Genomic DNA, 50,637 nt, shown 5'->3' on the forward strand with positions numbered 1-50,637 from the left:
CTGAGTTGTTTTTTATGTTAGATTCTGCGAAATTCGTGCGATTCGCAGAATCTGCATTGCTCTCCGTCATTGCGAGATTTTGCGTAGCAAAATCGTGGCAATCCATATTATTTTTTTGGATTGCTTCGGCACTTCGTGCCTCGCAATGACGAAGTGAAGTAGATTCTGCGTTTTTAGCTTGAATCGCAGAATCTGCGCCATTTTTAGCATTTGATTCGCTAGTTTCTTTTCGCAAAAAGGGCTGCACCCCCCGCCCCGCTCCCCCTACGCGCCAAAAAGCAGCCGCTTTTTCGCTTTTAGGGGGAGTGCCTCGCTTATCCGCTTCTAGCAAAAAATCGGCACTCGCACTACTGCTCGTTTGCTCCCGATTTTTTGCACCACGAAGCGGGCGAGTTTTGGGTGCTTCGCACGGATGATTTTTTATGTGTAAATCTATGCGATTTTCTTTCATATCATTTACCTTTTTCATTGCATTATTATCCCCTCTTTGCAAAATTCATCCATAACGCTTTTTACCACGCTTGGTTCAAAGCAAATGCGAATGCGAATGAGACTAGAACTCGCCTCCGTCCAAATGTGGAGATTTGAGACGCGCTTGGCGATGAGCGTGGTTTTAGTCGTTTGGACGCTTTGGGTGATTGTCAAGTCGCCTTTTTCATAATTTTGATTTGCGCCATTTTCGATGGTGATGAAACTTGGCAGTTGATTTACAATAATCGCCACATCGCCTATTTGTTTTGGGACGCTAAAAAGTTCCATAACTTCCTGCTTGTCTTTATTGTTGTAGCTAAATCCGCGAATGGGGAAAATCGCGGTGTTGTCCGTTACTTTTTGTGCGTAATATTTATTCCCCACATAACTATTCGTCCCGACATTGACAAATGGGAAATACAGCGCGATTTTATCGCTGTTTATGAAACTTCGCATATTATCCGTTGAGCTTTGACTATAAATTATGTTGCAACCCTCGATTTTCCCATTATTCATTTTGCAACCGCTCTTTTCCACATCGACAAATCCGCTAAATAACGGCAAATTTAGTCTTCGATTACCATCAAAATATCCCTGCTCGATGTTCTTATTTTTTTCGATGAAGTATAATCTCGTGCCGTGCTCGATGCCGATTTTGCCCTGTTCGGCGTTATTTACAAAGGGCATTGAAGTATAGGCGTTATTTCCCTGAATGGCAATCGAATCCCAAATAGAATTTTGCAAATAACTTGAAATTTGGCGGATGGCAGACGCAGAATCTAACTCAATTCTAGCGAATTCCTTTTGCAAAGTGTAGTTTGTGAGAATCTGCACGATTGCCTTGCCACCTGCGACAGAGACAAGTCCTACGATTGCGATGACAAAGACGAGTTCTAGCATTGTAAAGGCACTTCTTTTTGTGGTAGATTCTGCGAATTTATTAAAATTTTTCATCTCTCCCCCTTTATGGATTCTGCGTGTTGTCTTTGATTAGCGGGATATCCGTGCCGATATTTGTCGCATAATATGTAAATACGGCGGAGAGTTCATTGCCACCATTTGGGTCGATGCGTCTTAACTCGATTTTGATTTCCTTAATATCGCTGCGAGTAAAGCGAGGATTTATGATTTTATATGCAGCATTCGCGCTATTGCCGTCCCCACCACCAAAATCTTTATACGCAACCTCCGTCCTTAGTGCAAAAATCTCATTATTTAGATTTGTAACATTGCCATTTTTGTCCCGCTCGCTGCCACCTTTGACTTTTATCTCATAAGTGTGAAAGTCGTTAATGGAGTTTAAATCCTTAAAGTTTGGCAAGATAAAAGACGCGACTTTCGTATTTGGGTCGCACATACGGCGTTTATTTGCGTTTGCAAGTCCCTTTTTTGTCATAATATTTTCGGTGACATTTGTTTTTACGCCGTTTATGAATTTTTCAACGGCGACTTGTTTGCAATCTGTCGCTGTGTTGCCCGTGTTTAGGATATAATACACGCCAGAATTTTGAAAATCATCGACATTTTCTTTATCCCAAGGTTTGGATTTTATCGTCTCCATAAGCGTTAGCGCGTTGTAATAACCGATGACATTTTGCGACATCATCGTATTTGCGCTACTTTGGCGGACGATTAGCGGGATGGAGAGGATGATAAAACCGACAATGACGATGGAGAAAATGAGCTCAATCATCGTAAATGCGGTTCTTGCGCTGTGTTTTATCGTAGATTCTGCGATTTTCGCAGAATCTAGCGCAGAATCTTGTAATTTTTGCATTTCCTTTTCCTTTCGTAAATCAAAAATAAATAAAATCTTACCACAATTCAAAATATTTTATCTTAAATCGTAGATTTTTAAAAATAATATACAAAAATTTATAAACTTACTGCTAAAATTTCAAATTTTTATAAATATTGAAACGATAATACCGATTTGATAAAATATTTTGTCAGCAAGGGATAAAAATGAAGTTTAATATATCATCGCTGTTTAGTTCAGGAAAAAAGAGCATAAAGCAGAAAACGGCAAATTTGCTGTATTATAACTGCGATTCGAAAATATCTTTTACATCGCAGGGCGGGAAAATTTCGCAATTTACAAAGGCAATCACGCCAAGTGCTAGAATTGCCACTTTGCTAAATTTTGATTTGTTACTCAAAACAAATATCGAAGTGCCAAAAGATACGGATGAAAACGACATAGACGACTTCATCATCGAAAATACTTATAAGCAACTAAATATCCCCACGGATGCGAGTTATGAAATATCGTATTTTAAGATTGAGACGAGTTTTGACGCAGACCATTGGAATTATGATGTTTATGCCATCGATGCGGGGCAGTTAGAGAAAACTTATGATGATTTAGTCGCAAAGTCGCAGTTTATTGATGTTATCACCGCTTCGCCGTTTTTGCCACTTGTGCTTTATAAAAAGGGCAAGTTAGATGTGGCGGATAATCATATTTTTGTATTTGTAGGGGCAAATAGCGGGATTTTTGCCTTTTATAGCAAGGGCGAACCGATTTATGTAAAAACAATAGGTTGCAATATGCACCGCCTCCGCGTGGAGTTTAATCAAGAAACTTCGCTAGAACTTAGCACAACCGAGTTTGAAAACTTCATCTCTGGCAACTCACAGGAATCCGCCGAGCACAAAGCATCAATCGACTCAATGCTAGATAAAATCAGCAGAGACATTGAGGAAAATATTTTGTATATTAAGCGAGTTTATCAGGATTTAGACCCGCACACAATGTATTTTGGGATGAGTTCGGAGTATGATAATGCTTACTTGCAGTTTTTCAAAGATTCATTTTTGATTGATGTGCAACCATTTAATCAACTCGCATTTACCGATGTGCAAAGGGGCGAGCACGCGATAGCAAGCATTGCAATGCACTATGCGGACTTATACATCAACGACCCGCAATCAAAACTGCCAAACTTCTCGTATGCCAAGCGTCCAAAGCCACTTTCTCAAAGAGAATGCGGGCAGTTTGTGATGATTGTGGCGGGGATTTTCGTGCTTTCACTTGCGTATCCTGTGTATAATTTGGGAATGGGCGCATTTTTAAGTTTTAGAGGCGATACATTGCAAAGTGAATATGATAGCGTTTTACACCCACAAGCGGAGGAATATCGCGGTAGGGAAGGACAGCTAAAAACGCAAATTGACTCTTTGCGCCAAACAAAAACAGGCATTGACAAAGAGATTGCCGATGTGCGTGGAAATATGAGCGATATTCACACTTGGCAAGTGGGATATATCCAAAAGTCAAAAGTCGTAGATGATATTTTGAAAGTCGCCAAAAATAGTAAGGTAGATATTGTGAAATACACGGCGATTGCGAATAATAATCAGCAGTTGATTGTCGAGCTAAATCTCTTTGCCAAAACGCAAAAAGACATTTCGGACTTTATCTTAAATCTAAATAATCAAAAGATTTATAAAAGTGTAAAAACCACAAAAGTGCAAAGATTCGCAGAATCTAGGGACACTGCGCCAAATAAAGCAGAGCAAACCCCCGCACAAAAGATTGCAAATGTCGCTAAAAATGTCGCAAATACCGCAGAATCTGCGCTAGATTCTGCGACTGAAACGCTTGAAGTTGAATCAATCAGTGCAAAATATGATTTTAGCATAAATCCCGATTTGGAAAAGAGGGTTAGTCAGCGTTTAAATTCAATAGTTAAGGTGGTGGTGCGATGAATCAACTGCAAACACAATTTTACGAACAACTAGATAAATTAGATGATTATCTAGCGGATAAGAACTCATCCGAACGGGCATTATTTGGGTTAATTGTCGGTGCGGCAATAGCAGCGGCGTTGTATTTTGGCGTGTATGATATGGCAAGTGAATATCGCGCTGGATATGAATACTCGCATAACGATATTAGCACCAAAGTAGCAGAGGAACGAGATTATATAAACTCAATGGATAGTGGCGGATTTTTAGCATTAGAGCAGCAAATAAGTAGCACAAATGAGCAAATAACCCAAGCACAAGGCACTTTGAAGCGACTAAATGGACTGCTAAATGATGTGTTTGATAGCAGTAGAGATTGGTTTCTCACATTTGATGAGGCGAGTAAAAAGGCAACCGAACTAGGACTTGTCGTAAATGCCACGGATATTGAGTTTCAAGATAATATCAGCCTTGGCGGGATGACGCATTCTAACTTTGTGCTGTATGGTTATGGCAGATATAATAAAATTTTAGAATATATCGATTGGTTAGAGACTTTCGGGCAGTTTGTCTCGCTTGATAGTATAATCATCGAAAGCAAGGATAATCGCCTTAATTTCAGCATTTTGATACGCAATTTTAAAGGAGGTGTATGATGAAGGCAGTGCTATTATCATTTATCGCTGTATTTGTGCTTATGGCAAATGAGGCAAAAGCACCAGAAGCACAGGCGACTATCGCGCCAGCAGACCCGGATATTAAGTTGAAAGATGATATTGTGGGATTTGAGAGAGAGCAGTTTTTCCAAGATAATGGGGGGAATGTAGATGACCCATTTGTGTATGTTTATCGTCAGCCGGAGGATATGGCAGAGCGAGAGGCGAAAAAAGTTCAGTTGGCACAAGATGTGCTTACACTAAAAGTTAAGAGCATTGTTGTGGCACCAGATTCTGCGATGGGTTCTGCGGAAAAACAGCGATATGTTGCCCACATCAATGACAAATGGGTGAAGGAGTGTAAAGTGGAAAGTGGCAAGCAAATATGCGATGAAATCGTAGGGTGGAAGGTTATCAAAATCGATAAAGATAAGGTGACTTTGCGCGTTGCGGATGCGCGGATTAAGGGACTTGATGATGTGAATTTAGCAGTAATGCCAAAGAAAGTCGAAATCATAGTAAGCAAATTTAACGATAAGTAGGTAGGATTAGGATGAAAAAGTATATTTTTGTATCATTGGTGTTTTTAGGTTTGTTAAAAGCAGGTGGCGTGTGCGAGGATAAAACATTTAGTTTTTATTCTGGTGCTACGGATGGGACTACGATAGGCGAACTTTTAGTGCAACTATCAAATGAGTGCGGTTATAGTATGATTATGCGTGATGATGCCGCGAAGAATAAATTGGCAGATTCTGCTCCTGCGTTGAATGTCGTTGAGTGGCCCTTGGAGAAAATCTTTGATTTATTGCTAACGGAGCACGATTTAAATTACGAGTTTGATGGTAAGATTCTGCGGATTTCATATCTTATGACTGAGACTTTTAGGATTAACTATATTGGCACTGCTAGGACGGGCGAAAGTAGCACGGATATCACACTATCACAGGGCACTTCAAGCGGTAGTAGCAGTGGCAGTAGTGGAACTTCTAGCGGTGGCAGTAGTGAAAGCGGGACGGCAGATAGCGTTAGTGGGACGAAGATAAAATCCACTGATGATTATAACTTTTGGGATAAAATAGAAAAAGAGATTTTTGAAATCACATTCCGCCCCGGCGATGAGTATCGCCCAAATAAACCAGCGAGTTTGGAGGGCGAGGGCAATGAAAATGATGGTGCTACCGCAGATAATAATGTCAAAAAGGCAAATACAAGTGCAGGTATCCAAGGACAAGCAGTTGTGGTGAATAAAGCAGCAGGATTTGTTAGCGTCACAGGGACGATTAAGCAAATTGAACGCGCTAGAAAATATATCAAAGATTTAGAGGCACAGCTTCAAAATCAAGTGCTAATCGATGTAAATATTTTGACAGTTACACATAATAATGGCAACACCGTTGGCGTGGATTGGAATCAGCTTTATAACACAGCTAATTTTATGGTGCCAAATCAACAGCAAGGCGAGCTTGCCGGCAATCCAGCATTTTCTCTTGGGACGCTTAAATTCTTTTCATCTGGCTTTTCGCTTAATCGTGTTATAGAGTTTTTGACGACTTATGGCACGGTGCGCTCTGTTTCAAATCCAAAGGTGCTAACGCTAAGTAATCAACCTGCCTTAATTAGCGTAGGAAGCATTTTGCGCTATAAGAAAACTTCATCATATTTAACTGCGACTAGCGGGACTTCATCAACTACAACCGACGAGGATTATCCAAGTGTGTTTGCTGGCGTTTTGCTAGATATCACGCCATCCATTCAGGGCGAATACATTATGTTAAAAATCAATCCAAGCATTACAAAGACAAAAGACGCTATGGTGGAAAATGAAACCACTGCATTAAAAGAGCCACCAAACCTAAGTGCAAGTCAGCTTTCATCGCTCATCCGCGCAAAAGATGGCGATAAAATCGTAATTGGCGGTTTGATAAATAAAAGTGCGACAAATACAAAAAGCAGAGTGCCGATTTTAGGACTTGGATATATCCCAATTCTAAAATATTTGTTCTCTTATGATACTTTGTCAGAAGAAACCACCGAGATGGTTATTGTCATCACTCCGCATATTGTTAAGCGAAATGACAATCCAAGCTTACAGGATTTGGGATATAGCGAAAATGTGAATGAAATCATCAAAACAGGCGATGTCAAGGCAAATATCGAAGAAGTTGTCAGCGAGGATTAAGATTTTTGGATGAAAAAAGTTGTAGAGTTAGAGGGTCGCTGGAAAGCATACAAATATAAAAGGGCGATATTTTATCTATTTGTCGCCTTGCTTGTGGCATTCATCGCGCTTCTTACATTTTTTATCAAAATGCAAGTTTTTGATAAAAAATATCGCATTGCCCAAAATCCGCAGAATCTAGTAAAAAGCGTAGATTCTGCGCCAAAAATACCGCTAGATTCTGCGAAAGTCATAGATTCTGCCACAGATTCTGCGAATTTCGCAGAATCTAATAAAGTCGCAGAATCCACCAAAAATATCGCAGAATCTACCACAGATTCTGCGCTCACGCAAGACAAAGACAAAATAGAATTTATTTGCAGGCAAGTCATCGTAGATAAACTCACCGCAAGGCAAAATGCCTCTGTAAAATCCACGCCACTTGGTTATTATCCAATGGATGCCATTTTTTGCGCGAGTGAAAGCAATAGCAGTTGGGCGAAAACGCAAAATGGTTGGGTAAATATTAGTGATAAATATAGTCAAATCGTAGATGTAAATATGTTTGTCGATACGGGATTTTACAAATATCAAAATATCGCCACCCCCGCCAAAAGGCAAATACCAAAGACGAGCGTTGAAGAAGTGCGCGTATTTGATAAACCGATAAATAGCGCAGAATCTACGCCACAAATCGCGCCCAAAATCGCAGAATCTAAACCCAAAAAGCCACTACTCATCACTTCGCAAAGTATCACAAAAGAGCAAACCATCGAATTTAAAAAGGTAGATTTTCGTAACAACAAAGACTACAAAACCGCCATTGAAGTTGCGCGATATTACTACGAGATTAAAGACTATGAAAACAGCATAAAATGGGCGCTCAACGCGTCAAATGCCGATTCGCGTGGTAAGCAAAAAAGCGAAAGTTGGATAATTTATGCAAAGTCGCTTTATTTAAGTGGCAAAAAAGAGCAGGCAATCTCCGTTTTAGACCGCTACACTTCAAGCACGAACGCCAAAGACGCACTTGATGTGCTAAACAAAATGCGACAAGGCATCATCTAGTGGCAAAAGTGAGAATTGGAGATAGACTAATCTCCGCTGGTTTAATCACAAATGAGCAATTAAACAAAGCACTAGAAGAGCAAAAAAAGCAAGTCCGCCGCAAAAAAATCGTCCGAATCTTAGTGGATTTAGGATATTTAGAAGAGACGAAATTACTTGGATTTTTTGTCGAGCTTTGCAAACGGCGCGAGCTAAATCTAATCTCCATTTTGGAGGACTTTCCAAATAGCGAAGAGAATATTTTGAAGTTGCTTTCAAGAATGCTAAATATGGAGTATGTGGATTTAGACGCGATTGAGTTTAATCCCGAAGTGGCAGATTCAGTGCCGTTTGCGATTATTGAGCGGTATTTGAGCTTCCCGTTAAGCGAGAGCGGTGGCGAAGTAAAGGTGGTGTTGGCAGACCCATTTGACATTCAAGCACGGGACGCGATGTCGCGCTCCATTCGTGGCAAAAAGGTAGCATTTTGCATTGCTAAAAAAGAGCAGATTGTGGGGATTGTGATTCGCATTTCGTTGCACGATTCTGTAAAATTGCTCGTTAAAAAAATCCGCGAAGAAATTAGCGGCGATTCGCAAAATATTTTACTCGCCGATGATGTGAATCAAAGCTCGATTACAAAGCTTGTCTATGTGATTTTTGAAACCGCGATTAAGCAAAAGACAAGCGATATTCACATCGAAGGGACTGAAAAAAGCACTTTGGTGCGAATCCGCGTGGATGGCGTGATGAGAGAAGCATTTAAGTTTGATAAAGATATGTTTGCGCCACTTGCTTCGCGAATCAAGCTAATGGCAAATATGGACATCGCCGAGCGGAGAAAACCGCAAGATGGGCGTTACAGCGATATTATTTTAAATAAACCTTATGATTTTCGTATCTCAACTTTGCCAATTATCACAGGTGAATCAATCGTTATTAGGATTTTGGATAAGAGCAAAGTGCTCGTGCGCTTGGAGGATTTGGGGATTAGTGAGCTAAATTTCGATAGATTTAATGAGGCGATTAAACAGCCAAATGGCATTGTGCTAGTTACAGGACCCACAGGTAGCGGGAAAACGACAACTCTTTACGCCGCGCTAAATGCCATCAAAAGCGTCACACACAAAATCATCACGGTTGAGGACCCTGTGGAGTATCAAATGGATATGATTCAGCAGGTGATGGTAAATGAGCGCGCGGGTATGACATTTGCTGCGGGGCTTCGCTCGATTCTGCGACAAGACCCAGATATCATAATGGTAGGTGAGATTCGAGATAAAGAGACTTTGCAAATCGCTTTGCAAGCCGCACTCACGGGGCATTTGGTGTTAGCGACACTTCACACAAATGACGCCATTAGCGGTGTTGCGCGTTTGCTAGATATGGGCGTTGAATCATTTTTCATCGGCTCGACAATGTGCGGATTACAGGCGCAAAGACTTGTGCGCAAACTTTGCCCAGAATGCCGATATGAAGTAGAGCCACCTGAAAAAATGCTAAATCAAATCAAAAATTTGATACCGGAGGATTACCACTTCTACAAATCGCACGGATGCTCAAAGTGCGGTATGCAGGGGTATTCAGGCAGGGAGGTTATTTCGGAGGTTGTGCTTGGCACAGAAGGTATGCGGCGACTTATCTCGGCAAATGCGACAAAAGATGAGCTTTTGGCAGAGGCTAGAAAAGATGGCTTTGTTACGATGTTTGAGGACGCACTAGCAAAGGCGTTGGAGGGTAGGACGAGTTTAGATGAAGTGTATAGGGTGGCAAAACTATGAAATTTTTTAAAGTAAAAGCAAAGAAAAACGGCAGAAAAGTTGAGATGACAATCAAAGCGATGACGGCAGATGCGGCATTTGAGCTTGCTAGAAATAAGCATAATCTAAAACCCATCTCCGCAGTTGAAGCTAACCCGCCGGCATATTTGAAGCTATATGCGGATATGACGAAGGATAAGGCGATTCGCTATGATGACTTAATCGCGGCATTTAAGCAGATGAGCTTTATGCTAAATGCGGGGATTTCGATTCAATCGACTTTGGAGGATTTGGTAAAATACACGAATAATGACAAGCTCGTAGGCATTTTTGATGAAGTGCTTACAGGCGTAAATAGCGGGCGGACGCTAACGGATTCATTTATGGACCATAAGCTTGTCATCGGCGGATTGCCAATTTCGATGATTTCTTTGGGCGAAAAGACGGGTAATCTCGCAGAATCTTTGGATATGCTAGTAAAAAACCTAGAAGAGCTCCGCGATAATCGTGCGAAGTTCAAAAAAGCGATGCGCTATCCAATAATCGTTATGGTGGCGATGAGCGTGGCGTTTGTGGCGTTGTGCTTGCTTGTTATCCCGCAGTTTAAGGATATATTTAACGAGCTTGGGAGCGACTTGCCACTGCCTACGAAGATTCTCATCGGTATTGAAGAGGTGCTGACAAATTATGGGATTTTGGTGGCGTTTTGCATTGCGGGGGTGATTATTTTGATTATGAACCGCTACAAGCGCAGTGAGAAGTTCAAATACGCCTTTGATAAGAATATTTTAAAAGTAAAGCTGATAGGCAGAATCGTATTTTTATCCAATATCACGCAATACGCCACGACTTTATCTTTGCTTTTAAAAGCGGGGATTGCGCTAGAAGAGGGATTAGAATCATCTGCCACACTTTTAGGCAACGACTATATGAAAAGCAATCTAATCACCGTAAATCGCGCGATTCAGCGGGGTGTAACGCTCACAGATGCGCTCACTGAGACGAAATACTTTGACCCGATGAGTATTCAAATGGTAAATACGGGAGAGCAGAGCGGTGAGCTAGATAAAATGCTAGCAAGCGTGGCGGAGTATTACAAAATCAAATATGACTACATTTTGGATAACTTATCGGCGTATATTGAGCCGATAATGACTTTCTTTTTGGCGTGTTTGGTGTTGCTACTTGCGCTTGGGATTTTCTTGCCGATGTGGGGACTTGGAGCAGCTGCAAAAGGCGCGTAAAAAAGTGCGTGCTTTGTGTGCGTTTGCGGGAGTTTGAGAAATTCGTCATTGCGAGATTCTGCGTTTTTGTAAATTTTCACGCGAGATTCTGCGAATCGCAGAATCTAATGTGTTTTGTCCCTTCATTGCGAGAGAATAAGCGAAGCGAAATATTTTAACTAGATTCTGCGTTTTTGTAAAATTTCGCACGAGATTCTGCGTTTTTGTAAAATTTTTACGCTAGATTCTGCGAACTTCACACACACTCACAAACTCCCTAAAATCGCTTTATCGCTAATTTTTTGTAGCGCAAATCTCGCATTTGCCGAAGAAAGTGGCGTATTTGCAGGCGCGGAAATCGGCTATGGCGCAGGAAAATTTGAAAATAAAATCAGCGGTGCATTCAACCAAAGCGCAAAATATGACGGCGGAGGCGTAAAATACGGCGTTGTCGTAGGATACAAGCAGTTTTTCACGCAATACTTGGGACTGCGCTACTACGCAAATGTCGGCATTACACACGCCACACTAAAATCAAACGCCGTAGCGCGGGGCTATAATTGGAAAGATAGGGTTGAAGGCACTTTGATAAATTACGGCGCGAATGTGGATTTTTTGGCAAATTTTGTGGCAAATGAGACGCTGGACTTTGGCGGATTTATCGGGCTTGGAGTGGGCGGAAACTCGTGGAGCGGGCAAGATTTGGACGAGCACGAGGACTATTTGAATAGCTTGGCGCAAAATATCACAGCTCCCGTTAGCCTCGCCAAAACGGGCTTTGATTTGTCGCTAAATGTGGGACTTCGCGCAAATATCGCTAAAAATCACGGCGTTGAGCTAGTGGCAAAAGTGCCGTTTTTGAAAACCACTTTGCTTGATAGAAGCATATCCGTGAAAAATGGCAATGGAGGCGGAAATAATAGTGGCATTGTAAAAGTTAAAAACACGCTCCATAGCCCATTTAGCGTAACGGCACGATATGTGTTTAGCTTTTAGACTTTGCTAAAAAACGCAGAATCTAGTGCGCCAAATTCCCGTCATTGCGAGAAGTCGGCACGACTTCGTGGCAATCTATATTATATTTTTTTGGATTGCTTCGCCTTGCTATCGCAAGGACTCGCAATGACGAATAAGGCGTGGATTGCTTCGTTGTTTTCGCTTCACTCAAACTTCCTTGCAATGACGGCGTGGGACAGATTCTGCGTTTTGATAAAATTTTCACGCGAGATTCTGCGAATCTACACGATTTCTCCAAACAATGCGCCGTTTTTGGCGTGTGTGATTTTTGTGTCATAGATTGCGCCTATGGTAAGCGGATTTGCGCTTTTTAGGCGCACTAATTTGCCATTGTCGCTTCGCCCTTCAAATTCGCGCTTATCATTATGATTTTCTATCATCACGCTATGAATCTGCCCTATTTCGCGCTTTGCTTTTTGCGCTAAAATTTTTTTATGTAAATTTTGCAGTTTTTTTAGTCGCTCATTTGCCACGATTTTGGGGATTTCTGGCAAGTCAAACGCGCTTGTATTTGCTCTTGGCGAATAAATAAAGCTATACATCGTATCAAACTGCGCACTCTCCACGACTTCAAGCGTTTCATCAAAGTCAGATTCGCGTTCAGTCGGGAATGCCACGATTATATCCGTGCCAATGCCGACATTTGGGGCAAGTGCGCGGAATCGCTCCACACGATTTAAAAACCACTCTTTTGTGTAACCGCGCTTCATATCGCGTAAAACCTTGCTACTCCCGCTTTGCAAGGGCAGGTGAATGTATTTTGCGATTTTTGGATTACTCGCAAACTCCGCGATAAACTCATCATCGCAGTGCAGTGGGTGCGGAGAAACAAATCTAATGCGCTCCACACCGCTAACTTTGCTTACTTCGCGCAAAAGTTCAGTGAAATTCACGCGCTTATGGGGGCTAGAAAATCTCGCGCCATAATTATTGACATTTTGTCCTAGCAAAATAATCTCTTTTGCGCCCCGTTTGGCGCGGAATCGCACTTCATTTATAATCATATCAAGGGGGATTGAAATCTCTTTGCCACGCGTGTGCGGGACGATACAATAGGCGCATTTTTTATCACAACCGATTGAAATATTTATCAGCGCGCGAAATTTATGAATGCCAGATTCGCCCCCGCCAAGCGCAAATTCATAATTGCTTTCATCGTAATTTGTGGCGACTTCGACTGCTTTTGGGATATTTAAAATCTGCGTGATTTTGGAGACATTTCGCGCACCAAGCACAAAATCCACGCTTGGGGCTTTTTTGATAATCGATTCGCCCATCGCACTTGCGCTACATCCGCAAATCCCTAGCTTTGCGCCCCTTTTTTTGAGTTTTGTAAAAATGCCTATTTCGCTAAAAAGTTTGCGCTCGGGCTTTTCTCTCACGGAGCAGGTGTTTATCAAAATCAAATCCGCGTCTTTTGGCTCGTCTGTGAGAATGTAATTTTCTTTTGCACCAAGCTCTGCGATGATATGGGCTGAATCGCGCTCATTCATCGCACAACCAAAGGTTTTGATAAAAAGTTTTTTTTGAATCATTTATGCTCTAAATCCACTAGATTCGCGCCCAAAAAAAGCCACAAGATGCGTAAGATTCGCCACAAAATGCCCCAAGATTCACACGATTCACGCGAATCTAATAGCTTATAATATGCAATTCATAAAGATAGCTATCTAATCCATATTTTAGCTCATTTAACTGCACGGATTTATTTGCTTTTTCTAGCGAAGTGCGGAGTTTTTGAATGTCTTTTGCGCCATTTTCGCTATCCAAATAAAATGTCGCGCTACCATTTTCTTCTGCCACTTTGATGATTTCATCAAGCGAAATGCTTTTTGCCTTGCTGTTTAGCTCTGGTTTTGCTAGTTTAAATTCCATATTTGTGTCCTTAAAAATGTGAAAAATTTTAAATTGCGGATTGTAGCAAATTACCCTTAAAAATTAGCGCAATTTTGTTATAATTTGCGATTTTAAATTTCAAAGGATAATCATTTGGATAAGATTTTAGATGTTATGGAGATTATCGCATACGAGAAGGGTTTGCAACTTGAATCGGTGCAAAATATTGTCGAAGGCGAGATTTTAAAACTAGCAAAAAACACGCTTGGCGAGGATAAAAACTATGTCATTGATTTTGACAAAAAAGACAAAACCATAAAGCTTTTTTACAAGCTAAAAGTGGTGGATTCGGCGGATTTTAATAGTGAGACAGAAATCACGCTAGATTCGGCGCAAAATCTGCCAAATATCGATAGTAGCGCACTTCACATCGGCGATGAGATTTTGTTAGAGATAAATTTGAGCGAAATTGACATCAATCGCAACATTACAAGTGCGCTGTTAAAGGACTTTGAAGAGCTTATGGATAAGAGTTTGGAAAACCAAATCTATGAGCAACTAAAAAGCCACATAGGCAAGATTGTGAATGGTATGGTGATTTTTGTGGATAAGAAAAGCGAGGATAGTATCGTAGAGATTGACGCTACGCGAGCAAAACTCCCACGCAAAAATCGTATAAAAGGCGAGAGATTCGCGGTGGGTGAGAATATTTCGTGCATTTTGAAAAATATCTATTTTGACAAAAAATATGGCATTCAAATCGAGCTAAGTCGCACTACGCCGAAGTTTTTGGAGGAACTTTTGCGCCTTGAAGTGCCTGAAATCGCCGATGGTGAAGTCAGCATTATCAAAAGTGCGCGAATCCCCGGTGTCCGCGCAAAAGTCGCCGTGCAAAGCAATACGCCTCGCGTAGATGCGGTAGGCGCGACCGTTGGCGTGAAAGGTGTGCGAATCAACGCCGTTAGCAAAAAAATATGTGGCGAAAATATCGATTGTATCGAGTATTCGCCCGTCCCTGAAATCTTTGTCGCAAATGCGTTAAGCCCCGCCAAAATCAAAAGCGTAAAAATAAAGGACGAAAAAGCCACAATCACAATCCACAGCGAACAAAAGCCAAAAGTCATCGGCAAAGATGGCGTAAATATCCGCTTGGCTTCGATGCTTTTGGGATTGGAGCTAGTTATAAATGACATAGGCGCGGAAAATGCGCTAGATTCTGCGATAAATACGGATAAAACGCAGAATCTAACGCAAAATTCGGCAGATTCTACGGATGATGGCGCGATGTCTAGCGAGGAAAAAGAAAAAATGTTTAAGGCATTGTTTAAAGAGTAGAGATTCGTAAAATTTTATTTTAAAAATGCCGTTTTAAGAAAACTCACGCGAAAAAGTTTGAAAATGGGGATTTTCAATACCCAAGCGATTATAAAGTGCATTGCTTTGGCGGTGCGATAAGTCACATCGAGACCATCACAAATCGCTTTGTGAAGCAATGCGAGATTGCGATGAGTTGCAAGTGGCAGACGATGCCCTTTCGCTACCAAAAGCACCCAAATTCCCTGCCGAGCAAACCTACGAATTTATCGCAAATGTTGCAAATCGCGGAAATTTTGAGTGTGACAAAGTATGTGCGCGTGGATTTGTATAATGTCAATAAGCGCGTGTTTGTGGGGGAATTCACCTTTACGCCTGCGGGTGGGACGGATATTTTTACGCCGATTGAGTGGGATAGAAAGTTAGGCGACTTGTGGAAAATGTAGATTGCGCGTTTTTGCTATTGTGGGATGTTCGCTAGAAAATCGTGGCAATTTAGATTTTGCGAAAGGCGCAAAAATCGCAGAATCTATTAAATTTTTGCGTAAAATCGCAGAATCTGCGCTATTTCCACAGCGCACCTAATTTTTCATCCCACGAATTTGGACTAAATCGCCCCGTGCCACCTTCTGGCGTTAGCGTGAGTTCCCCCACCACAACGCACCCACAATTATACAAATCCACCCGTAAATACGATATTTGCGCTGATAAATGCGTGGCGATTTGAAGCATAAGGGCGAGATTCTGCGGATGGGGCGGAATATTTTTTGGCGTGGGATATAAATACTCGCACTCCATTTTCTCCCACTGCGCGTTAAAAATCGTGCGCGTGTGATTTGTAAATCGCTCGGTATCGACTTGAATATACGCACACTCACCAAAGCAATGCACTTTATAATCGCTTGGGTATTGAAAATCCCCATTTTCAAACTTTTCATACAACATCTCTTCCGCAAATACGCGTGGGGTGATGTTTTTGTAATGCCACTCGCGGTAAAGTGTGTAGTAATTTGTCGTAAGGTGCTTTTTTAGTTTTTTCATCGCGGACTTAAATGCGTGCTTGTCGCGTAAGAGTGCATTTTTATCACTCACAAGCACCACGCCACCGCCATCGTGATTTGTTTTTAGCACAAAAGAATTTGGCAAAATATCAAAATCTATCGCCTCCACGCACTCCCAAATGCCATAAAGTTTTGGCAAAAATTTGCAGGAATTCGTCTCAAAAATGGCGGATTTTAACTCATCGATTGGTTTTTGAAGTGTTTGGAAAAGCGCAGAATCTGGGGGAGATTCTGTGGAATTTTTCGCAGAATCTAATTTATTTTTATCGCAATTTGCAGAATCTAGCGTAGATTCTGCGTTCTTTACCTCATCTGCCCCCCCCCTCAAACGCAAAATCTCGCAATTTATAGGCGATATAAATCCTCGCCTTTAATTTATCCGCAAGGTGCGTGTAAAGTGGATTTCTATCAAATAAAATGCGGTGGATGATTTTTTCATTAAATGTCTTTGGGTGGGCGAAATCTGGTGTGTAACCAAAGATTTTTTGATGTCTTTTTTTGAAATATTCCTCATCGCTTAATCGCTTCTCCCACATTCGCAGAATCGCCAAGCGCAGGGGATTTAGCACTCTAAAAATCAAACTTTTTTTAATCAACTCTTTCATTTTCACATCCTTATTTTCAAAAATAAAAGATGAATTGTAGCAGAAAATATTAAATCTGCTATAATTCCGCTTTTTTAAGTTTAAACACAAGGACGGCGCGAGATGTTTGACTACGGGATAAAGTTTTGGTCTAGGGATGATTTTGTCATCGAAGATGGCAAGGTAAAGATTGAAGAAAATAGAGACATTGCCATTATTGATATTGTGCGAAAAATCCGCGATGACGGCTATAAAGGTCCGCTTCTTATTCGCTTCCCGCATTTAATCAAAAAGCAACTAAACAAACTTTTTAGCTCGTTTAAAAGCTCCATTAAGCAGTATAAATACAAAGGCGCGTTTAAGGCGGTTTTCCCGCTCAAAGTCAATCAATTTCCAAACTTTGTCCTGCCACTTGTAGAGGCATCAATCGACAAGGACTATGGGCTAGAAGCAGGGAGCAAGGCGGAGTTAATTGTCGCTATGGCTTATACGAATCTTGGCTCACCTATCACAGTCAATGGATTCAAAGACAAAGAAATGATAAATTTGGGCTTTATCGCCTCAAATATGGGGCATAATATCACGCTGACTATCGAAGGGCTAAATGAATTGCAGACGATTATCGAAGTGGCAAAAGAAATGGGCGCACCTTACCCAAATATCGGCATTAGGATTCGACTACATTCGATGGGTAGCGGGATTTGGGCGAAGTCTGGCGGGATAAATGCCAAATTTGGGCTAACTTCAACAGAGCTTTTGGAGGCGGTGAATCTACTTAAAAAATCCAAACTTATCTCACAATTTTCGATGATTCACTTTCATATCGGCTCACAGATTCGCGACATTTCGCCACTTAAAAAGGCACTGCGCGAGGCGGGTAACATTTATGCCGAGCTTCGCAAAATGGGCTGTGAAAACCTAAATATCGTAAATATCGGTGGCGGTTTGGCGGTAGAATACACGCAACACGAGGGGCTAAACAATCGCAACTATACGCTTGATGAATTTAGTGGCGATGTGGTGTTTTCGCTAAAAGAAATTGCAAAAAACAAAAAAGAGCGCGAACCAGACATTTTTATCGAATCAGGGCGATATATTGCCGCAAGCCACGCTGTGCTAGTTGCGCCTGTATTAGAGCTATTTTCGCAAGAATACGATGAGCAGGCACTAAAACTCAAAAAAGACAAAAATCCAAAGTTAATCGATGAGCTGATGGATTTGTATAATAGCATCGATGAACGCCACGCTATGGAGTATTTGCACGATAGTTTAGACCATTTGGAGTCGCTTTTAACGCTTTTTGAGTTAGGATATATCGATTTGCAGGATAGAAGCAATGCGGAGATTTTGGTGCATTTGATTATCAAAAAAGTCATAGGCATTTTAAAGCACAAAAATCACAATGAGATTTTGCGAATCCAAGATGAGATTCAAGAGCGATATTTGCTAAATTGTAGCTTTTTTCAAAGCATACCCGATAGCTGGGGGCTAGGGCAGAATTTCCCCGTAATGCCACTTGATAAGCTAAACACGCGCCCCACACGAAGTGCAAGTCTTTGGGATATAACCTGCGATAGCGATGGCGAAATCAGCTTTGATAAAAATATGCCATTATTTTTGCACGATGTGGATATAAAAAATGATGAATATTTTTTGGGATTTTTTTTGGTGGGCGCGTATCAAGAAGTGCTTGGAATGAAGCACAATCTTTTCACGCACCCCACAGAATTTAGCGTGATTTTGGACGATGATTCTGATAGCGGATATATCATCGAAAATCTGCTCCCTGCGCAAAATATATTAGATGTGCTTGATGATTTGGACTATGATACAAAGGACATTGAGCGAATCTTGCGCCAAAGGATTGATGAGAGCGAGTTTTTAAACGATGATGAGCGCAAAGAGATTTTGGGACAGCTTTATATAATGCTTAGCGAAAATGGCTATTTAAGGACGATTAGTGCGAAGTAGATTCTGCGTTTTTATGCGTGAATCGCAGAATCTACGCCATTTTATTACCAAAATTCGCAGAATCTACCCAAAAATTAAAGGAAACAAATGAATCTTTTTAGCCTTATCAAAGAGGATTTTCGCACGGTGCGCCACCGCGACCCTGCGTTTAATTCGACTATCGAGCTATTTTTCAACTATCCGGGGCTTTTTGCGCTTGTGAATCATCGCGTAGCACACAGGCTTTACAATCGCGGATTTAAGGTTTTTGCGCGAATCATTATGGGATTTGTGCAGTTTGTGGCAAATATCGACATTCACCCTGCGGCAATCATCGGTAGGCGCGTGTTTATCGACCACGGAGTGGGCGTTGTCATCGGTGAGACGGCGATTTTAAAAGATGACATTACCATTTATCAAGGCGCGACTTTGGGGGGCGTGAGTTTGGAAAAAGTCAAGCGCCACCCCACAATCGAAAATGGCGTGGTTATCGGCGCAGGTGCGAAAATTTTGGGCAATATCACAATCGGCGCAAACGCCAAAATCGGCGCAAATTCTGTCGTAATAAAGGACATTCCGCCCGATTCGACAGCCATAGGAATCCCTGCCAAAATTATCCAAAAAGGGCGTGAGCGCGAATCTAGCGCACAAAACAAACTGCCCGACATTGAAGCGCAAATGTTTAATTATCTGCTTAAAAAAATCGAGCTTTTAGAATGCCGTGTGAAGCGCGATTGCAAGGATTTAGAGAAGTTAGAGGCAGAGCAAGAAAAGTTAGATAAATTCTACGAATCTTTTATCAAAACGATAAAGGATGCGTGATTTTTGATAAAATTTTGGATTGCCACGCTCGCTTTGCTCGCTCGCAATGACGGGAAAATAATAATTCGCAGAATCTCGCAATGACGGAATTTGGTGTAGATTCTGCGATTTTCGCGCGTGAGATTCTGCGAATTTCGCGTAAGATTCTGCGATTCTGCGAAAAAACGCCAAAAAACGCAGAATCTAAAATAGATTCGTCATTGCGAGAAGTCGCACTTGTGGCGACTTCGTGGCAATCCATTTATTGAATGAAGTTATAGATTGCCACACTCGCATTCGCTCGCAATGACGGAAAAATAATAATTCGCAGAATCTTGCAAAATATTTTCAAAATTAACATTTTTTTAAAAATATGGGGTAAAATATCAAATCTATTTCAGCAAAAAAAGGAAGTAAAATGACGACAAAAATGACAGATGAAAAATTCAAGCGTTCTTTTATGAAAGCGGGCGGATGGTTTATTTTATGCAGTTTGGAGGCGTTAATCAAATATGACAAAATAGAAATCATCGACAAAAAAGCACGAGCAAAACTCGTAAAAACGATAATTGACAACTACGGCAAGGAACTCTCAACCCTTGAATATCGCATAAAGCACACACGCAGAATCATTCGCGCCGGGCGATATAAAGAGGCGGTTGAGAAGGCGAAAAATTCTCAAAGTATCGCTCGCCTTTATCCAAACGCAAAGGCATTCGCCGAGTATTTGTTAGCGAAAATCGAAAAAGGCGAGTTGTAGAATGCGCTAGATTCTGTGAAAACGCAGAATCTGCTATCAAAAAAAGGGCGAATTTTGGCGATGATTGAGCGCGAATCAATTGAGCAATTAAAGCAAAGAGCGGACATTTATGAGATTGTAAGCCACTATGTAGAGCTTCGCCGAACAGGCGCAAATTACACGGCGTGTTGCCCATTTCACAACGAAAAAACGCCAAGCTTCGTGGTAAATCCGCAGCGCAATATTTTCAAATGCTTTGGCTGTGGCGAGGGCGGGGATTGCATTAGCTTTATAATGAAAATCGAAAATTTGACTTACGCCGAAGCGGTTGAAAAACTTGCATATTTATGTAATTTCACGCTAACTTATACCGACAAAAAACCGCTTGATTTTGGCGTGAATGATAGCCTTTCAAAGATTGTCAGCTACTATCAAAATCTCTTGCGACAAAATTCAAATATCTTGCAATATTTGCGCGATAGAGGCATTAGCGATGAATCTATTGCAAAATTCAAACTTGGTTTTAGTGGCGTGGGCGCGGATTTTGTGGCGTTTTTAAAGCGCAATCAAATGCCATTTGATAAATTGGTTGAAATTGGCGTAATTGGGCGCGATTCAAGCAACGCGAATCGATTTTTTGCAAGATTTAGTGGGCGCATTATGTTTCCCATATATGCGACAAATGGCAAGGCTGTGGGCTTTGGTGGGCGAATATTGAGTGGCGAAGGCGCGAAATATATCAACTCACAGCAAAGCAAAATCTTTAACAAATCACGCCTTCTTTATGGCTACAATCTCGCACGGGAGGGTATTTTCAAAAAACACCAAATCATCATCACAGAGGGCTATATTGATGTGATTATGCTTCATCAAGCGGGTTTTACAAACGCCGTTGCCACGCTAGGCACTGCGCTTACGCAAACGCATATTCCACTTATTAGTCGGGGTGAAGTGGATATTTTGCTATGCTATGATGGCGATAATGCGGGGATAAATGCGGCATTTAAGGCGTCCTTGCTTTTGGCAAACAAAAATGGTGGCGTGGTGATTTTTGAAAATGGCAAAGACCCAGCAGATATGGTGGTAGAGGGCAAAATCGCGGATTTAGAAAAGCTATTTTCCGCGCCTATCCCATTTATCAAATTTGTCATTCAAACCATTGCAAATCGCTTTGATTTGGGCAATCCACTGCAAAAAGAGAGGGCGTTAAATGAGATTTTGGACTTTATGAAAAATCTATCCCCGCTTTTGCGCGATGAATACAAGGATTTTGTGGCAAATACGCTTCAAATCTCGCCACGATTGCTAAATGTGCGCAAAAATAGCAAATCTTCAAACACGCCAAATCCAAATGCAACAAACAATAGATTCGCAAATCCATCAAATGCGGAGGAAATTTTGCTGAAATCCATTTTGGAGGATAATGCGTTGCTTGAAGTTGCGTTGGAGTATTTAAGCGAGGGCATTTTCACGCGCAAAGAGGCATTTTTAGCCCTAAAACGCGGAGAATTAGAGCATAAAGATTTGCTAGGAATCGCCATCGATGAGCATATAAAGGCACTAAATTACGCGGATTTTAAAGAGCAAATGCGACTTTTTTTAATAAACGCTTATGCAAAAATGCTAGAAAAAGTCAAAACAAGCGATTTAAGCGATAAAATAAACCGCGCCTTTGCAATAAATGGCAAAATCAATTTACTAAAAAAAGGCACTTTGGTGCGCTATGAAGAAAATTTGTAAAAAAATCCTTTGTGTCGCGCTTTTGTGCGGTGCGATAAACTCTGCAAACGCCATCAATAACGCCAAAAATTTTGAGATTTATGGCGATATTATGCAGTTTCTCCCCGCATTTGTGGCAATCTATCCACTTGCCACGCAGGACTTTGAGGGCGCGGGGTGGTTAGCACTTAGCACGGCAACTGCGATTGGTGCGACTTATATTATCAAATATAGTTTTTATGGTATCGCAAAGAAAAATCCTAACGCCGCGCGAATCTCACAACGCCCAAACAACGGAGCTTTTCAGGGCTTCCCTAGCGGACATACCGCAAGTGCGTTTGTCGCAGCGGGATTTGCGCAAAAGCGATATGGCAATGCGCTTGGAGTTCCTTGCCTAATCCTTGCTTCGCTCACGGGGGCTTCGCGCGTGGTTGCCGAAAAGCACACGATTTTACAAGTGCTTGGCGGGGCGATTTTGGGTTACACTTTGGGATATTTCATCACGCAAAGGGATTTGAGCGTGAGTCTAATCATAGGCGAATCAAATGCAAATCTTATGAGATTTCGCAATGATTCATTTGTGGATTCGCCCGCCAAATCGCACAATTATGCAATTCAAATTTCTTATAGATTTTAGATGAAAGGACAAACTATGCTAACACATATCAACAAACACAAAAACCCCACAATGGTAGATGTTTCGACTAAAAATATCACAAGCAGAGAAGCCGTTGCAGAGGGGCAAATCTCTATGAATAAGGACGCTTTCAACGCGCTAAAAAATAATACAAACTCCAAAGGTTCGGTAATTGATACGGCGATTGTAGCTGCGATTATGGGAGCGAAAAAAACTAGTAGTTTTATCCCTATGTGCCACCCGCTTTTTTTAAGCAAAGTGGATTGCGAAGCGACTATGGACGCCACGAATCGCGCCGTAATTTTTAGTGCAAAAGTCAAATGCGAGGGCAAAACTGGCGTAGAAATGGAGGCGTTAAGTGCCGTAAGTATCGGGCTTCTTACAATCTATGATATGCTAAAAGCTGTGGATAAAAAAATGGTGATTTCAAATATCCGCCTGATTAGCAAAAGCGGTGGCAAAAGCGGAGATTTTCGGGTGTAGAATCTGTCGCAGAATCTGCCTATATTTTGTCATTGCGAGGCAGTTTGAGCGAAGCGAAAACAACGAAGCAATTCGCAGAATTGGATAAAGAAACTTCGGCTTCGCCTTGTTTTGCGAGCGAAGCGAAAACAACGAAGCAATCCAAAAAATCAAAAAACGCAGAATCTGTCGCAGAATCTAAAAAAAGCGAATTTTCGCTATAATTTCGCGTTTTTAATCCCAAATTTAAAGGTTTGCTATGAAATATATTTTGATTTTCGCACTTTTTCTTTGTGGCTGTGGAGTGCCAAATATCACAAACTCCAAAAGCGTAGAGCTAAAAGACTTTGAGCCTTTAATCAAAGAAGCAATTTCGCAAGATGTGCCACAAGAATTGCGCTTTACGCCTAGCGACAATGATTCGGCGGCGTTTTATGATACACCGCAGGTAAAAATCCTAAATTTGCTTTTAGCCTACCAAAAAGAGCATTTTACCTTTAATGCGACATTAGAAAGATTAGCGCAGAGCGCAGAGCAAAAGGACTTTGTGAAATATTATCAAAACGCTCAACGAAACATTTTGCTATTTGCGCTTGTGGGATATTATACAAGCGAATCTGATGGGCGAATGGATTATGCAGATTTTGTCAAAAATATAGATGATTTTTTCGCAGAGCAAGGGCGAATGATTGAGGATTTGGGCGAGTATTTTTTCACATTTATTGACAATCAAGAAACTTCATCTGTTTGCATTGGACTGCCTTGCGGACACGAGACAGAAATTGTAAATTTGAAATATATGGTTTTAAATCTACAAACAATAAGCAACAAAAGCAAATTGATGAAAATTTTTCAATACGGGCGAAGAGGATACAATAACTATCAAATGATAAAATCCGCAAAAGAAAATGAAGCGTGGAGCGATTTAAAAGGCAAAAATTTATTTGCGACAAAACCAACTCAACAGCAAATAGATGACTTTATAAACGCATTTGAAATCGATGGCGCACCAAAGGCATTTGATTTGTTTATAGAATTTTGGGTAGAAGCTTATTTGACTAGATTGTATTATGCGAAAAATGCCCTAGCACTCGCAGTGCAAGATGATATAAAAGACATTGATGATTATGCGGTATGCGACATAAGCGCGTATTTGGATAGCAAATCCACCAAAGCCTGCAAGAATGCCATAAAACAAGAAATGACACAAATCGCAGCAGAGCTAAAATTATATATGGGTTTTCAAGCACTTTTTAACGATGGGCAAATGTGTGTGGTGGTAAATAATGCTAAATTTATCACAAACGCCGACAACAAAAGCGTAGTTTGCACCGCGCTAAAAGAGGCATTAAAAGAATAGCGATTTATGTGAAAACTCTTGTAAAAATTTTATATAAACGGCAAAATCGCAGAATCTCACACGCAAAAACGCAGAATCTCGCAATGACGAAATAGGGGCAGATTCTGCGATTTTGGTGCGATTCGCACAAACTTCGCAGAATCTAACGCAGAATCTAATCAAAAAAATAGCAGATTTTTTAAACCGCTAGTATAAAAATTTTGATTTGGTATTTTTGCGTTGTTTAGCGTAAATTCAGCGATTTTGGATAAATTTTATAAGTTTATTTTAAGATAATTTTAAGTTTATTTTAATCTTTTTTGATTATGATTTCGCACTAATTTTTGCAAAAATTTCTAAAATATTTAAGGATAATTTGATGAAGCTAAAAATTATATTTGCCCTTTTTGCGCTAAATGCGCTAAATGCCGCAAGTGATATTGAGATTACAAAAAGCGCAGAATCTAGCGCAGATTCTGCGATTTCATCTGCGATTGCATTTGAAGAAATGTTTGCGATAAATCCGCAAAATGAGATTAAAGATAGGCTAAATGACGAAGGCGAAGGCACTTTGGATTTAAAAAATTTACTTTTAAAGGCAAAGCAAAACTACCAAATGCAAGCAAAAGATTTGGCGATTGAGCAAGCAAAAGCCACGCGAGATGCGGTTATTGGGCGATATTTGCCTAGCATTGATGTGGGGTATAATTTTGGTTTAGCGCACTCATATCCGCAAAACAAATGGGGCAAGGGACTGCAAACCCATCAGCTTCAAGCAAGTGCTTCGTGGGTGATTTTTGATGGGGCGGCGCGTGAATATAGTTTGCTTTCAAATAACGCCCTGCTTCGCGCTGCGATTGCCGATAAGGGTTACAGCGAAGAATCAATGTTTTTGCAAACGATTTCGCTTTATTATCAGTATTTTTCGCTAAAAGGGCAGATGATTGCAATGGAGCAGAAAAAAATCAATATCGCTGCAAATGTCGCACGAATCGAGATTCTTTATAACGCGGGATTGCAGCCCATCGATGCGTTAGAGCGATTAAAGGCGGAGCTTAGCAATACCGAATATCAGTTAGAGACGATTCGCCTAAATTTAGAGCAAACCAAAATGCAACTCTCACTTTTGGCAAATGATGATATTGAAAAACTAAAACTTGTGGCGATTAAAACCCCTGCGGATAAAGAGATTCAAAGCCTAAATATCACAATGCAAGAAGAGCAGGCTTTGAGCTTGGATTATCAAGCAGGGACAATTACATATTTTCCTACGATTTCGCTATTTGATACTTATTCGTGGAATTTTAAAAATAATGCCGAATCTATCTTGGGCGCGGGATATTTTTCGCAATATCCAAAGCAACAAAATGTCTTTGGCATAAGCGTTTCGTGGAATATTTTTAGCGGATTTACCACGAATCGCCAAAAAGAAGCGTTGAAATTATCTAGCCTTATGGTGTCTAAAAATATCGCTTATATGCGCGATGAGCAAAAAAACAATATCAAATTTTACAAAAAGTCCATTATCGCGGCGCAATCGCAAATCAACTCCGCAAAAGCCGCGCTAAAAAGTGCGACAACTTCATTTGAGACGATTTTGCAAAAATATCAAGCGCAGTTGGTTAGCTATAATGACTATTTGGATTCGCTTATCGCCAAATACAACGCCGAATCTGTGTATATTCAAAGCCTAAATAACTTTGAATTGCAAAAGGCAAATTACATTTTTTATAGCGGACAAATGCTATTAGATTATATTGATTAAAAGGCAAATTTTAAAATAAGGAGTAACAGATGAAAAAATTAGTATTTTTAGGATTCGCGCTCTTTTGTGCGAATCTATGGGCAGAGGAAGTTTATGCGACTTTTGTAAGCTATGGCGTAAAAGAGGCGAGTTTGAAACTCAACGCTTCTGGCATCGTAGATACAATCAATGTCGATGTTGGTTCAAAAGTCAAAAAAGGCGATGTGCTTTTAAAAATCAAAAATAGCACACAAATTGAAAATGTCAAAATGCAACAAGCCCAAGCGGACGCAAACGAACAGACTTATTTATTTCAAAAAAGTCAGTTTGAGCGATACGAGCAAAGCAAAAGCGTCATTGACAAAAACACTTATGAGCAAATGTATGCGAATTTTAAAAGCACGGAAAATAACTATAAGACTTCATTAGCGTCCTTGCAACTGCAAAAAGAAATGCTAAATGATACTTATTTAAAAGCACCATTTGATGGCGTGATTGCCACAAAAAATATCGAGTTAGGCGAGGGTGTGGTGCAAAATAATACGGAGCTTTTCACGCTAATTAGCAATGAAGTAAAGATTGTGTTAGAGTTTGACTCCAAATATGCGGGAAAAGTCAAAGTCGGCGATGTTTATAATTTTTCGGTGGATAACGCCAAAAATAAGCAAAGTGCGACAATCACAAAGGTTTATCCAAGCATAGATTCGCAAACGCGCAAAATAAAGGCAGAAGCAAAAGTGCAAAATATGGTCTCTGGCGTATTTGGCGATGGATTTATCACTACAAAATAGGGGTAAATCTTATGAAAATTGTGCCGTCACTACGAGACAAATCCGCACTTTTCTATTTTTTTACAAGTGGCGATTTTCTTAAATTTTCTCTATCTTTTGCGAGTGGAGATTCTCTTAAAGTCTCCCCCTCCCTTGCGGAGGGGGATTTAGGGGGTGGGTTAAAAACGCAAAATATTAGTGGCGCGCAATTTTCAAATAGCGATTCTACCCACCCCCTAGCCCCCTCCGCAAGGGAGGGGGGATTATTTTCGTCATTGCGAGACTTGCGAAGCAAGTCGTGGCAATCCACAAACAATAACACACGCAATAAATGGATTGCTTTTATTTTCTATCGAAAATCTCGCAATGACGGGCAAATTCGCATTAGATTCTGCGAATCGCAGAATCTAGCGCAATTTTCGCACGAATCGCAGAATCTGTAAAAACAAATTAAATTTTTAAAAGGATTAAAAATGTATAAAATAGCAATCTCAAAGCCCATTTTGACGCTTGTATTTGGACTAATGCTACTATTTTTTGGGATTTTGGCACTTTTTCGCTTCCCTGTGTCGCTTTGGCCTGATATTGACTTCCCTGTGGCGGCGGTTGTTACGACTTATCCGGGCGCAAATGCCGAGACGATTGAGACAAAGGTGACTGACAAAGTCGAAGAGGCGTTAAGCGGGATTGATGGGATGGATAAAATCACTTCGATTACTTCGCAAAATGTCTCCCTTGTGATTGCAAACTTCGTGTTAGAAAAGGACAAGGCGGAGGCGATGAATGACTTGCGCGACAAGGTGGGCGCGATTCAATTTGATGATAGCAATATCAAAAATCCTAGTGTTTTGAAGTTTGATAGCTCATCTACGCCGATTTTAAGCATTTTTGTAAGTAGTGATAAAGTCTCTTTGCCCGCGCTTATGCGAACCGCAGATGAAGTTGTGAAACCAAAATTAGAGCGCATCGCAGGTGTAGCAGGGACAAATGCGATTGGCTATCGCAACAGAGCAGTGCGAATCCAGCCAAATGTCGCACTTATGAATAAATATGGCATAACTTACGCGCAACTCTCGCAAATCATCGCACAAGAAAATATCGAAATAAGCGGTGGCAAGGTTAAGACAGATTCAAAAGAATGGGTTGTGACAATCGATGCAAACGCCAAAAGTGTGGCGGATTTAGAGCAGATTCGCATCACAAATAATCTCAAACTTGGCGATATTGCGGAGGTTAGCGACTTTATAAACGAAGATACGACTTTTGCGAAGGTAAATGGCAAAAGGGGCGTGATTTTTGAGGTGCAAAAACTCGCAGGGCAAAATGACATCGCCATCGCACAAAGCGTGCATAAGATTTTGCCCGAATTGCAAGAGCAGTTAAAGGACTATGAGATTGAAGTTTTGCGAGATTCTACGACTTATATTCAGCACTCAATCGATGAGGTGAAATTCGACTTGCTTTTGGGCGCGATTTTGGCGACTTCGATTGTGTTTTTATTTTTGCGAAGTTTTACAATGACAATCGTTGCGGCGATTTCTTTGCCTATTTCAATCATCGGCACTTTTGCGGTGGTGCAAGGTATGGGGCAGAGTTTAAATATGCTTGTGATGATTGCGCTAACTTTGGCGATTGGGATAATTATTGATGATGCCATCGTTGTCATCGAAAATATCCACAAAAAGCTAGAAAAAGGAATGCCACGATTAGAGGCGGCGTATGAGGGGGTTAAAGAGATTGGCTTTGCGATAATTGCGATTTCAGCAATGCTTTTGGCGGTGTTTGTGCCGATTGCTACGATGGGCGAGATTATCGGGCGCATTATGCAAAGCTTCGCGCTATCCGTTGTTGCGGCGATTGTGATTTCGTATTTTGTTGTCGTTACGATAATCCCTACGATTAGTTCGCTTGTGGTTAGCACAAAGCAAAGTAGATTTTATATCGCAACAGAGCCATTTTTTAGGCGAATTGACAAGCTCTACATTCAAAGCGTTAGCGTGGCAATCAAATATAAATTTTGGACGATTCTTGCTACGGCGATATTTTTCGCGCTATCCTTGCTTCTAATCTCGCGACTTGGATTTAACTTTATGAGTAGCGAGGATATGGGCGAGTTTAATATATTTATTGAGACAAAACCGGGCATTACACTTGAAGCAATGCAAGGCGAAGTGGAGAAGATTTATAGCGAAGTGGCGCAAGATTCTGCGGTAGATTCTGCGAGTGAGCAAATCGGCTATAATAGTCTTAAAAATCCCTTCCGCGCGAAAATCTATGTGAAACTCGTAGATAAGGACAAGCGAGATAGGACGCAGTTTGAAGTGATGAGCGATTTGCGAAAAAAGCTGCGTGAGAAATTCTCGCACTTGCAAATCTCAATCGCCGAGATTTCTACGATGGGTGGCGGTCCAAACTCACCTTTGCAAGTCATTATAAAAGGCGACAATCAAGACAAAGTCACAGAATCTGCCGATAAACTAGTCGCAATGCTTCGTGGCGTGAAAGGGATTACCGATGTGCGAACCGATACGCCCGATTACGCGCCTGAATATCACATAAATATTTTACGACAAAATGCAAACCGCGCAAATGTCTCCGCCCAAAGCATTGGACGCGCGATAAATGCGGCGTTTTCAGGGGAGAGCACGATTTCATATTACCGCGAAAATGCAAAAGAATACGACATTTTGCTTCGTGTGCCAGATGATGAGCGAAAGAAATTAGAAGATTTGCGCTTTTTGCAAATCCCAAATGCAAGGGGCGAAATGGTATTTATCGATGGGCTGATTGAGATTAAAGAAACTTCGCTCCCTAGCTCGATTAAGCGATATGATAGAGAGCGCAGTATCACAATCTATGGCAACATCAATCAAAATGATAATAACCTAAATGCGATTTTACAAGAGATGAATGAGCGCAAAAGCGAGTGGCTAGTGGATGGCACAAACTACACGCTTGATGGCGAGGCAAAATACGCCAAGCAAACAATCGAGCAGATTGTGATTGCCATTGCTACGGCGTTTATTTTGATTTATCTAATTTTGGCGGCGTTGTATGAATCGCTAGTGCAGCCAATTATTATTATGATAACGCTCCCGCTGTCCTTCTCAGGGGCGTTTATCGGACTTTGGATAACGGGCAATGGACTTACGATGTTTGGGCTAATTGGGCTGATGGTTTTGATGGGCGTGGTGGGTAAAAATGCGACTTTGATTATCGATATGGCAAATGAGTTTCGCAATAAAGGCAAGGGCGTGGATGAAGCGATTATTTTGGCGGGTGAATCGCGCCTACGCCCGATTTTGATGACTGTGCTTGCGATGGTATTTGGTATGCTACCTTTGGCGATTTCCACAGGTGCGGGGAGTGCGATGAAGTATCCCATCGGCATTTCGATGATTGGCGGGCTAATCGTATCGATGTTTTTAAGTTTGCTAGCCGTCCCTGCGTTTTATAAGATTATGGTGCCAATTGATGACTTTGTGCGAAGCTTTTATGCGAAAAATTTGAAGTTTAAGTAATGGGCGCGTTGTCTTTTGGCGATAAATCGGGGAGACTTGTTGTTCGCTTCGTTGATGAACCATTAGTTCTATCGCCTCGCTCACAACTGCGCAACCACGATTTCTCATCCAAAATACTTCCGCGCAAGTCGCTTATATTTTTTTGGATTCGCAGAATCTAATGTGCTATAATGACAAAATTTTTTCATTTAAAGGACAAATATGCTAACCATAGATTTACCAAAAGAAGCAGAAAAATTCGTCATAGATGAAGCAAATAGAGAAAATATCAGCCACAGCGAAGTTATCCAAATAGCACTTTCGCATTTAGCGCACGAACGCCGAATCCAAAACTACAAAAACGACATAGAGCTAATAAAGCAAGGCAAAATGCGATTATTAAGCGCAGATGAGGTGTTTGGTAAAATTAAAAAAATCATAGATGAAGCGTGATGAAAGTTATCTATTCACAGCGATTTTTGATTGAACTTGGGAGGATTGCTAAATTTATTGCGCGTGATAGCAAAATCCGCGCAAAAGAATTTAGCAGATTCATAAAGCAAACCTGCCAAAATCTTACCACAAATCCATACAAATGCCGAAAATCGCCAAAATTTAACAGCGACAATGTTCGTGATTTGATAATCAAAGGCTTTGTTATCCCCTATCTTGTGAGTGAAACTTGCATAACAATTTTAGGGATTTATAAAGAAAATGCGTGGGAAGCGTAAGTTTTGAAACTTTTGCCTACCAAAGATGGCTCTTTTAGCTTATATAGCGAGAAGTATCGCGATTTTTATCACAGCACAAAGGACGGCGCGATATTAGAGACGCTTTATAAGCATATAATCCCTACATTTACACTAACGCAGAATTTGGATTTTGCGAAAGATTCTGTAATATTAGATTCTGCGAATCGCGCTAAAAACGCAGAATCTACGCTAGATTCTGCGAATTTGCGTGATTCTGCGCCACAAAATCCCATAAAAATCCTAGATATTTGCTTTGGGCTTGGATACAACGCGCTTTTTTCTCTTGCCTTTGCCAAAAAGTGCGGGATTGCCGCTAAAATCTACTCCGTTGAGTTGCACTTGCTTGAAACGCTTCGCAATTTTGCCTATCCAAAAATCTTGCTTTGTTATTTGCCTTTGCGCGAAATTTTGGATTCGCTATTTTTGCGTGGGGCGTGGGAGAGTGAAAATCTATCGCTTTATTTACACAAAGGCGATGCGAAAATTTATTTGCAAAATCTCGCCGATTCGCGCCAAAATAGCGAATCGCAAACCTTTGACATAATTTATCAAGACGCTTTTAGCCCTACCAAAAACGCCGAGCTGTGGGATAAATCGCACTTTCAAAATCTACACGCGCTTCTAAAAAATAACGGCGCAATTAGCACTTATTCTAGCAGTAAAAAAGTCCGCCAAACTTGCCAAAGCGTGGGATTTGAAGTCTATGATATGAAATGCGGGAGCTTAAAAAACGGCACGATTTTAGCTAAATCGCAGAATCTCCCCAAAATTCAAAGCATTTTTTTGCAAAAAATCACGCTATAATTTCGCCTAAATTTTCAAAAAAAGGACGCAAAATGACTATCGTAGTGGAAAATGCCGACAAAGATTTGGTGAAAATCATCAAACACATCGCAAAGCTAGGCAAGGCGAAGGTAAAGCCGATGCGCGAAAAAGGCATAGATAAGGCGATTAAAGAATACGAAAGGGAAAAAGATACGCTAAAAACCTATAAAAATTTTGATGAATTTGAAAAAGATTTGTTTGGCGAGAATGCTTAATGTATATTTTTAAGCCCGCCTCACGCTTTAAACGGCAGTATAAAAAATTGAGCGATGATGATAAAGTGCGCGCAAAAGCAGTGATTGACAAACTCTTAAACGATGAAATATTAGACGCAAAGCACAAAGACCACAAGCTAACAGGGGAATATGAGGGATTTAGAGAGTGCCATATCAAGCCGGATTTATTGCTAATCTATAAAAAAGAAAAGCGCGTTTTAATCCTAACCTGCCTTGCAATCGGCTCACATAGCGATTTATTTTAGATTCTGCGAAAGGTAATAAATCGCAGAATCTCGCCAAATTTTGCACGAAATCGCAGAATCTAAAACATTATCTCTAATCGAATCGAGCCGTATTTGTGTTGCCATTTTTGCTCCCTAAATCGCTTTGATTGATTACTCCAAACATACCCCAAAGAGACATATTTCCACCCAATCATCGCGCCTAGCTCAGCTTCATACAAAAATCGCTCTAATTTCACGCCACTTTTTGCGCCACCAAATGTATTGCCCTCTATAAACATATCGCGCCCCACGATGCTCCCACTTGCGCCAAAAAATACATAGACTTTTAGTCCGTCATCTGCGATATTTTGGGCGATTTTTGAGTGTAGTTTTTGCAATCCAAAGTCATTTTTTATCCCATATCCCAAGCGAAATTTTGCCCCCGCATTTATCGCAGTGCGCGCATTTCCAAGCGAAATTTGAAAATGTGGCAACACATCAAAAAAATCCTCAATAAACACCCATCGCCAAATAAATCCATAATGAAAGTTAAACAAAAATTCATTTTTTAGCGCGCGATAATCCCATCCTTTGTAAATGCGATTATTTGTCAGCGCGTGGATGGCACTTTGCGTCTCTTTGCCAAGCGCAAGCGGTCCTGCTACGCCCAAATCTATGCTAAATTGCTCCATAAAATCCCGCGTTCGGCTCACAAAGGACAGATTTGCGTAAAGTCCCGCGCCAAAGAGCAAATCATCGTTCGCCACAACGCTATCGTAGTTTGCCTTGCTTGGCGTGTGTAACTCTTGATTTAGCGAGAGAAAAAAGCGCGTGAAATGCTTGTCGTAGAGATGGGCGAATCCCGCGATTTTGTTAATCCACGAATCCGCAAACTCAGGGCTCAAATAGCTCACAAAATGCCCTGCGGTGTAGTATTCATCGCTTCGTATGAATGGCTCGAAATATGCGTCATTTTCGCTAACGACATTTATGGCGTGGTTTTTGTTTGGGGTAAATTCGTCGGCGTGGGTGAGATTTAAAACAAAAAGAAACGCAAAAAATATTTTTGTAAAAATATTTATGTTGATTTGTGTTTTGGATTCGCGTGATTTGGATTCTTCGCTACGCGCTAACGCGCTTCGCTCAGAATGACGATTTTTTTGGATTGCTTTGGGCTGTCGCCCTCGCAATGACGGATTTTTTGCACTTTGATTCGCATTGTGAATCTCAATCGAAGTAATGGCGGTAGTGCTTTGCGTTGTTTTGGCGCGAAATGAGCGAAATAGGACTTGGGCGTCCATTGAGCGAAATTTTGTGCCAAAACAACGCAAATGATTACCCCAGAACAAATTGCCACTACGCGCTTTCATTAGAAATTGCTCTTATGCTCTTTATAGGTTTTTGAAAATGTATGCCTCCCCGTGCTTCTATCGCGGACAAAGTAAAGATAATCCACGCTCGCAGGGCGAATCGTAGCCAAAATCGCATCTAAACTCGCGCTCCCCACAGGATAAGGCGGAATCCCGCGATTTAGGTAAGTATTATACACGCTTTTATCCCCGCGAATCCGCTCGGGCGTAACCTTTGAGTGCGAAAATTTGCCATAATTTAGTGAGCCGTCCATTTGAAGTGGCATTTTTGCCTTTATGCGATTGAAAATCACGGCAGACACCAAAGGCATTTCATCGATACTTGCGGCTTCTTTTTGCACGATTGAGGCAATCGTTACGAAGTTAAACCACTGCTTTTCATCATATCGCCCCAAAATTTTTATCGCATTTTTCTTATGCTCCCGCATTGATTGAGAGATGAGATGATTCATCAAATAGCGCGGACCGATTTCAAGCGGGACTTTGTAAGTATTTGGATAAATTACGCCGTCAGGATATTTTGCAAATTCATTATACGCGTCCCACAGGGCTTGTTTGTCCAATCCCAAAACTTCATTGATATGCTCGATAAAAAAGTGCATAGTCTCCCCGGGCACAAGCGTGATAGTTTTTAGCGCGGCTTTGTTTGTGGTTAGCTGATATAAAAAACTGCCCTTTGTAGTCGTGCGATTTAGCGAATCGCTAGGCGCAATCTCAATCCACCCGCTTTGCGGATGCCCAAAAAATCGCAATAAAAATTTATCAAATCTATTTATATCTAAATTATTTCTCTTAAAATGTGTTATAATTGCACTAACATCGCCTCTTGGCACATTTATGACGCTAGGATATGATGATTCCAAACTTAGATAATAAAAAAGTGATATGAAAAAAAACGCCAAAGCATTAAAAAAAATATATAGTAAAGTCGCAATTTTACTCATTGTCGTGCTGTGTTGCTCCCTAGTTTATAAAGTTTTGAGCGATGGATTCAAAATCGATAATCTATCAATCGCAAACATAAAAATTAGCGGATTATACCTAAAATTAGACAAAAAGTTAATTTTAGAAATAAGGCAAATTGACATCGCAAAAAAGGCAGATTCAGCAAAAAATGCGAATAAATCGCCCGATTCTGCGCCAAAGATTAGCGACATTACGCAAACCATACATTACGCAATCGCCCTTTCATCATTCTTTCAAAAGTTAGATTTAGCGCGGATAAATTACGATGGCGAGCGGTATTTCGTCCGCTTTGATGGTGATTCATTTCGTGTGAATGTGCCGTATATTTTGGCGGATTTTGCCCTAAATAACGATGGTGGCGACATTTTGCTAAATATCAAGGTGCTAAAAGTCAAACAGCAAGATTTAATCATCAAAGGGCGCATTTTGTATTTACAGCGGGGCGGAATCTTTGCCTTTGATTTGGATAGTTATATCAATAATCGCGTGGATAATGTGATAAGTTTTCAAGGCGAGACGAATCTAAAATACCTAAATATTGCCCTAGATTCTGCGAAGTTAAGTAGCATTGAGATTTTGGCACCTTATATTAAAATGGCGGATTTGGATGTCTATGAGTGGATGTATGAGAGAGCGAAATATAGCGCAGTTACGATAAATCGCGCATATCTTTATGCCAAAAATTTGGATTTGAAAAATATCGATAGAGTGATAAATGATAATCTTTATGCCGATGGGATTTTAGAAAATGTGGAGTTAAATTTCGATGATAATTTAGCGCATATTACCGCGCAAAAAGTCGCTGTCCGCTTTAAAAATGGCAAACTTAGTTTCGCGCTAAAAGATGGCATTTATGGCGCAGAATCTAAAATCGCAGAATCTAGCGTAGATTCAGCGAAAAATGCGACAGATTCGGCGAATCTTGTCATTTTGAGCGAAGCGAAAAATCTCACAAATTCAGCGAAAAATCTCAAAGATTCAGCGAATCAAAGGCGAGATTCAGCGAAAAATGCGCCGACTTCTCCCACCAAAATCTCAAATGCCATTGTTGAAATAAGCGATTTTTTCGCCCCGCAGACACTTTTGCAAATCAATCTAAACCTAAACAAAACGCTATTAGATAAAAATATTTTGGAGATTTTGGAGAATTATGAAGTGCCACTGCCTTTGCGACAAATTTCTGGCAAAAATAGTGGCGAACTAATCCTTGATATTTTACTGCCTAGCGGGGATTTGGAGGTTAAGGCAAGGGCAAAAGGCGAGATAAAAATCACAAATTCTACCTTTGAAATCGCAAAAGCAAAAATCAGCATAGATTCTGCGAAAATCTCGCTAGATGGGGATAAAATCGAGTTAGATTCTGCGAATGTGAAATTTGGCGAGATATTGCATAGCGACTTAAAAATGCGAATGGACGCGGATAAAAAAACGGCGATTTTTAGTGCTACCCCACGCAAATTGCAACTTAAAAGCGGAGAGGATGATATTTTAAATCTTAATAAAGTCGCACTTACCGCAAATATGGACTTTAACGAAGGCACATTTATCCAAATCGCCCCGCTTGGCGTGACAATCGACTTCATAGATGAAATCGCCATCAGCGCAAATCTCGCAAATTTATTGCCTTACGCGCCTTTGCTTACAAAATTAGACTTTAAAAATGGCGATTTATCGCTAAAAATCCCGCAAGATTCTGCGCCAATTTTGCTAAATGCCACGCTAAATAATCTAAACTATCCCATATATCACGCAAACAAAACCCGCCTAACTTCGCTAAAAATCGAAGGCAAAATTTCTAGCGATGAGATATTTTTGAGCGATAGCACAAATAAAATCGCCCTAAAATTCGCACTTGAAGGCAAGGATATCGATTTAAACATTAGCGATAAAATCATAAATGTAAATGAGATTTTGGAGTCAAAAATCCCGCTTTTTACCGAAATATTCGCTGAATCGCCCACAGATTCTGTGAATCTACCCAAAAAACCGCAAAACCCCCTAAATATCCTACTTGAAGGGCAAAATTTAAACATTGCACTTTTTGATTTTCAAATCCCATTTGATGAGGCAATGCTAAAAACCACAAAAAGCGGATTTATCGCCAATGGACGCAATAAAAACGGCATTGCAAATATCATTTTGAGCGATGATAGATTGCAAGTGGAGGCAAATAATTTTAGCGCGAATTTTATAAATGGCATTTTTGGCAAGGATATGGTGAGTGGCGGGACATTTGGCGTGTTTGGCATTTACCGAAATAATCGCTTTGTAGGCGATATTAGCGCGTTTGATACGACTATAAAAGAGATGGCGACTTTGCAAAATATCCTAACTTTTATCGATACTATCCCCTCCTTGCTTGTGTTTAAACTGCCCGGATTTAGCGCGAGTGGATATGAGATAGATGAAGCAAATGTCCGTGTGGGCGTGGATAGCGAGTATCTTGCGCTAGAAAATATCGCAATTCAGGGCAGTTCGGTTGATATTAGTGGCAATGGCGTGGTGGATTTGAAAACGCACGATTTAAATATCCGCTTGGAGCTCTCCACCATAAAATCACTAAGTTCGATTCTAAATAAAATCCCAATCATCGGGTTTTTACTACTTGGCGAAGATGGGAAAATCAGCACGGATTTGACGATTAAAGGCACATTTGAAAATCCAAAAACAGAAATTTCGCTTTTAGAAGACACTGCAAAAGCACCGATAAATATCCTAAAACGCGTCTTTTCGCCATTTCAAATCTTAATTGATGAACTCAAAAAAGAAAATAAAAAACGACGAGGCGAGCGGTAAGTGGGAAAAAATGCAAGAGATTCTGCGAATTTTACGGCAGATTCTACCCCTGCGTCGTCATTGCGAGCGAGCGAAGCGAGCGTGGCAATCCATAATGTAGATTCTGTGACTCGTGTGGGAGAATTTGTCCCTACTTCGTCATTGCGAGGCGAATCGACAGATTTGCCGAAGCAATCCATAGGATTTGCGAACGCAGTGAAGCAACCATCCAAAGTTTTTTGCGATAGCAAAAATGATAAAAATCAATCGTGCGAAGCACCCGAATCTCGCCCGCTTCGTGGTGCAAAAAATCGGGAGCAAGGGTGCAGTAGTGCCACCCGCCGATTTTTTGCTAGAAGCGGAGAATGCGAGGCTCTCCCCCTAAAAGCGAAAAAGCGGAGCTTTTTGGCGCGTAGGGGGAGCGGGGCGGGGGGTGCAGCCCTTTTTGCGAAAAAAACAAGCGAATCTAATCCAAAAAACGGCGAAAATCTCGCAGAATCGCAGAATCTAAAAAGAGATTTTTCGCCTACGGCTCAAAACGACAAAAATAATTCCTCCCTTGCGGATGAGACTATGGGGCGGGTAAAAACTCCCAAAGTCGGAGTCGTAATCCCCATCTATAATGTCGCGCCGTATTTGCGTGAGTGCTTGGATTCGGTCCTCGCACAAACTTATGGTAATTTTCACGCAGTGCTTGTAAATGATGGTAGCACGGATTTTGCGGAATCTAACACTAAAAGCGACTTGCGCGGAAGTATTTTGGATGAAAAATCGGGGTTGCGCAGTTGTGAGCGAGGCGATAGAACTAATGGTTCATCAACGAAGCGAACAACAAAACAAGGCGAAGCCGAAGTTTCTTTATTCAGTCTCCCCGATTTATCGCCAAAAGACAACGCGCAAATAAGCGAATCCCTAAAAATCGCACTAGAATATGTCGCAAAAGATGAGCGATTCGTGCTGATTGATAAGCCAAATGGAGGATTAAGTAGCGCAAGAAATGCCGGGATTGATTATTTTGGTGGCAATTTTAACGAATCGTCATTGCGAGGCAGTGGCGAAGCCACAACGAAGCAATCCAAAAAAAATAATCCGTGCGAAGCACCCAAAACTCGCCCGCTTCGTGGTGCAAAAAATCGGGAGCAAACGAGCAGTAGTGCGAGTGCCGATTTTTTGCTAGAAGCGGATAAGCGAGGCACTCCCCCTAAAAGCGAAAAGCGGCAGCTTTTGGCGCGTAGGGGGAGCGGGGCGGGGGGTGCAGCCCTTTTGCGAGAAGATTCAAGTGAATCAAAGTGGCAAAACGGCGAAAATCTCGCAGATTCTGCGCGAGATTCTGCGAATAAAAACGCAGAATCTCGCATAAAATCGCAGAATCTAAAAATGGATTGCCACGATTCTGCTATCGCAGAATCTTGCAATGACAAAATAATCGCAGAATTTACCCCAAAATCGCAGAATCCAAATTTGGATTGCTTCGACTTTGACAAGTCAAAGTCTCGCAATGACGACTTTGTGGTAAATTCAAATGTTTTGGATTCTTCGCTTCGTGTGTCGCACTTCGCTCAGAATGACGATAAGATAACTCTCTACACCCACCCAAATCACACGAATCTAACCCCGCCTAAAATTGACTACATTATATTTTTAGATTCAGATGATTTTTGGGAGGCGGATTTATTAGAAAAATGCGTAGATTCTGCGATTTACACAAAATTTGCAGAATCTAATTCGCAAAATACCCACCCCCTAACCCCCTCCGCAAGGGAGGGGGGACAAAAGGCAAAACTCTCCACAAGGGAGGGGAGACATTTACAAAAGCAATCCACGCCAAATTATCGTATCGAGCAAAGCGAAATATCTCAAAATATCTCAAATAAAAGAGATTTGTCGCCTACGGCTCAAAATGACAATGTAAATTTCACAAAATCCCCTGATATCATTTGGTTTGGATTTAAACCTTTTGGCGGGGATAAAATAGACCCGCTTGATTGCTTTGCATTTTCGCGCACAAGCACATTTACAGCGCAAGAGTGGTTGGAAAAAGCGCGGTGTGCGGGGTTGGGGCAGTTTTGGTTTAGCTGGCAGGGGATGATTTGCTTTCAATTTTTGCAAAAGTTAAATCTGCGATTTTTGGAAGGCGTGATTTATGAAGATGAACTTTTTGGAGTGCAGATTTTCTCGCAAAGTGGGGCGATTGTGGCATTGCCAGAGAAACTTTATAATTATCGCATTAGAGAGAGTAGTATCTCGCAAAATAAGTCCTTGCCGCCTTTTGCGGGGCATTTGCAAGGGCATTTTGGCGCAGAATCTTGGGCGTATTTTAGCGCGAGTAGTTTTGCAAAAATTTTAATCAAATTTATACATTTCGCAGAATCTACCACTTCGCAAAAAATCGCGCTGGGGGGGGGCAGTATGAGTTTTGCAGATGCGCTTAAAGACACATTTTTGCCTACGCTTTTTGCTAGAAGTTGCGATATTTTGCGCTTTAAAAGCGACCCTTTTGCCCTGAAATCGCGCATAGAGGCGATTTTACGAGCGCATAAAAAATCTTTGATTTTGCTAAATCTAATCGCCAAAATCCCGCAAAAAAGGGCGCGTTACACGATATTTTTGACATATTTTGCGCCAAATCTTGTGGCACTCCGCATTAAAAATCGCCTAAAAAAGGCATTTGGGATTATGCGTGGATAGGGAAGCAAAATTTATCGCAAATTTGCAAGCGCAAAAAATCACGCGCTTTATCGGCGATGATGGCGCGGTGGTGGGCAAAAAAGTCTATGCGATGGATTTGTTTTGCGAGGGAGTGCATTTCAAAATCCCGCATTTTAGCTATTACCAAATCGCGCAAAAGGCGTTGCTTGTGAATATCAGCGACATTTTGGCGATGGGCGCAAAGCCAAAATACACGCTTTTAGGCATTTCGCTTGGTGAATCTATGAGTGGCGCGGACATTGATGAGCTAAATAAAGGTTTTAGCGCGGTGTGTAGGTCGTTTGACATAAAAATCATCGGGGGCGATACGATTACAAGCAGTGAGCTAAATATCGCAATTACGATGATTGGCGAAGTGCGAAAAAAGCCTATTTTGCGGAGTGGATTTAGGGTGGGTGATTTGCTTTTTCATACGCAAACGCGTGGAAATCCGCTTGGACGCGCTATAAAAGATATGCGATATTTGTATAGAGGCGGGAAAATCGCGCGTGGCTCGAAGTTTTATGCACCACAGCTTCACGCGAAATTTATCAGCGACATTTTGGGCTTTGTGCGCGGGGGAATGGATATTTCCGATGGGCTTTTTAATGAGCTAAATCGCATTTCTGCGCTAAATCGCGTGGGATTTAAATTTTGTCAGCGTGTGAATCGCGCAAATGCCGTAAGTGGCGAGGAATATGAATTTTTATTTTCGATTCGCAAGAGTGATGAGCGAAAACTGCGACTAATCGCGCAAAAAAATCGCGTGAATCTTGTGAAAGTTGCAAATTTGGTGCGTGGAAAAGCACGATTCCACTGCATTTCGTGGCATAAATAAATGCGTGTGATTTTGGCGTGAATCGTGCGCTAGATTCTGCGAAATAAAGTAAAATCGCAGAATCTAAAATAGATATAGATTGCCACGATTTGACTTCGTCAAATCTCGCAATGACGGATTTTTTTACCCACCCCCTAGCCCCCTCCGCAAGGGAGGGGGAAAAAGGCAGATTCTGCGAATCTAGCGCATTTGCGAGATTATTTACCGCGCACGATGATTGTTTTTGTATCGTAAAAGAAAGTTTTGAAATCTTTTATTTCGACTGCTTGAATCGTAGTGATACCAGCGGCTTTTGCGGCGTCATCGATGGAGCATTTTTGCGTTTCAAAACCGCAAATATACACGCATTCAGAAGTGCCGATTTTTGCTTCGTTCGCATTTACAGGGATATTTGTGGTATCTACGACAGAAATTGTCGAGCACGCACTAAATAAAACCGCAAAGATAGCAATTAAACCTAACTTTTTCATATTTTCTCCTTTCATAAAATTTGCTTTTTTGCAAAAAAAGCAAATCGCATTTTGCCCCCCCCCTAGCTTAAAAATCAATTAAAAATGCAAAAAAATTTATTGCTTGTGTAGATTTTACAAGATTGCAAAAAAATATGAGATTTTATATCAAATTCTTTATAATTGCACCAAAAATTTTTTTAAGGTTTCACAAATGAGTCGCAAAAAAGGGGCATTCGCAGAATCTAGCGCAAAAGAATTCTTGCAAAATAGCGGATTTGAGATTGTTGCGTGTAATTATTTCACGCGCTACGGGGAGATTGACATTGTCGCTACAAAGGATTCAGTCTATCATTTCATCGAAGTAAAATCCGGCAAAAACTTCAATCCTTTACAAAATGTAACGCCAAAAAAGTTGAATCGAATCATTGATTCAATCCACATTTATTTGGCGAATCACGCGCTAGATGTGGCATTTTGCGTAGATGTGATTAGCATTAAAAATGGCGAAATTGAATTTTTTGAAAATATAAGTGTGTGAAATTTAAGTGTAAAAATTTTGCTTTATGTTAGAATTTTGCTTTATTTTTTAAATTTAAGGAGAAAAAATGGGTAAGTATATTGAGTTAAACAACGCGAATTTCGATAGCGTGACAAAGAGCGGTGTGTCGCTGGTGGATTTTTGGGCGCCTTGGTGCGGTCCGTGTCGAATGCTAAATCCGATTATCGAAAAGCTAGTCGATGAGTTTGAAGGACGCGCAAATATCTGCAAAGTCAATGCCGATGATGAAAAGGACTTGGTGGCGAAGTTTGGCGTGGTTAGCATACCTACGATGTTTTTTATCAAAGATGGCGAGATTGTGCATCAAATCACTGGTGCCACAAGCGAGCAAGCGATAAAAGATAAACTAAACTCGATTTTGTAAAAGTGCGATTTTCGCCACTGATGCCATTTGTCGCCACGCTCTTTGCGGCGGCGGCGTTTTTTTATTTTCAATACACTTTTACGAAGTTTAAGGTAGTTGATTTTAGCAAGTTAGTTTTTTACGAGAAGCAGGGCATTTTTCACCCTAGCGATGATGAATATATCGTGCTTTTGTATAACTCAAAAGTCGATAAATTTACAAATTTAGCACCCAAAACGCAGAATCTAGGCGAAAATTTAGCGATTTTGGCAATCGATTATCATCAAAATACTTCGCAAAATAGCGCAGATGGCATTACTCCAATCAGTAGCGGGATGAATACACTTTTGAAATTTAGTAGGATTTTTGGCATTGATGAAGTGCCTGTGGCGTTTAGGATTAAGAAAAGTAGTGAAAATAGTGCGTCAAAATACGCGCAAGATAGCAAAATACAAAGGATTATGAAATGATAAATTTAGCGATTATCGGGGGCGGACCTGCGGGGTTGAGTGCGGGATTATATGCGACTCGTGGCGGTTTGAAGGATGTAGTGCTTTTTGAGCGCGGAATGCCCGGCGGACAAATCACAAATTCTAGTGAGATTGAAAACTATCCGGGCGTAAAGGATATCGTAAGCGGGATTGAGTTTATGGAGCCGTGGCTTACGCAATGCTTTCGCTTTGGTTTGCGCCACGAGATGAATGAAGTTAGCAAAGTCTCCAAAAAAGGCGAGATTTTTGAAATCGCGTTGGCAGATGGCACAACGCAAGAAGCAAAAGCGGTGATTTTATGCACGGGTGGCAATCCACGCCGTTCAGGGATAAAGGGCGAAGGCGAATATTGGGGCAGGGGCGTTAGCACTTGTGCGACTTGCGATGGATTTTTTCATAAAAATAAGCCCGTAGCCGTGCTTGGCGGGGGCGATACCGCGCTAGAAGAGGCGGTGTATTTGGCAAGAATATGCGAAAAGGTGCATTTGATTCACCGAAGAAATGAGTTTCGCGCCGCGCCAAGCACGCAAGAGCACGCAAAAAGCAATCCAAAAATCGAAATCATAACCCCCGCTGTGATTGATGAAATCATCGGCAACGGCAAGCACGCCACAGGCATTAAAATCACAAATACGGAGACAAATGAAGCGAGGGAGATTGAAGTTAGCTGTGTGTTTGAATTTGTCGGGTATGATGTGAATACGGGCATTATTAGTGGCGATGGTGCGCCACTTTGCGAGTTAGATGCTAGTGGCAAAATCAAAGTTGATTTAAATATGAAAACTTCGGTGGCGGGACTTTTTGCCGCTGGTGATATTCGCCAAGACGCGCTAAAACAAGTCGTAATTGCCGCAGGGGATGGCGCGGTGGCGGCGTTGAGCGCGATTGAGTATTTGGAGGCACATAAGTAGATTTTGCGAATCGTTTCATTGTGTTTGTCATTGCGAGATTTGCAAAGTAAATCGTGGCAATCCAAAAAATCAAAAATGGATGGTTACTTCGCTTCGCTCGTAAATTCTGCGAATTGCCACACTCGCTTCGCTCGTTCGCAATGATAAAAAATAGAATTTTCGCAGAATCTAACTAAAATTGGAGCATTTAATGATAAAAGTAGGAATTTTTGGCAGTAGTGGGCGAATCGGCAGACTTTTAATCGAATCTTTGAGCGATGATGATGTGGCAAAATTATCGTGCGTTTTTGTGCGAAATGAGTTGCAATACTCTATCCCAAAAGGCGTTTTGGTTACAAATGATATAAAGGTTTTTTTAGAATCTAGCGATTTAATTATCGACTTTTCAAGCCCCGAAGCCACGCAAAATCTGCTTGATTGCGCGATTGATAATTGCGCAAAGCCCATTGTCATCGGCACGACAGGGCTAAATGCAATGCAAATGGATTTGTTATGCGCCGCTTCGCAGAAAATGCCTATTTTATACGCTTCAAATATGTCGCGTGGCATTGTGGTGCTAAATAATATCGCGCAAATCGTGGCTACGGCGTTGCGCCAGAGTGATATTGAAATCGTTGAGATTCATCATCATCACAAAAAGGATTCGCCTTCTGGCACGGCTCTATCGTTGGCGCAAAATGTCGCAAAAGCGCGAGGATTAAACATTGACAAAGTCCGCGTGAGTGGCAGAGATGGCGCAATAGGTGAGCGCAAAAGCGATGAAATCGGCGTGATGAGCCTCCGTGGTGGCGATATTGTAGGACGGCACACAATCGGCTTTTATATGGATGGCGAATATTTGGAGCTAACGCACAACGCCACAAGCCGAATGACTTTTGCCAAAGGCGCAATCAATGTCGGCAAATGGCTAATCAAACAAGAGCGCGGATTATACGACATAAAGGACGCTTTGGCATTGAATTAAAGGGCAGAAATGAAAAAATTTAAATCGCTTTTGGAACACGATTCGCGCAAATCTTGCGAATCTAACGAATCTTTTGAATTTCGCGAATCGCCTAACGAAAAATGCGCCGAAAAATGTGCAGTGGTAGGCGTTTTTAATGCGAATCGAAGTGCTGTTTTGTGCTACTACGCGCTTTTTGCGATGCAACACAGAGGGCAAGAGAGTAGCGGAATCTCAACCACAGATGGGCGCAAAATCACCACCATTAAAGGCGAAGGATTAGTTACCTCCATTTTTAAAGGCGGATTAGACGCGCTCAAAGGCAGTGCAAGTATCGGGCATAATCGCTACTCAACCGCAGGGGAGGACAGCAAATGCGATGTGCAACCCATTTTTGCAAAATACGCACTTGGCGAAATCGCCCTAGCACACAACGGCAACTTAGTCAATGCCAAAGAAGTCCGTGATGATTTAACCGCAAAAGGCGCGATTTTTCAAAGCCATTTGGATACCGAAAATCTAATCCACCTAATCGCACACAGCAAAAAAGAGCGACTACGCGATAGAATCATCGAATCATTGCAACACATAAAAGGCGCGTATTCGTTTGTCATTTTAAGCAGGGGCAAACTCTTTGCGATTCGCGACCCTTATGGTTTTCGCCCTTTGAGTTTGGGAGAAATCACAAATGAGGACGGCACAAAGGGGTATATTGTGGCAAGTGAAACTTGCGCGTTTGATTTGATTGGCGCAAGATTTGTCCGCGACATTAACCCCGGTGAAATGCTGATATTTAGCAATAGTGATTCGTCTTGTGGCAATTCGTCTTTAGATAAGCATTCCGCCGATTTGCTAAATTTCGGGCGTTCGCAGACCGCTAGTCTAGTCTCACGCCCAAAATTTAGCAAAAACAACGAAAGCCATACCGAAAATCCTTCCGTTGTTTTAAATGCAAAATGCACCGATTTGTCATTGCGAGGCGAATCGATAGAATCGCCGAAGCAATCCAAAAAAAATAATCCGTGCGACAGCACCGAATCTCGCCCGCTTCGTGGTGCAAAAAATCGGATTGAAGGTTGCAGTAGTGCAACCGCCGATTTTTTGCTAGAAGCGGAAAAGCGAGGCACTCCCCCTAAAAGCGAAAAAGCGGCTGCTTTTTGGCGCGTAGGGGGAGCGGGGCGGGGGGTGCAGCCCTTTTTGCGAGAAGATTTAAGTGAATCAAATATCAAAAATGACAAAAATATCGCAGATTCTGCGATTCAAATAAAAAACGCAGAATCTAACATAGAATCGCAGAATCTAAATAGAGATTCTTCGCTTCGTGCTTCGACTTCGCGCAAGAATGACAATTTTAATATAGATTGCCACGATTCTGCTACGCAAAATCTCGCAATGACGGAAAACAACGCATTAGATTCTGCAAATTATCCACAAGACACTACAATCGAATCAATCCAAGTTTTTCCGCCCACTCCCAAACACTGCATTTTTGAATTTGTCTATTTTGCGCGTCCTGATAGCTTTGTCTTTGGCAAAAGCGTCTATGAGATTCGCAAAAATATGGGCGTAGAGCTTGCAAGAGAGCATAAAATAAGCGCGGATTTTGTCATACCTGTGCCAGATTCGGGCGTGATTTCGGCAATCGGCTATTCGCAAGAGAGCAAAATCCCCTTTGAATTTGGCATCGTCCGCAATCACTACATAGGGCGCACATTCATCGAGCCTACGCAATCAATGCGCGAACTAAAAGTCAAACTAAAACTAAACCCCATCGAAAAGCTAATCAACGGCAAGGACATAATCATCATCGATGATAGCATTGTGCGCGGGACGACAAGCAAACAAATCATTAGCATTCTCCGCAAGGCAGGGGCAAAAAAGATTCACCTAATCATCGCTTCGCCTGAAACCATTGCGCCTTGCTACTATGGCGTGGATACGCCAGATAGCTCACAGCTCATCTCTGCAAACAAAAGCGCAGATGAAGTTTGCGCATTTATCGGCGCGGATTCGTTGCATTTTTTATCGCTAAATGGGCTTTATAAAAGCATAGGCGTTAGCGATGGGAGCGGCTATTGCAAGGCTTGTTTTGATAAGGAATACATTATTTGAAGCAGATTTTAACCATTGGGCGGTATTTTCGGGCGCGTTTTGGCACTCGTGTGCGGAAAATCCCCATTTCATTGCAGGGCTTTACTTGCCCAAATATTGACGGCACAAAGGCAAAGGGCGGGTGCATTTATTGCAAAAATGAAAGTTTTTCGCCATCTTTACAAACGCTAAAAGAAATCACGCAAGATTCGCCAAAAAATATTATTTTTATGAATTTTAGTTTGGCGGAAAATCCGCTTTTGGATTCGCAGATTGAAACGCTAAAAGCGCAGTTTTTTAAACACGCAAATTATCACAAAGACAAATACAAAATCACAAAATATATCATTTATTTTCAATCTTTTAGCAACACTTACGCGCCTTATGCGACTTTGGAGAGGCTTTATAGTGAGGCTTTAAATCTCCCAAATGTCGTTGGGCTATCAATTGGCACACGCGTTGATTGCATAGAAGATTCAGTGCTACAATTTCTCTCGCACCACGCGCAAAATGGCAAGGATATTTGGGTGGAATATGGGATTCAATCGACTTTCAACCAAACTCTGCGCCTTATAAATCGTGCTCACGGGGTTGAGGGCGCAAAAGAGTTAATCCAAAAAACACGCGCTTTGGGGATAAAAGTCTGCGTTCATTTGATTTTTGGTTTGCCAAAAGAGAGCGAAGAAATGATGATGCAATCGCTTAAAGAAGTGTTGTCTTGGGGGATTGATGGCATTAAGATTCACCCGCTTTATATTGTGAAAGAGACGCCTTTGGAGCAAATGTTTAAGGCAGGAAAATACACGCCAATTTCACTTGAATCTTATGCGAATCTCATAGTGCAATCACTCAAACTAATCCCCGAAAATGTCGTAATCCAGCGCGTCTCCGCAGGTGTGCACGATGATAGTTTAATCGCGCCTAAGTGGTGCTTTGATAAAAATATACAGATGAATTTTATCCGCGAAAAATTACTAGAAAATGGAATACGATATTGAAAAATCCGCAGAATTTGGGCGATAAAAACGCGCCGAAAATTTATGCAATCAGCGATACGCTTTTAACGCCCCACCATACGATTGAATCGCAACTCAAAAACGCAATCGCTAGTGGCGTAAAAATCTTTCAGTTGCGCGATAAAACTTCAAGCGATGATGAGATTCTCCCGATGTGCGTGAGATTAGCAGAGATTTGCGAAAGCAAAGGCGTGGAGTTTGTGATAAATGATAGGATTGCACTTGCATTTGAGATTCAAAGGCGGCAAATCCCCTGTGCGCTTCATTTGGGGCGTGATGATGAGAAAATGCCATTTAAGATTCTATGCCAAAAGTTTAAGGGGCAAATTGGCGTCTCTTGCTATGGCGATTTAAATCGCGCATTATTTTACGAAACGAAAGGCGCGGATTATGTGGCATTTGGGAGCATTTTTCAAAGCAAGATAAAGGCAGATTCTGCGATTGTGGGGACGGAGATTTTACAAAGCGCAAAAACGCACCTAAAAACCGCTAAAATCTGCGCCATCGGTGGCATAACTAGCGACAATATCTCGCAAGTCAAAAATGCAGATTACATAGCGATGATAAGTGCCATTTGGAGTGGCGATGTGCGTAAAAATGTAGAGATTTTAGCGCATAAGCTCGGCGGGACTTGATTTGGTGGAGTGTAGGGGGTTCGAACCCCTGACCTCAACGCTGCCAGCGTTGCGCTCTCCCAGCTGAGCTAACACCCCGATTTTGTGCGTTTTTGCGATTTTGCAAAATGTGCGAAGTTTTGAAAAAATTTCGGCGTATTTTAGCATAAAAATCGCAAGTTTTGCTTTTATAAGTTATAATTTGCGTAATTTTTGCGAAAGGGGTTAAAAATGGGAGGGATTCAAAATGAGTGCTTATAAAAAATATGTAACGGGGGGGGGGATTTTAGGATTTGTGCTTTTATGCGCGAATCTAAATGCGATTGAGCTAAAAACGCTATGCCCTAACAACTCTTGCGAAATCAAAACGCCCCAAAGCGAAGTCACAAATAATGCCCCATTCTCCACCACGCAAATCAAAATCGAATCGCAAATTACGACTTTTATAAACACAAGCGACATTACAAGCACCGAAAATCAAAGTTTTTCTATAAACAACAATGATGGCAAAATAATAAATTTTATCAATAAAGGCACTATTTCAGGCGGTATATTTCTCAGCGGGACAAGTAAGATGGGCACAATTACAAACTACGGCACTATGCGTGGCGTGTGGAGTTATGGGACGCAAAATATCACAATCAATAATTTAGGCATTATCAAAACAAATCAGGGCAGCTATATGAATACACTTGGAAACAATGCGGCGCATTTTGTCCCTGAATCTAGTAGTGCGAATCTTATCATTAAAAATTATGCTATTTTAATCAACGAAGGCGCAACTGACTTTAATGACTTTAATGGCTATACTGACAAGACAAACAATAAAAATTCGCATTTGATAATACAATACAATAGCTACACGCCCACAGCGCAAAATGTCCGATTTAAAGACGGCAAATCAAAGATTTTGCTTGATTTTGGGGCGGATTTTGAGTTTGGAGCGACATATAATATCGATAAAATTGTTACCGATAGAAGTGGCACTAGCCTAACCGCGCTTGGCGTGGATTTCTCTCGCCTTACCACTAGAAGCGAGCTCTACACGCTAACGCAAAGCGGAAATAATTTCATAGTCAATCTAGCCAGCGCAAAAGAGGCAGGTTACAGCACAATCGGCACTTTGTATAAATCAAACATTCGCACGATGAATAATTTTTCTTTGATAAGCAATGCGATGATTTATCCACATAAATACAAAGGCACAAATCGCACGACAAGAAAACGCGTGATTCGCAGAGTGCGAAAAACAGCAAATTTGTTTGATGACTTTACAAATACCCCACCCCAAACCCCTCCCGCAAGGGGAGGGGCTTTCTCCATCTCCCCCTCCCTTGCAAGTGGTGCTTCTATTTTCTCCCCCTCCCTTGCAAGTGGTGCTTCTATTTTCTCCCCCTCCCTTGCAAGTGGTGCTTCTATTTTCTCCCCCTCCCTTGCGGAGGGGGATTTAGGGGGTGGGTTTAACGCGCAAAATATTAGTAGCGCACAATTTTCACATAATAAATCTACCCACCCCCTGCGCCACCCTAGCGCAAGGGAGGGGGAGAGAATTGATTCAAACTCCGCAAGGGAGGGGGAAGTCGTAGATTTGCCTTTCGCAAGGGAGGGGAAATCTATTGTTGCTCTTAAACAAAACGAATCATTCTTCTACAAAAACAATTCACTATTACTAGCCAACTCACAAAATGCACAAAGAGCCAAAAGCACACGCACGATAAAGCCAAGCGTGAATCCAAGCGCAACTCAAAATGCGAATCAAAACTACTACTTCACCCTAACTCCCTTTGTGAATCACAATTATTTCTTTGAATCGGGGCGTTATAATCTATCAGGGTTAGAATATGGATTTGTAACGGCATTTAGTGGTAAATTAAATAATAGCAACTCGTTAGGCACACACTTTGTATTTAGCTATGCAAGTTTAAATGATAAAGATGATTCAGCATTTAATATTAAATCTATGAATCTTAATTTAGGATTAAATTATAAATTAGATTTAATCTATGCAATGTATATCAAAGCTAGGATTGATGGATATTATTTTATGAATGAAGTTAAGTCAATATCTATTAGAGATAGTATT

Annotated in this window: 53 protein-coding genes, 1 tRNA gene and 3 pseudogenes (1 of these 57 cut by a window edge); 44 read left to right on the forward strand and 13 right to left on the reverse strand. The window is 41.3% G+C overall.

Features of this window, described 5'->3' with window-relative positions; translation table 11 throughout:
- The 3 genes in view from ACWIUE_RS08665 to ACWIUE_RS08675 are tightly spaced (at most 10 nt apart) and all read right to left on the reverse strand, a layout consistent with a single transcriptional unit that may run on beyond the window.
- On the reverse strand, nt 1–493 hold the start of the coding sequence (locus ACWIUE_RS08665) for a hypothetical protein (RefSeq protein WP_454136330.1). The gene continues 629 nt to the left of window position 1, outside the view; the window shows 493 of its 1,122 coding nt (coding positions 1–493); its start codon is at nt 491–493; the stop codon falls past the left edge of the window.
- A complete protein-coding gene (locus ACWIUE_RS08670) occupies nt 466–1,425 on the reverse strand; it encodes a type II secretion system protein (protein ID WP_454136331.1) in 960 nt (319 codons plus the stop codon). The genes ACWIUE_RS08665 and ACWIUE_RS08670 overlap by 28 nt, the downstream gene beginning before the upstream one ends.
- Before the next feature lie 10 nt (nt 1,426–1,435).
- Nucleotides 1,436–2,248, reverse strand: a complete 813-nt coding sequence (locus ACWIUE_RS08675; RefSeq protein WP_454136332.1) for a hypothetical protein — start codon at nt 2,246–2,248, stop codon at nt 1,436–1,438.
- 188 nt (nt 2,249–2,436) lie between these two features.
- On the opposite strand from ACWIUE_RS08675, the gene ACWIUE_RS08680 reads away from it, so the two are divergent.
- The 9 genes from ACWIUE_RS08680 to ACWIUE_RS08720 all read left to right on the forward strand — a co-directional run bounded on the left by ACWIUE_RS08680 (nt 2,437) and on the right by ACWIUE_RS08720 (nt 12,001).
- Nucleotides 2,437–4,182: a hypothetical protein gene (locus ACWIUE_RS08680; protein WP_454136333.1), complete on the forward strand. Its 1,746-nt coding sequence runs from the start codon at nt 2,437–2,439 to the stop codon at nt 4,180–4,182.
- Complete coding sequence (locus tag ACWIUE_RS08685; RefSeq protein WP_454136334.1) at nt 4,179–4,817, forward strand: hypothetical protein; 639 nt, start codon at nt 4,179–4,181, stop codon at nt 4,815–4,817. Before ACWIUE_RS08680 ends, ACWIUE_RS08685 begins: the two co-directional genes overlap by 4 nt.
- Entirely contained in the window at nt 4,814–5,359 is a 546-nt protein-coding gene (locus ACWIUE_RS08690) for a hypothetical protein (protein WP_454136335.1), read from the forward strand. Before ACWIUE_RS08685 ends, ACWIUE_RS08690 begins: the two co-directional genes overlap by 4 nt.
- A gap of 11 nt (nt 5,360–5,370) precedes the next feature.
- Nucleotides 5,371–6,996: a pilus (MSHA type) biogenesis protein MshL gene (gene mshL / locus ACWIUE_RS08695; protein WP_454136336.1), complete on the forward strand. Its 1,626-nt coding sequence runs from the start codon at nt 5,371–5,373 to the stop codon at nt 6,994–6,996.
- A 9-nt stretch (nt 6,997–7,005) separates the two neighbouring features.
- Entirely contained in the window at nt 7,006–8,043 is a 1,038-nt protein-coding gene (locus tag ACWIUE_RS08700; protein WP_454136337.1) for a tetratricopeptide repeat protein, read from the forward strand.
- Complete coding sequence (locus ACWIUE_RS08705) at nt 8,043–9,803, forward strand: GspE/PulE family protein (RefSeq protein ID WP_454136338.1); 1,761 nt, start codon at nt 8,043–8,045, stop codon at nt 9,801–9,803. Before ACWIUE_RS08700 ends, ACWIUE_RS08705 begins: the two co-directional genes overlap by 1 nt.
- Nucleotides 9,800–11,026, forward strand: coding sequence for a type II secretion system F family protein (locus ACWIUE_RS08710; protein ID WP_454136339.1), 1,227 nt, complete (start codon nt 9,800–9,802; stop codon nt 11,024–11,026). The genes ACWIUE_RS08705 and ACWIUE_RS08710 overlap by 4 nt, the downstream gene beginning before the upstream one ends.
- Before the next feature lie 8 nt (nt 11,027–11,034).
- Complete coding sequence (locus tag ACWIUE_RS08715; RefSeq protein WP_454136340.1) at nt 11,035–11,184, forward strand: hypothetical protein; 150 nt, start codon at nt 11,035–11,037, stop codon at nt 11,182–11,184.
- A gap of 304 nt (nt 11,185–11,488) precedes the next feature.
- A complete protein-coding gene (locus tag ACWIUE_RS08720) occupies nt 11,489–12,001 on the forward strand; it encodes an outer membrane beta-barrel protein (protein ID WP_454136341.1) in 513 nt (170 codons plus the stop codon).
- Between the two features lie 22 nt (nt 12,002–12,023).
- On the opposite strand, the gene ACWIUE_RS08725 is transcribed toward ACWIUE_RS08720, so the two are convergent.
- From ACWIUE_RS08725 to ACWIUE_RS08735, 3 genes are all read right to left on the reverse strand, one after another.
- On the reverse strand, nt 12,024–12,299 hold the full coding sequence (locus tag ACWIUE_RS08725; protein WP_454136343.1) for a hypothetical protein: 276 nt from the start codon (nt 12,297–12,299) through the stop codon (nt 12,024–12,026).
- The gene (miaB, locus tag ACWIUE_RS08730; RefSeq protein ID WP_454136344.1) at nt 12,244–13,557 is read right to left on the reverse strand and encodes a tRNA (N6-isopentenyl adenosine(37)-C2)-methylthiotransferase MiaB; all 1,314 of its coding nucleotides are present in this window, start codon (nt 13,555–13,557) and stop codon (nt 12,244–12,246) included. The genes ACWIUE_RS08725 and miaB overlap by 56 nt, the downstream gene beginning before the upstream one ends.
- A gap of 97 nt (nt 13,558–13,654) precedes the next feature.
- Nucleotides 13,655–13,897 (reverse strand): HP0268 family nuclease, encoded by a 243-nt coding sequence (locus ACWIUE_RS08735; RefSeq protein ID WP_454136345.1) that lies wholly within the window; start codon nt 13,895–13,897, stop codon nt 13,655–13,657.
- A 114-nt stretch (nt 13,898–14,011) separates the two neighbouring features.
- Between ACWIUE_RS08735 and nusA the strand changes: the two genes are divergently transcribed.
- The 3 genes from nusA (at nt 14,012) to ACWIUE_RS08750 (ending at nt 15,757) form a co-directional block, all read left to right on the forward strand.
- Nucleotides 14,012–15,193 carry a transcription termination factor NusA gene (nusA, locus tag ACWIUE_RS08740; RefSeq protein ID WP_454136346.1) on the forward strand — a complete coding sequence of 394 codons (1,182 nt, stop codon included), beginning with the start codon at nt 14,012–14,014 and terminating at the stop codon, nt 15,191–15,193.
- Between the two features lie 95 nt (nt 15,194–15,288).
- Nucleotides 15,289–15,618 carry an ATP-grasp fold amidoligase family protein gene (locus ACWIUE_RS08745; RefSeq protein ID WP_454136347.1) on the forward strand — a complete coding sequence of 110 codons (330 nt, stop codon included), beginning with the start codon at nt 15,289–15,291 and terminating at the stop codon, nt 15,616–15,618.
- 1 nt (nt 15,619) lies between these two features.
- The gene (locus tag ACWIUE_RS08750) at nt 15,620–15,757 is read left to right on the forward strand and encodes a hypothetical protein (RefSeq protein WP_454136349.1); all 138 of its coding nucleotides are present in this window, start codon (nt 15,620–15,622) and stop codon (nt 15,755–15,757) included.
- On the opposite strand, the gene ACWIUE_RS08755 is transcribed toward ACWIUE_RS08750, so the two are convergent.
- Both ACWIUE_RS08755 and ACWIUE_RS08760 read right to left on the reverse strand, forming a co-directional pair.
- Nucleotides 15,737–16,567 carry an ATP-grasp fold amidoligase family protein gene (locus ACWIUE_RS08755; RefSeq protein ID WP_454136350.1) on the reverse strand — a complete coding sequence of 277 codons (831 nt, stop codon included), beginning with the start codon at nt 16,565–16,567 and terminating at the stop codon, nt 15,737–15,739. The genes ACWIUE_RS08750 and ACWIUE_RS08755 overlap by 21 nt on opposite strands.
- Entirely contained in the window at nt 16,542–16,838 is a 297-nt protein-coding gene (locus ACWIUE_RS08760) for a hypothetical protein (RefSeq protein WP_454136351.1), read from the reverse strand. Before ACWIUE_RS08760 ends, ACWIUE_RS08755 begins: the two co-directional genes overlap by 26 nt.
- A gap of 102 nt (nt 16,839–16,940) precedes the next feature.
- Between ACWIUE_RS08760 and speA the strand changes: the two genes are divergently transcribed.
- The 9 genes from speA (at nt 16,941) to ACWIUE_RS08805 (ending at nt 24,485) form a co-directional block, all read left to right on the forward strand.
- Nucleotides 16,941–18,788: an arginine decarboxylase gene (gene speA / locus ACWIUE_RS08765; protein ID WP_454136352.1), complete on the forward strand. Its 1,848-nt coding sequence runs from the start codon at nt 16,941–16,943 to the stop codon at nt 18,786–18,788.
- An 87-nt stretch (nt 18,789–18,875) separates the two neighbouring features.
- Complete coding sequence (gene cysE / locus ACWIUE_RS08770) at nt 18,876–19,589, forward strand: serine O-acetyltransferase (RefSeq protein WP_454136353.1); 714 nt, start codon at nt 18,876–18,878, stop codon at nt 19,587–19,589.
- An 80-nt stretch (nt 19,590–19,669) separates the two neighbouring features.
- Entirely contained in the window at nt 19,670–19,837 is a 168-nt protein-coding gene (locus ACWIUE_RS08775) for a hypothetical protein (RefSeq protein ID WP_454136354.1), read from the forward strand.
- Nucleotides 19,838–19,986: 149 nt separating this feature from the next.
- Nucleotides 19,987–20,328 (forward strand): hypothetical protein, encoded by a 342-nt coding sequence (locus tag ACWIUE_RS08780; RefSeq protein WP_454136355.1) that lies wholly within the window; start codon nt 19,987–19,989, stop codon nt 20,326–20,328.
- Nucleotides 20,329–20,343: 15 nt separating this feature from the next.
- Nucleotides 20,344–22,047: a DNA primase gene (gene dnaG, locus ACWIUE_RS08785; RefSeq protein ID WP_454136357.1), complete on the forward strand. Its 1,704-nt coding sequence runs from the start codon at nt 20,344–20,346 to the stop codon at nt 22,045–22,047.
- The gene (locus ACWIUE_RS08790) at nt 22,031–22,663 is read left to right on the forward strand and encodes a phosphatase PAP2 family protein (protein ID WP_454136358.1); all 633 of its coding nucleotides are present in this window, start codon (nt 22,031–22,033) and stop codon (nt 22,661–22,663) included. The genes dnaG and ACWIUE_RS08790 overlap by 17 nt, the downstream gene beginning before the upstream one ends.
- 15 nt (nt 22,664–22,678) lie before the next feature.
- On the forward strand, nt 22,679–23,146 hold the full coding sequence (gene moaC, locus ACWIUE_RS08795; protein WP_454136359.1) for a cyclic pyranopterin monophosphate synthase MoaC: 468 nt from the start codon (nt 22,679–22,681) through the stop codon (nt 23,144–23,146).
- A gap of 44 nt (nt 23,147–23,190) precedes the next feature.
- Entirely contained in the window at nt 23,191–23,349 is a 159-nt protein-coding gene (locus tag ACWIUE_RS08800; protein ID WP_454136360.1) for a hypothetical protein, read from the forward strand.
- Between the two features lie 35 nt (nt 23,350–23,384).
- A complete protein-coding gene (locus ACWIUE_RS08805; protein ID WP_454136361.1) occupies nt 23,385–24,485 on the forward strand; it encodes a hypothetical protein in 1,101 nt (366 codons plus the stop codon).
- On the opposite strand, the gene ACWIUE_RS08810 is transcribed toward ACWIUE_RS08805, so the two are convergent.
- Nucleotides 24,474–24,647 (reverse strand): hypothetical protein, encoded by a 174-nt coding sequence (locus ACWIUE_RS08810; RefSeq protein ID WP_454136362.1) that lies wholly within the window; start codon nt 24,645–24,647, stop codon nt 24,474–24,476. The genes ACWIUE_RS08805 and ACWIUE_RS08810 overlap by 12 nt on opposite strands.
- Nucleotides 24,648–24,843: 196 nt before the next feature.
- On the opposite strand from ACWIUE_RS08810, the gene ACWIUE_RS08815 reads away from it, so the two are divergent.
- From ACWIUE_RS08815 to ACWIUE_RS08855, 9 genes are all read left to right on the forward strand, one after another.
- Nucleotides 24,844–26,229, forward strand: a complete 1,386-nt coding sequence (locus tag ACWIUE_RS08815) for a TolC family protein (protein WP_454136363.1) — start codon at nt 24,844–24,846, stop codon at nt 26,227–26,229.
- Between the two features lie 29 nt (nt 26,230–26,258).
- Entirely contained in the window at nt 26,259–26,999 is a 741-nt protein-coding gene (locus ACWIUE_RS08820; RefSeq protein WP_454136364.1) for an efflux RND transporter periplasmic adaptor subunit, read from the forward strand.
- A gap of 11 nt (nt 27,000–27,010) precedes the next feature.
- The gene (locus tag ACWIUE_RS08825; RefSeq protein WP_454136365.1) at nt 27,011–27,421 is read left to right on the forward strand and encodes a hypothetical protein; all 411 of its coding nucleotides are present in this window, start codon (nt 27,011–27,013) and stop codon (nt 27,419–27,421) included.
- A 30-nt stretch (nt 27,422–27,451) separates the two neighbouring features.
- A complete protein-coding gene (locus ACWIUE_RS08830; protein WP_454136366.1) occupies nt 27,452–30,499 on the forward strand; it encodes an efflux RND transporter permease subunit in 3,048 nt (1,015 codons plus the stop codon).
- 201 nt (nt 30,500–30,700) lie between these two features.
- Nucleotides 30,701–30,931 (forward strand): hypothetical protein, encoded by a 231-nt coding sequence (locus tag ACWIUE_RS08835; RefSeq protein ID WP_454136368.1) that lies wholly within the window; start codon nt 30,701–30,703, stop codon nt 30,929–30,931.
- The gene (locus ACWIUE_RS08840) at nt 30,931–31,209 is read left to right on the forward strand and encodes a type II toxin-antitoxin system RelE/ParE family toxin (protein ID WP_454136369.1); all 279 of its coding nucleotides are present in this window, start codon (nt 30,931–30,933) and stop codon (nt 31,207–31,209) included. Before ACWIUE_RS08835 ends, ACWIUE_RS08840 begins: the two co-directional genes overlap by 1 nt.
- 3 nt (nt 31,210–31,212) lie before the next feature.
- Nucleotides 31,213–32,034 (forward strand): tRNA (5-methylaminomethyl-2-thiouridine)(34)-methyltransferase MnmD, encoded by an 822-nt coding sequence (locus tag ACWIUE_RS08845; protein WP_454136371.1) that lies wholly within the window; start codon nt 31,213–31,215, stop codon nt 32,032–32,034.
- A gap of 32 nt (nt 32,035–32,066) precedes the next feature.
- Nucleotides 32,067–32,270 carry a hypothetical protein gene (locus tag ACWIUE_RS08850; protein WP_454136372.1) on the forward strand — a complete coding sequence of 68 codons (204 nt, stop codon included), beginning with the start codon at nt 32,067–32,069 and terminating at the stop codon, nt 32,268–32,270.
- Nucleotides 32,270–32,536 carry a type II toxin-antitoxin system YafQ family toxin gene (locus ACWIUE_RS08855; RefSeq protein ID WP_454136374.1) on the forward strand — a complete coding sequence of 89 codons (267 nt, stop codon included), beginning with the start codon at nt 32,270–32,272 and terminating at the stop codon, nt 32,534–32,536. Before ACWIUE_RS08850 ends, ACWIUE_RS08855 begins: the two co-directional genes overlap by 1 nt.
- Nucleotides 32,537–32,595: 59 nt before the next feature.
- Here the strand turns inward: ACWIUE_RS08855 and ACWIUE_RS08860 are convergent, their stop codons facing one another.
- Together ACWIUE_RS08860 and mltG are read right to left on the reverse strand one after the other, a co-directional pair.
- A complete protein-coding gene (locus ACWIUE_RS08860; protein ID WP_454136375.1) occupies nt 32,596–33,828 on the reverse strand; it encodes a lipid A deacylase LpxR family protein in 1,233 nt (410 codons plus the stop codon).
- A gap of 38 nt (nt 33,829–33,866) precedes the next feature.
- A complete protein-coding gene (gene mltG / locus ACWIUE_RS08865) occupies nt 33,867–34,811 on the reverse strand; it encodes an endolytic transglycosylase MltG (protein ID WP_454136376.1) in 945 nt (314 codons plus the stop codon).
- Between mltG and ACWIUE_RS08870 the strand changes: the two genes are divergently transcribed.
- The 3 genes and pseudogenes from ACWIUE_RS08870 (at nt 34,753) to ACWIUE_RS08880 (ending at nt 41,134) form a co-directional block, all read left to right on the forward strand.
- Entirely contained in the window at nt 34,753–37,629 is a 2,877-nt protein-coding gene (locus ACWIUE_RS08870) for a YhdP family protein (RefSeq protein WP_454136377.1), read from the forward strand. The two genes, mltG and ACWIUE_RS08870, sit on opposite strands and share 59 nt — an antisense overlap.
- Nucleotides 37,630–38,181: 552 nt before the next feature.
- Nucleotides 38,182–38,325 (forward strand): annotated as a pseudogene (locus ACWIUE_RS08875) (glycosyltransferase family 2 protein); the annotation flags it as partial.
- Between the two features lie 1,963 nt (nt 38,326–40,288).
- The gene (locus tag ACWIUE_RS08880) at nt 40,289–41,134 is read left to right on the forward strand and encodes a thiamine-phosphate kinase (protein ID WP_454136378.1); all 846 of its coding nucleotides are present in this window, start codon (nt 40,289–40,291) and stop codon (nt 41,132–41,134) included.
- Nucleotides 41,135–41,331: 197 nt separating this feature from the next.
- Here ACWIUE_RS08880 and ACWIUE_RS08885 read toward each other — a convergent pair whose 3' ends face one another.
- Nucleotides 41,332–41,604 carry a TRL domain-containing protein gene (locus ACWIUE_RS08885; protein ID WP_454136379.1) on the reverse strand — a complete coding sequence of 91 codons (273 nt, stop codon included), beginning with the start codon at nt 41,602–41,604 and terminating at the stop codon, nt 41,332–41,334.
- A 193-nt stretch (nt 41,605–41,797) separates the two neighbouring features.
- Here ACWIUE_RS08885 and ACWIUE_RS08890 point away from each other — a divergent pair, with 193 nt between their 5' ends.
- The 10 genes and pseudogenes from ACWIUE_RS08890 (at nt 41,798) to ACWIUE_RS08935 (ending at nt 48,575) form a co-directional block, all read left to right on the forward strand.
- Complete coding sequence (locus ACWIUE_RS08890; protein WP_454136380.1) at nt 41,798–42,124, forward strand: YraN family protein; 327 nt, start codon at nt 41,798–41,800, stop codon at nt 42,122–42,124.
- Between the two features lie 67 nt (nt 42,125–42,191).
- Nucleotides 42,192–42,509 (forward strand): thioredoxin, encoded by a 318-nt coding sequence (trxA, locus tag ACWIUE_RS08895; protein WP_454136381.1) that lies wholly within the window; start codon nt 42,192–42,194, stop codon nt 42,507–42,509.
- Nucleotides 42,510–42,529: 20 nt separating this feature from the next.
- Nucleotides 42,530–42,958 (forward strand): hypothetical protein, encoded by a 429-nt coding sequence (locus ACWIUE_RS08900; protein WP_454136382.1) that lies wholly within the window; start codon nt 42,530–42,532, stop codon nt 42,956–42,958.
- Nucleotides 42,955–43,890, forward strand: a complete 936-nt coding sequence (trxB, locus tag ACWIUE_RS08905; protein WP_454136383.1) for a thioredoxin-disulfide reductase — start codon at nt 42,955–42,957, stop codon at nt 43,888–43,890. Before ACWIUE_RS08900 ends, trxB begins: the two co-directional genes overlap by 4 nt.
- Nucleotides 43,891–43,893: 3 nt before the next feature.
- The gene (locus tag ACWIUE_RS08910) at nt 43,894–44,034 is read left to right on the forward strand and encodes a hypothetical protein (RefSeq protein ID WP_454136384.1); all 141 of its coding nucleotides are present in this window, start codon (nt 43,894–43,896) and stop codon (nt 44,032–44,034) included.
- A gap of 46 nt (nt 44,035–44,080) precedes the next feature.
- Entirely contained in the window at nt 44,081–44,854 is a 774-nt protein-coding gene (gene dapB / locus ACWIUE_RS08915; RefSeq protein ID WP_454136385.1) for a 4-hydroxy-tetrahydrodipicolinate reductase, read from the forward strand.
- Nucleotides 44,855–44,974: 120 nt separating this feature from the next.
- Nucleotides 44,975–45,637 (forward strand): annotated as a pseudogene (locus ACWIUE_RS08920) (class II glutamine amidotransferase); the annotation flags it as partial.
- A 642-nt stretch (nt 45,638–46,279) separates the two neighbouring features.
- Nucleotides 46,280–46,945, forward strand: a pseudogene (locus ACWIUE_RS08925) (amidophosphoribosyltransferase); the annotation flags it as partial.
- Nucleotides 46,942–47,922 carry a TIGR01212 family radical SAM protein gene (locus ACWIUE_RS08930; protein WP_454136386.1) on the forward strand — a complete coding sequence of 327 codons (981 nt, stop codon included), beginning with the start codon at nt 46,942–46,944 and terminating at the stop codon, nt 47,920–47,922. The pseudogene ACWIUE_RS08925 and the gene ACWIUE_RS08930, both read left to right, overlap by 4 nt.
- Entirely contained in the window at nt 47,919–48,575 is a 657-nt protein-coding gene (locus ACWIUE_RS08935; RefSeq protein ID WP_454136387.1) for a thiamine phosphate synthase, read from the forward strand. The genes ACWIUE_RS08930 and ACWIUE_RS08935 overlap by 4 nt, the downstream gene beginning before the upstream one ends.
- Nucleotides 48,576–48,577: 2 nt before the next feature.
- Here the strand turns inward: ACWIUE_RS08935 and ACWIUE_RS08940 are convergent.
- Nucleotides 48,578–48,653: transfer RNA gene (locus tag ACWIUE_RS08940), tRNA-Ala, on the reverse strand.
- A 148-nt stretch (nt 48,654–48,801) separates the two neighbouring features.
- Here ACWIUE_RS08940 and ACWIUE_RS08945 point away from each other — a divergent pair.
- The coding region (locus ACWIUE_RS08945; RefSeq protein ID WP_454136388.1) for a hypothetical protein at nt 48,802–50,637 on the forward strand (1,836 nt) is incomplete at its 3' end.

Source organism: Helicobacter sp. 23-1045 (assembly GCF_053654655.1).

What these genes read in the sequence shown, in the direction of transcription:
- ACWIUE_RS08815 (WP_454136363.1), top strand. Translation starts at nt 24,844, where the DNA reads ATGAAGCTAAAAATTATATTTGCCCTTTTTGCGCTAAATGCGCTAAAT.
- ACWIUE_RS08760 (WP_454136351.1), bottom strand. Translation starts at nt 16,838, where the DNA reads ATGAAAGAGTTGATTAAAAAAAGTTTGATTTTTAGAGTGCTAAATCCC.
- ACWIUE_RS08780 (WP_454136355.1), top strand. Translation starts at nt 19,987, where the DNA reads ATGACGACAAAAATGACAGATGAAAAATTCAAGCGTTCTTTTATGAAA.
- mltG (WP_454136376.1), bottom strand. Translation starts at nt 34,811, where the DNA reads ATGAGTAAAATTGCGACTTTACTATATATTTTTTTTAATGCTTTGGCG.
- ACWIUE_RS08700 (WP_454136337.1), top strand. Translation starts at nt 7,006, where the DNA reads ATGAAAAAAGTTGTAGAGTTAGAGGGTCGCTGGAAAGCATACAAATAT.
- ACWIUE_RS08710 (WP_454136339.1), top strand. Translation starts at nt 9,800, where the DNA reads ATGAAATTTTTTAAAGTAAAAGCAAAGAAAAACGGCAGAAAAGTTGAG.
- trxB (WP_454136383.1), top strand. Translation starts at nt 42,955, where the DNA reads ATGATAAATTTAGCGATTATCGGGGGCGGACCTGCGGGGTTGAGTGCG.
- ACWIUE_RS08835 (WP_454136368.1), top strand. Translation starts at nt 30,701, where the DNA reads ATGCTAACCATAGATTTACCAAAAGAAGCAGAAAAATTCGTCATAGAT.
- ACWIUE_RS08850 (WP_454136372.1), top strand. Translation starts at nt 32,067, where the DNA reads ATGACTATCGTAGTGGAAAATGCCGACAAAGATTTGGTGAAAATCATC.
- ACWIUE_RS08820 (WP_454136364.1), top strand. Translation starts at nt 26,259, where the DNA reads ATGAAAAAATTAGTATTTTTAGGATTCGCGCTCTTTTGTGCGAATCTA.
- ACWIUE_RS08870 (WP_454136377.1), top strand. Translation starts at nt 34,753, where the DNA reads ATGAAAAAAAACGCCAAAGCATTAAAAAAAATATATAGTAAAGTCGCA.
- ACWIUE_RS08840 (WP_454136369.1), top strand. Translation starts at nt 30,931, where the DNA reads ATGAAAGTTATCTATTCACAGCGATTTTTGATTGAACTTGGGAGGATT.
- ACWIUE_RS08680 (WP_454136333.1), top strand. Translation starts at nt 2,437, where the DNA reads ATGAAGTTTAATATATCATCGCTGTTTAGTTCAGGAAAAAAGAGCATA.
- speA (WP_454136352.1), top strand. Translation starts at nt 16,941, where the DNA reads ATGTTTGACTACGGGATAAAGTTTTGGTCTAGGGATGATTTTGTCATC.
- ACWIUE_RS08690 (WP_454136335.1), top strand. Translation starts at nt 4,814, where the DNA reads ATGATGAAGGCAGTGCTATTATCATTTATCGCTGTATTTGTGCTTATG.
- ACWIUE_RS08805 (WP_454136361.1), top strand. Translation starts at nt 23,385, where the DNA reads ATGAAATATATTTTGATTTTCGCACTTTTTCTTTGTGGCTGTGGAGTG.
- ACWIUE_RS08900 (WP_454136382.1), top strand. Translation starts at nt 42,530, where the DNA reads ATGCCATTTGTCGCCACGCTCTTTGCGGCGGCGGCGTTTTTTTATTTT.
- ACWIUE_RS08830 (WP_454136366.1), top strand. Translation starts at nt 27,452, where the DNA reads ATGTATAAAATAGCAATCTCAAAGCCCATTTTGACGCTTGTATTTGGA.
- miaB (WP_454136344.1), bottom strand. Translation starts at nt 13,557, where the DNA reads ATGATTCAAAAAAAACTTTTTATCAAAACCTTTGGTTGTGCGATGAAT.
- ACWIUE_RS08855 (WP_454136374.1), top strand. Translation starts at nt 32,270, where the DNA reads ATGTATATTTTTAAGCCCGCCTCACGCTTTAAACGGCAGTATAAAAAA.
- moaC (WP_454136359.1), top strand. Translation starts at nt 22,679, where the DNA reads ATGCTAACACATATCAACAAACACAAAAACCCCACAATGGTAGATGTT.
- ACWIUE_RS08890 (WP_454136380.1), top strand. Translation starts at nt 41,798, where the DNA reads ATGAGTCGCAAAAAAGGGGCATTCGCAGAATCTAGCGCAAAAGAATTC.
- mshL (WP_454136336.1), top strand. Translation starts at nt 5,371, where the DNA reads ATGAAAAAGTATATTTTTGTATCATTGGTGTTTTTAGGTTTGTTAAAA.
- trxA (WP_454136381.1), top strand. Translation starts at nt 42,192, where the DNA reads ATGGGTAAGTATATTGAGTTAAACAACGCGAATTTCGATAGCGTGACA.
- ACWIUE_RS08670 (WP_454136331.1), bottom strand. Translation starts at nt 1,425, where the DNA reads ATGAAAAATTTTAATAAATTCGCAGAATCTACCACAAAAAGAAGTGCC.
- ACWIUE_RS08735 (WP_454136345.1), bottom strand. Translation starts at nt 13,897, where the DNA reads ATGGAATTTAAACTAGCAAAACCAGAGCTAAACAGCAAGGCAAAAAGC.
- ACWIUE_RS08675 (WP_454136332.1), bottom strand. Translation starts at nt 2,248, where the DNA reads ATGCAAAAATTACAAGATTCTGCGCTAGATTCTGCGAAAATCGCAGAA.
- cysE (WP_454136353.1), top strand. Translation starts at nt 18,876, where the DNA reads ATGAATCTTTTTAGCCTTATCAAAGAGGATTTTCGCACGGTGCGCCAC.
- ACWIUE_RS08790 (WP_454136358.1), top strand. Translation starts at nt 22,031, where the DNA reads ATGAAGAAAATTTGTAAAAAAATCCTTTGTGTCGCGCTTTTGTGCGGT.
- ACWIUE_RS08775 (WP_454136354.1), top strand. Translation starts at nt 19,670, where the DNA reads ATGACGGAATTTGGTGTAGATTCTGCGATTTTCGCGCGTGAGATTCTG.
- ACWIUE_RS08685 (WP_454136334.1), top strand. Translation starts at nt 4,179, where the DNA reads ATGAATCAACTGCAAACACAATTTTACGAACAACTAGATAAATTAGAT.
- ACWIUE_RS08725 (WP_454136343.1), bottom strand. Translation starts at nt 12,299, where the DNA reads ATGACACAAAAATCACACACGCCAAAAACGGCGCATTGTTTGGAGAAA.
- ACWIUE_RS08825 (WP_454136365.1), top strand. Translation starts at nt 27,011, where the DNA reads ATGAAAATTGTGCCGTCACTACGAGACAAATCCGCACTTTTCTATTTT.
- dapB (WP_454136385.1), top strand. Translation starts at nt 44,081, where the DNA reads ATGATAAAAGTAGGAATTTTTGGCAGTAGTGGGCGAATCGGCAGACTT.
- ACWIUE_RS08885 (WP_454136379.1), bottom strand. Translation starts at nt 41,604, where the DNA reads ATGAAAAAGTTAGGTTTAATTGCTATCTTTGCGGTTTTATTTAGTGCG.